Below are 57,671 nucleotides of genomic sequence, written 5' to 3'. Positions count from 1 at the left end.
TTAAACCGGCAGAGCCGTTTGAGATTTTGAACGATAGCCGTCCAGGTGGCCTGCTCTTGCAGGCGATCCAGCCCCCGGTTTCGAGCGCGATCCAGGCCATGGATGCCCTTGGCCTCCGCAAAGGCATGTTCGCAACGGGATCGCATGTTTTGAATCTGGCGGTATCCGCCGTGAAGTTGGAAGCGTTTGGCTTCATTGTTCACTTGGATCTGCTTCACCTTCGCTGTCCGCTTGGCTTGTTTGACCGGATCCTTGGTTTGACGGGGTTAGACCGGTTCTTCTTACAGTGTCAGGTTGCGTAGCGAGACCAAGGGCAGGATGCCGAGCGCACGAAGTTCCATCAGATACTCACCGACACATGACGCATCAAGTCGGCAAAACCACAAATAGCCGGGATACATCGGCAACGTAGCTCAGCTGTTATTGCGGCGTGCTGCGAAGACCATCGCGGAGGATTTTTATAACCTGTTCTGGATATACTCCGGTATCTCCGCTAACCTGCAAGATACCAGTAAACAGAATTCGAATGTCTTCAATACTCGCATCGGATCGAACGGCACCGTTTTGTTGAGCACGGGTAAAAAGCAGTTCGACTCCCTGCCAAAATTCTTCGACAATCTCCAAAGGCTGATTCTGACTCGGGCTACTGATGACTATAGCGTCGATAATAGCTTTGTTGGCGATTCCTTCTTTTATGACGTTGGCAAAATAAGTGAAAAACGCTTCGCCTGGATCGCGATCTTTAATTTTTTGAAATGCTTCTTCGATTAGGCGCTTTTTGTGATACACCATCACCGATTCGATCAATTCTTCTTTTGTAGGAAAATGCCGATAAATGGTACCTACGCCTACGCCAGCATGGCGGGCGATCTTTTCCATTGATGCCGAAATACCCTCGTTCATAAATACATGATGAGCCGCTTTGAGCAGCTTATTCCGATTTTGTTTAGCGTCAGCACGCATACTTTTTTCGAAAAGCCGGTTCGCAATGGGGTCAAGCGTACTGCCAGTATTCAAGGTTGCATTTTTTTTCGACATGTTGAGTCACACCTCGTTCTCTGTTTCATTTCTTCTTGTGCCTAGATGAAATAGTACAGTATAGAATTCATATTGACAAACGGAGAAACCCCTCCGTATAATATAAGCAAACGGAGATGATCCTCCGTTTGTGACGAAAAGGAGGATAATCATGAATAATAGCGCTCTATTAATAATGGACGTACAGAATATAACGGTGGCATCTTGCGTAAAAGACGAAAGTGCGCTGCAACCTTTTCAGAATGCCCTTGCAGTAGCACGCCGTCATCAAATTCCTGTTATTCATGTGCGGGCAGCTTTTCGGCCGGGATATCCCGAGATTCATTCCCGTAACAAAATGTTCAGTAGTTTTGCGAATTGGGTGAACGCAACGAATTCGGAAACCGCTTTGGAAATTCACAAATCCGTAGCACCTACAGATGACGAATTGATCGTGAACAAGCTGCGAACCAGCGCGTTTTCTGGAAACGATCTGGAGATTATTCTTCGTTCAAAAGGGATTAATACTCTTATTCTTGCGGGAATTGCTACAAGTGGCGTTGTTCTCTCGACGCTGCGCGAAGCATCGGACAAAGACTTTATGATTAGTGTATTATCCGATGCCTGTATAGATCCCGATCCTGAAGTTAAGCAACTGCTTATTCAAAAAGTATTTCCTATGCAGGCAGAAGTGATCACTGTTGAAGCTTGGAAGACTTCTCTGAGATAGGAAGACAAAACAGGTAGAAAGAAAGCGATCAGACCGAACTATGGCCAGGCCGCCGCATTTTACATATTGTTCGAGCCCCCTCTTCCCACTCCGTAAAATTCTCCGTATCGTTCCACATCCCGTCGAACACGTCCGTCCAATCGGCACGGAAGCATCGTGAATCGCGACCAGCACTTCATTGTTTTCTTCGCTCGAAGCGTCCATATAGTTTGCCGGCCTACACGTTTGGAATACGAGGCGCGAATGAAATACCTTCGCGATGAAAGATCACGCATGGAAAGAACCAGGGCGGAGGGGATGGCCGCAGGTGAGCGCAAAAAAAGCGGTGGAGGTTGCCCGAATATTGTCGGGCATGGGCTTGGAGCCTGTTGCCGTGCCTGAGAAGCATCCGGTCTGTCAGGTTCTCGACGTTTCGGTAACCTCTTGCCCGGCGCTTGTTTTTGCTCCTGAATCCGCACCTGGTCTACGGCGTCGCCCACAAGCTTCATTACATGGAATTTATCATTTCAGTTGGGTTTCACTATTGAGGTGCCATGTTTGACTTCAAAGGTTTTTCTTTGTACTCGTCAAGCCAGTAATTATAATATTCGTTCTCCAAAATTGTCCCATCGTAATATTTAACATCTATTACACAAGAAAGAACAGTTTTAATTTTATGATCTTCATTTTAAATAACCGCCAGCTTTTCATGCTGGCGGTTGTCTGACTAGTATTATCTATCCTGCATTAAATACACGTTGGGCTATTAGCTGTACAGCAAGAGCGAACCCATTTTCATCTTCTGGATGTCCGATAAGTTCTATCCCCACATTTTTTTTATCTGGATGAAGTTGTCTGGATGCAAACGCCAACGAACATCCATCTTATTTCAATCTGGCCACGCCTACGGCGATCTGCTCCAGCTGTGCCTGATTAAGCTTATGATCCGGAGAGCTAAGCGTAACGTAACGATCATCCAACTCGAAGGTAAGCATGGCTGTATCGCTTGGCGTATACCATTTAGCCTTTACACCATTGGAAAGCGTCACATTCTTGCTGTCGTATTCGTAGGAGTAGTCTCGTGGTGAAATACTTACGTTCATGTGCTGGAAGCGGAAGGTCACGCCGTCTCCCCCGGCGGCTGCCTTTTGGAACGTGTCGCCTTTTGCCATCTGCATAGGTGCGTATGCTGTCTTGAAGCCGTCAAATTTTGCAAACTCCGCCTTAATGGCCTTACGCTGAGCCTCGGTATATTTTACTTCACTCATCTGTTCTGCACCTGCTTGAGAGCTACTCAGCTTCGTTACATTCGCAGCTACCTTCTCCAGCTCCGCTTTACTCAGCTTGCCGTTCGGGGAGCTAAGCGTTACATAACGGTCATCCTGCTTCACGGTCAGCATAGCTGTATCGCTTGGGGTGTACCATTTTCCTGTATGTCCGTTCGACAATGTCACTTCAGTACCTGTGTAGCCTGCGGAATAATCCCGTGGAGATACGTTAACCGTCATTTGTGCGAAGATGAAGTTCACTCCATCATCCGTTGCGACTATTTTTTGCAGCGCATCACCTTTCTTGATCAACTGTGGTGCATAGGCCGTCTCGAATCCGTCAAAGTCTGCGAAAGCCTTTTGAATGGCTTCCAGTTGGGCGGCTGTATAGCTTGGCTTCACCCATGTGTCTGTCTGACCATTGCCATTCCCGGGGACATTGTTCGTCGGTGCGCCAATCGTAATAACTCCTGTCTTGCTGTCGTAGGATACTGGCGCTTGCAATGCCTCCGATAATGCACGAACAGGCAGATATGTGGTGTCATTGTACAGGATGGGTGCTAATGGTTTTCCGTTAGCGTCTTTTGGTTCGAATACAGAGCCTTTCACGTTGAAGCTGATCTTGTTATTCAAGTACGCCTGAATAGTCTGGAGGTTGGTTCCAGCGTAGACACCTGCTGCCCCCGTCAAAGTCATGCCCACAACCATCATAGCTGTGATGGATTTCTTTACATTGTTCCTCTTCATATTAATTAGCTCCTTTGTCTATACCGCCAAATGGCGGAAGTAATGTGATTGTAACGATGTAGCTTGTTGTTCCTTCCTGATGAACTCAGTATAGAACCCCCATATCTCGAAAGCATATCCAGCTTGTATCGAACTTGTAACACTTATACGCTCTTGCATGAACTTGCTCTTGGTTGGACTTGCTCTGGTATGATCTAGTACCCGCCTGTTCACGATATGAATGAATTAATATATAAAAGGTAAGATAAACTTCTATCGTCGTACTTTCACAGAAGACAGACCGCCTTTAGCTGAAGTTTTTCTTGCGATAATCGAATTGCTCAGCTCCGCTGAAAATTCATAAATTCTATTATCTAAAAAAAGAAGCTGCTCGGCATAAAAGAATGCATCTGCACTCCATTACAGCCGTAACAGCTTCTAATGTTCATTTGAAATCAATAATCTGCGTCATTGGTAGCCCATCCTGACCATCAATGGTCACGCCAAGACGCGTACCAGACGGGTTCCAGCTCAGCGGGAACTGTGGAAAATAATTCAGCCCGATTGGCGAGACCTTGCCAGAGTCCGAATCCAGAATATACACCCCGTTCATCCCCCTTGAATCCTCGGTATACAGAGCTGCAGCCAGCTTGGTAGAGTCTGGAGACCACGCGATGTAAGGAATCAGATCCCCCTTGGCGATCAATATACTCTCCGCACTACCATTGCCGTCGAACATGCGCAGCTCACTACCTACTTGCCCCGGTACAGGAGTCGTCTCTACAGCAAGATGCCTGCCATCCGGGGACAATTCAAAATTCACTACATTCTTCAACAGCTCAGTAGGTTGTGCAGTACCGGGTTGTATCTGCTTCAGGACTCTCTTGTTATCGGTATAATAAATCCGGTCCTGCCCTGCCCCAAAGGTCGTAAAGCTATCCAGCTCCGGGTCCTGAAATGGCAATGGCGTAATCGTACCATCCACATGAATGGAGAGAATTGGGCCGGGCCCCTGCATAGAGCCTGCTGCAAGCACATAGGTATCGTCGTTCAACCAACTACCCTGCTCCAAATAGTTCTTTTCATGGAGTTCGGTAACTTGGCCCGTGCCTCGGTTCTCAATAAAATTACGTGCAGTATATTTATCTTGCCATTGCTGGATGAAGCTATATTGACCATCTGGAGAGACCTGCTCCTTGCGAACCATATTCGAATCGACCTGGTCTGTAATCGCAGTCTGTTCATTGCTGTCCAGATTGACCTTCTGGGAGCTATATTCATATTTTGGCTCTTCGGTCGCTGTACCTGGCTTAAGCAGCTTGGTCAGGCTAATCTGCAGCTCATCATCGGATAACCACTGCTCAATATTGGCACCCTCCAGCCGATGAATGGCTTTTACCACAATCCCCTGCTCCGGCTTCGGACCAGAGCCCTCTACAACCGTCAATTGCCCTTGTCCCTCGGGGGCATCCTGATCTGCTTGTCCCCATGGAGACTGGGCAGCTGCACATCCCATCAGCCCTGTCGTTAACGTTAGGGCCGCCCCCAGCTTGAGCATGACAAGTATGGATTTCATATGGATTCCCCCTTTCTCCATCCTCCACATTCCTATTTCATGCTTCCTTAGGTCGTAGTTATCATCGCTTCACTTGCATCCCTCATCATGTCCAAAGGTACTCCTGACCTAATACGCTTATTGTGTCCAATCCAATGCATTCTTCTCGCATGAAGCTACCTTCAATGCTGCCTTCCCATAGACCGGTAACTTCCACAGTATGTTAACATTTCCCCCTAGTAGATCAACTATATGAAGCCGCTGCAATCGGTGAACCTGTCGACCTCTGTTAAGCTTGCTGCTTGCTTCGATAATAATGGAGCGATGTCTCCAAAGCATATCCAGCTTGTATCGAACTTGTAACAGAAGCGGCGATACAGCAACAGGATACATCGACAAGACGCAGCAATGGGATACATTAATAGGCCTCTGGATCAGACGGAGGATCACCGGGTAAAGTAATCATGAAATGTGAGCCGTCAGGCCCGGAGGCAACCAGCCTCACTGATCCGTGCTGCTTCGCCGCCAGACTTCGCACCAAAGGAAGACCCAGTCCTGTCCCCCCTGTATCGCGGGAACGATCATCGCTCACGGTATAAAATGGCTCAAAAATCCGCTCCTGTAGCTCCTGTGGTATCCCGATTCCTGTATCCTCGACCTCGATGATCACGCTTCGCTCGCCGGAGTCAGAGATCACTGAACGGTTGGACAGCTTGACCGTCCCGCTAGGCCGATTATATTTGATTCCGTTGTCCAGCAGATTGACCACCATATGCATAACATTATCACGATCCACCCAGGCCGTATCCTCATTTAACGCCGAAGTCAGCAAGATTTCACGCTGCTCTGCCTTCATATGCAACCGATTCAATGCCTCCTCCAGCAAAGGCCGAATCTCCACTCGGGAAGCATTCGTCTCGAATTCGTATACATCCATTGCAGATAACTGCAATGCCTTCTCGACTAGCGCATAAAGCCGTTCTGCCTCCTTGCCAATCTGTGTACGCGCGTGCTCCAGCAGAGCCGGATCATCGCTATACATGTCCAGCAGATCCGAATAAGCAAGAATCGACGTCAATGGCGTCTTCAATTCATGGCTGATATTCCCGATAAATTGCTTCTGCTGCTGTTCAAGCTCCTGCAGGCGAATAATGGCAGCAAGCAGCTTCTGCTTCTCCTCATTCAACTCGCTGACATAGGAGGAGATCCGGCCACTCATATCATAGATGCCTTGCGCCAGCTCGCCTAGCTCGTCCTTCCGCAGGGCTGGGGGCTCGCTCAGGTAGCGGCCCTGTCCAATATCTCGCGCAGCCTGGTTCAGCTTGCCAAGTACATGCACTTGCCGCCAGACATACCCATACCCGATCAGAAAGCCTGCCACCAGAACTGCCGCACCGATCGCCATGAAGAGTCGCCTAATCTGGCTGTAAAAATCATTCTGCTCCTTAAGCGAATAATGGAACTGTACCGTGCCGAGCAGCTCATCCACATTGTATAACGGTGCCAGATATAGCAGCTGCTCACCCTGTGTTATATACGCTGACTGTCCTTGAGCTGTATGCGTGAGTGCGGCCTTCACATCCGTTAGCGGCTGAATCGGCAAGGACGTGCCTGCGAAGCTACCGTCCGGATCGTATAACGTCACCGCCATACCACTTTGCCCGCCCAGATCTACAGCCAGACGCTGACCACTTTGCTCCATGAAAGCCTTCGGTGTTACGCGCCTGCCAGTCAGATAGGCCTCACGCACGCGCAGGTTGGCCGCATCCGCTTGGTGGGCCAGACTTTGCTCCATGCGGGTCCGTTGATCATCACGGATGCCCGCTAGCACCAGAATGCTGAGTAGTAGAATGACGAAGGCTAGCAGCAGGGCCAGCAGCAGAGCAATCTTGCCTTTCAGGCCAATATGAAGCCATCTCCTACGCTGCAAACGTGATGAGGATGCGGATGGATGGCCGGAGCGGCTCATGTAGGCAGCCTCTTGCTTTTATAGCCGATGCCATAAACTGTCTGAATGAGTTCTTGCTGCTCCCCTAGCTTTTTACGCAGACGCTGCACATGGATGTCTACGGTACGTGTACCTCCGGCGAAGTCCATCTCCCATACCTGCTCCAGTAATGCCTCCCGAGTGTACACCCGCTCGGGGTGCCCCGCGAGCAGAGTCAGCAGATCGAACTCCTTCGGCGTCAGCTCCAGCTCCTGTCCGGCTACCTTTACTGTGCGGCTCGGCACATCAATCCACAGCGCACCCAGCTCAATCCGTCCCTCAACAGTCGCCTCTGATGCAGGAGGCTCTTGACGGTGGCTGCGTCTGGCCAAGGCTTTGACTCTGGCGATCAGCTCACGAATATCGAACGGCTTGGTCATATAATCATCCGCTCCCAGCTCAAGTCCCAGCACCTTGTCAACAATGTCATTCTTGACCGTCAGCAGCATGACGGCTGGTCTAGTGCTGTCATCCAGCCTTTTGCATACCTCATATCCGTTCAGCTTGGGCATCATCACATCCAGTACCATGACCTCCGGCTGGAAGGCCGCAACCTGCCTTAGTGCCTCCTCCCCGTCTGCAGCCGTCTCGACCGTGAAGCCTTCCCGACCTAGCGCATAAGCAATAGCACTGGAGATACTAGCTTCATCATCCACGACAAGCACCTTGATCATGTACACTCCCCCTTTTGCTGGAATTTCGTTGAATGTATTTTTGAATATAAATATGCTGGATTAGTTACTGCTCCGGGTCCTAGCAATTCTGAATTTTTAACATATGCTCTTAGTCGTGTCACTAACAGTACTATAATAATTCCCATAGAACAACGGAGCAAATCAGATGTACTGATGAACGAACAGCAAAGGACAGATGAACTGTCATCTGTCCTTTTAGCGGTGTACCTTCAATTAAACGCCTTAATAACTTGGCAGCTTAATCATTAACGTCGTTCAATTTTCATGACGGTAGGGACTACTTCACCAAGCGAATGATCACTCGTTAAAAAAAGCCTGCCGCTTCACTTAGAGCAGCAGGCTTAATCTTGATTATCAACACTACGATTTGGCTTGCGCCGCCTTCATGGCTGCCGTCTCTTCCTCGTTCGGCCCGTATATACCCGGTGCTACCAGCCCTGCCTGACGCATCAGGATTGTGAGTTGGGCACGGTGGTGAATCTGATGGCGAACAAGCGTGTTCAACACGCCAGCGACAGTCGTGTCAATGACGCCGAACAATTTGATCGGCTGAGGCAGCTTGTCATCCTGATCCGCCCAATGTGCGCTCAATTCTGCAACTACCGCCTCGCTGGCGCGGCGATACGCTTGTGCGATTGCTGATGCGGAGCCTTCCTGAGGAGCTGGAACCTCCTGTTGAAGTCCGATCTGATTTACAAAAAAAGGTACGCTCTGCACGATATGCCACGCAATTTCGCCAATCGTACGAAGTTGCTCATTCGATACCGCCTGGCTCAGCGAGGTGTCTGTCAGCTTGTCCAGCACTTGCAGCGTAAGCGCAGCTTCCTGCTTCCAATCGTTCAAAAATCCATTAATAGTCGTATACATCTGTTACACTCTCCTCTAATTATAAGCTTCAACACATGTGAATTTCCTAATTTAACACAGTTTTTTAGAAAGACATGCCTTATTATTATATCGGAATCAGAAAGATGTTTCCAAAAAGGAGTTTAGTCCGCATAGTTATGATCGATTCTATATTGAATTCCGCTCACTTCCCATCCCAACTTGCAGATTGGATGAATGGGCTCCGATAAGCGTGTCTCCCTAGGCGGCTTTGGTCTGGAAGAGCTTGATGCCCATGACGATAAAAATCAGGCCAGTAATCTTGTTTAGAATCAGCTCTACCTTCGGATTCTCTCGCAGCTTGTTCGTAAGTAGCGCTGAGAAGAATGCCACAAGTAAGCACCACAGCGTGCCCGTCAGGACGAAGGTAAGCCCCAGAATTATGAATGGCAAGGAACCATAAATCTGGTTCGGAGCAATGAACTGCGGAATGAACGAGATGAAGAAGAGCGCGACCTTCGGATTGGTCACATTCGTAATGAGTCCCTGAACATAAATCTTTTTGTAGGAGGCTTCCTTTTTGTGCGCCAGCTCAAAGCTGGACGAGCGCTGCATCAGCATACGAATGCCCAGATATACCAGATACCCAGCCCCGATCAGCTTCACTGCTGTGAATAGCATAACCGACGTGGTCAGTAGCAGCGATAACCCGACAGCAGCCAAAAAGGTATGTACGAGGATGCCCGAAGAAATGCCCAGCACAGAGTAAAAGCCCGCCTTTTTCCCCTGAGACACGCTTCGACTTACGATATACATCGTATCAGCTCCATGGGTGAAATTCACAAGCAAAGCCGTAATCACAAACAGTCCAAAATGTGTAATACCTATCACTGTTCCCCACTCCAATCCCTAGCTCTTGTTATCTGTCTATATTAAATTTAGCTCATTCTATCATGAAAATAGGAGAAGAGCTTGCATGTTATGCATACATATCGAGATTTTCCAGGCAAAACATATGTAAGGAACGAAGGTAGTCTGCATAGCAAATACATAGCGAAAAAAAGCCGAATTCCTGTTATGGGGAACTCGGCTTATGAATGTTACTTGTACATTCCGAAATCGCACTGACGCTGTCGGTGGCCACATGCTTTTATGAACTCGCACCACCTTAATTAGTAACATCATCATCATTCAGATGCACATAATAACTATAACTCCAACGACCGTTAGCATAATCCATAAAAATCAAAGCTGGAAATATCGACTGTTCCTTGTCTTCACCCTCTCTAACCTGACTCCATTCCATAGTCGCTTGGACTACTGCTTCCCTTTCACCGAGAAAAACTACTCGCTCGTCTGAAAGCTGATACGTAGTATCGGTATTATTAAAGCCGTATTTAAAGGTGTGCTCCCATGAGAAAACACCCTCACCCCAAGTCTGAATCTCGGCTGGGGAAGTATATTGACGTGTCAATTCTAAATCCTCTGCGTTATAAGCCTTAAAATAACTAGCTAGATCAGACAAAACCTCCGCCTGCTTCTTGTCGGAATTCTGCTTAATAGCCGCTGCCTTGGCATCAATATCGCTGGGAAGTGTCCATTGAAACAAAGTTACCTCAGATCTAGCCACCTTCCACATTCCATCTTCCCATCGAATCTCCAAATTGTATTTATGTAGTCGATTCAGCACATCTGTGTTCTCAACATAGGTTACGTGCAAGGCTGCTTCCGTAGCAGATGTGAATTCAATGTGATCTACAGTTGCAGTGTACTCCCGAAGAGGCACTTCTCTATACAACTCATACGATTGATAATCGTAATCCGATGAATAGTATCCCCGCTCAAGATTATCGAAAGTCAGTAGATCTACACTAAAAGTCTTGTCATATTTCCAGACAAGCTCTCGAATAGCTTCCATCTGGCCATCACCATAAGGATTCATACTAACAGTCTGCTTGACGGGGTCATATTCCACAGAATGCTCCATGATGTATCCGAGCAGCCGAACATAAATGAATGGTTGGTCATCCATTACAAAAACGGGCGTATCCATATAATAAATCCGACCATTAAATTCAATCGTATCATCGGTAGCCCAGAAGCTGAGCTCATGTCCATTAACTTCCGTTATGAGTTCCTGAAGCTCTGGATCATAGGACACCTTATAGCCGAGCTTAGAGAAGAATTCCTGTGCTTGTACATACAGCAGCCCCTTCTTCATGACTGTGTGCACTCCGACCAGTTTGTCGTGATTAACATACAACTGCACGGGCTTCTCAGCAGCCTTTGCGACTCCCGGCATCGTTACAGCTAGAGAAATAGAGAATAGTAGACTCCAAAGCTTCCTTAACATACAACACTTCCTAACTACTTGATATATTCCTAATGCCTTGGCTCTACACTCGTATTCAATCTAATGAAGGCACTAGGTTCACTAGTTATATATCGGCAGATGTGGAGCTTTAAGGTAGCCCCATATTTTATGACCCAGCTCCGTCCATGTAAGCTTCAAGGTGATGAGGCTGCCATTTGGGCAGCCTCATCACCTTCTCCTCTAATAGCAACAGGAATCTCATCTTTTAATGTAAGGGAAGAACCGTACGAATTATTGCTTTAAATACAGAATGTGTATTCTTGCTAGATCTGCTGGAGCGTATTCGGCACGATCAGACGCTGATGACGCATAGCATCCTTCGCATTACCAGGTTCTCGGATCACATATACCTGCCCACCGGCTGCAAGTAGCTCTGTTGGAGATGGATGACCCAGAAAATCAACAGGGCTATAGCTGAGTCCGTACGCGCCCGCATTAGGCATCACAATGTAGTCGTCCTCCCTGATGAGTGGCAGCTTCGCTTTCCGAACAAGACAATCCTCGGGAGTACAGAGGGGGCCAACGACGGTGATTTCCTCCTCCTCCTGCCTGGCCTCTCCGGCTTTATCCACGTCCGGCTGCTGCTTGTCTGCGCTGAAGACCTTTACCGGAAAATTATCGCGCAGCCTGCGTCCCCGGAAAGCTGCGGAAGCGTAATGGTTCATGCCTCCATCCGTGACGGCAAACTTTTCTCCTTTGGATGTTTTGGTATACAGTACCTTTGTCACATACATTCCGGAACAGGCGACCAGGTACCTGCCACTCTCAATAATCAGACGGACGCCTGGCATACGCTGCACCGCCTCTGCCGCCAATCCGTTGAGATACTGGAGCACTTGATCCATATCAAGCGATTGTTCATGAGGAAAATAAGGAATGCCAAAGCCGCCGCCCAGATTAATGCTATGAATAGGCAAACCGTATTTCCCACCAATCTCCCCGGCAAGTCTGACGGTATTCGCAAACGATCCAATAATCTCCTCCGCTTTCAGCATCTGAGTGCCTGTGTAGATCTGGATGCCCTGAAATTGAATATGACTACATTCCTGCAAAGCTGCAAAGAAAACGTCCAGTTGGGATTCATCCACACCAAACGGGCGGGCTGCCCCACCCATTTTTATCGTCGCCCCGGATACATCCGCGTCAGGATTAATGCGGACGGCTGCCCGCACATGGACACCGCTTCGTGCCGCCACTTTTTCCAGCAGCCGCAGCTCGCGGACCGATTCAACATTGACGCATCCGATTCCTGTCTCAGCAGCTTCATTCAGCTCGGATTCCGTTTTCCCCGGTCCGGCAAAAATGATATCCTTCGGCTCATAGCCTGCTGTAAGAGCTGTATATAGCTCTCCTGACGATGCAATCTCCGCCCCGCAGCCAAGGGAGCAGAGCAGAGCAGCGATGCTGACATTTCCGTTTGCCTTCAGCGCATAATGCAGTTTGACTGAAGGATGCAGACGGGCGAGTATACTCCGTACATGGGAGTACAAGGCATCTCCGTCATATAGAAAAAACGGGGTCCTGTGGCTCCGTGTTACGGACAACAGTTGATCATCGGCTAGATTCACGAAATCCTCTCCTTCACTTCACCCTGCTCTGGCGGGCCGATTGGTAAATGGAATCCAGCAGCCTGATCCGTTCTGCCGATTCCCCGAAAGGAACAGGAACAGCTGTCCCATGGACCATCCGGCAAAAGTAATCGAGCTGATTCACATAATAATTCATGGGCCCGAATTCGGCTTTGGCGGACAGCTCACCGGACCGGCGAATACGCAGCGTCATTTTATAAAACCCAAGATTCGCACGGAAGCAGTCATTCAGCGAAACGACCGCATCGTCGAAGGTCAGGGTGTGGGAGCAGCGGTAAGGTCGCTCGAATGAGCATAGGGCCGTCGCCCTCAAGCCGTCCGGGTACTCCGCCTGCGCCTGAAAGCTCCAGTCACAGCCGCCCGGCCCGTCGAAGGAGGATTGTCCTTGAAAGCTGGCCCCCTCCAATCCAACCAGCGTCTGCAAAAACTGCAGCCAGTACACACCCAGATCTCTGAAACAGCCCCCTCCCTGCTCCGGACGGCTGCGGTAGTTGTCTTTATGCCCGTTTTTGGCCGGGATGCACAGACTGGTCTCTACCGAGCGTAGCCTGCCGAAGCTACGGTCGCTTACCATAGTACGGAGCTTGTCCTGCCAGGGATGATGCCTGACCATGACCCCTTCTAGCAGGTATGGCCCACCTGCCCGCAGGGCCGACTCGATCAGGTCCAGTTCATCTGTGTGCAGGCATAGCGGCTTTTCGACCAGTACGTGCTTGCCTGCGCTCAGCGCCCTTGCAATCCATTCCGCATGCAGATCGTTACTAAGTGCAATATATACGGCATCGACCTCACTGTCGTTTAATAACTCTGCAGGGGTCCGGTGCACCGTGCGGATACCGTACTGTTCAGCCATCAACTCGGCTTTTGCGGCAGTCCGGTTCGCAACGGCCACAATAGCCGAATGCTCCACATAGCGGGCAGGCTCAAGCAACGCACGCGGCACGATGGACGAGCAGCCAATGACGCCGAACCGGACGGGCTCTTCAGCCGGGGAAGGCGGCACCCATGCTTCTGCGGCAGCATTCATCAGCTCCCCTCCTCCAGGACGGGAACGGTCTGCGCAGAGTACAGGCCAAGGCGCTGAGCCAGCAGCCGCGAGCATTCCGGGGTCCGCTCTTTCGTTTCCAGTATGGCTGTATGCATCTTCTCCAGAATATCCGCACCGCCTCCGTATTCTGAGACCCAGCGCTCGTAGCGGATGCCGAATCCAAGCTTCTCCCACAGATCTGCATTGTCTTTCTCATGCGCACCGAAAGGCTCCAGCATGATCAGTGGTGTCGCGGATGCAAAGGAATCCGTCATGGTTCCCCCTCCTGGCTTGCTGACAATGGCCTTCATCTGACGCTGCCGCACATACAACAGGTGATATTCCTGCTCATTGCGGTACAGGACTTCTTCGCCAGAGTGGACCTCGGCAAACGGAGGGAAGCTATGTCTACCGTCCGCTCCTGTCTGCCATGTCCGCCATTGCGGATCCATCCGGTAATATTTGCGGCTACCGGCCTGTGCGTCAGGAGTGTCATCGTTATACAGCATCATATCAAGCCCATAGCCGGCCGCTTCCAGCTCGTCCAGCTTGTCGCGATAGGTGCCCATACCCCAGCCACCGCCATGAATGAACAGCCGATGCTCCCGTTCCCTGTAGGGTACAAGGGGAACAGACACATCGATATAGCAGTTTATGCTGCCTGTGGCATGGTCAAACAGAGTAAGCTGACCGCAGCCTTCAGCAATTTGCGGCCGGTGGCGCATTAAATTTTTCCAGGAAGGGGATGGCGTAGAATCCATGTACAGCAGCTCAATGTGCATAGGAACCTCGCCCCGCCGGGACCGGTATTCCTCCAGAACGTACATCCAGTGGCCTGACAGGCAAATAAAATGGCGTCGATCCTCCTCGCACCATAAGGACAGAAGCTGCTCCAAAGCTTCCGGATCAATGGACTCGCTCATATCTTGCGGGATTTTTTGTGACATCAGTGCGATCTTGAAGTTGTCATGATAGGCTTTACGATTCTGGTCCACCTTGGTACGCGCCGATTCTGGCAGCACATTCTCGAATACATGAACGGCCGTACCCATGCCAAGTCTGCTCAGTCCTGCTTCAATCAGCAATCCGGGCGTGTAGAATCCCAACCCGAAACCGGAGCATAATATCGTAACCTTCATTTCCCTTCCTCCCAGCTTTTTCGAAATATGAATGTCTGTTCACCCATGCCAGCTAATTTAATACAGCAAACTGATTATCAGCCAAAAAATGCTCCAGCCGCTGAGTCAATTGTGCCTTTCTGTCCTGATTCTCGGCAATCATCGCCAGGTAGAGCCGCCCTTTTCCTTTTCGTCCCGTGTCTGTGCTTCCATTCATACCCTTGGCAGGATTGGGCGTATCCCTCCCCCCTGTATTCACATACAGCGTATTGGCCGACAGCGGCATCACGCCCTCTTCACGGCTGTCCGTGAACAACAGCTTCGCCTGCTCCAGCTTGTCCAGCAGAGCCTCGTACGATAGCGCCCCCTGATGGGACAGCGTATAATTGGTCATGCTGCCAAGCAGCGAGCGCTCCGTCAGGCACACATCAAGTTGGTGCTTGATCAGGCTCATGGAGCGCCGCGCATTAATCTCTACAATTTCTTCAAGGCTTCCGTCTCTGAGCGTCATGGAATCGACACACACATCCCCGAAGTAACCGTCCGCCCACAGCTGTCTGCCAATCGCCTTCATGAACGAAAAATAACCCTTATCCTCCAGCATCTCCATAAATCCTGCATCAGGCAGCAGCGACTCTCTGTAGGAAAAGCTTGAATTGGCCAGCAGCTGCACGGATACAATCTCCACCTCACCTGCTTCGGACACAACAAATTGGCAGGAAAAATCCTGCTCCTTCTCCAGAAAAGGCTCCAATATGAAGCATACTCTCTTCCCCTTCCGCTCCTGCTGCCTCAGATACGCCACGATCCGTTCCAGCATTTGTAGTGAAGTGATATGCAGATTGCCCTTGCCGGATACGCCAAAATCATCCTTTACCAGAAAAGTGCCTTCCATTAACAGCGTTCGCCCTTCCTGCTCCAATTCATCGGCACTCGTGACGATCTGGCCGGGATTGCTCAGTCCAAAGCGCTCTTTCAACCTGGAGGAGTAAGTCTTAGCGTTTACTTTGCGGACCGTCTCAAGAGGCGGCTGGTGAAGGCGGATACCCCACGCTTTTGCCGCCTCCTCCGTGTAAGGAAGGTAGGCAAACGGGGCGAGCAGGCCACCCTGTACATCCGGCAACCCCGGCATACCGTCTTCCCGGCGCTGGCACAGCAGCTCGAAGACGGAAGCAGATGAGCCTAGCACAACGGTTTCATCACGGAAACAGGACAGATCATGCGCATTGACAGCAGGCCTGAAGCCAAATCCAGATATATACTGCCAGTGTACAGGGGACATGGCGTAACGGGTAAGCAGCACATCCTCCTGCCCACAGAAGCAGAACAGCAGCTCATCCATGGCGGCGACAATCGCCGCACCAGACCGATCCGGCAGAGTGGGCAGGGACGCTGTATCTGGATCTTTCCAATAAGCTTCCGCCTCAAACGTTCCCATATATATGCGCTTCAGTGCAGGTACATCCGGTGTCATTCACTCTTCCCCCCTAGAAATAAGAATGTAACTCCTTCCCGCTCCAGTCATTGACTTGCGCTTGTATAGCCGCGCAGCGCGAACTGCCAGACCAGCCGCACAATCAGCAGGAGCCAAATCGGGACCAATACAGCCCACAGCAGCAGGCTGCCATTCATCATGCCCAGTACAAACATGGGCGGAAAATTGCAGATGACGAATATGGGCAGTACAAAAATGCCGATTCTCTGAATGAGCTTGCTGTATACTGACATCGGCACGGTATTCGTGTCGAACAGGCTGTTTGATAATTCCGTCACCCCGTTCGTACGGATGGTCCAGAAACCGAGCATTTGCGGTAACAGGAAGACCGAATAAGCGGTGAGCACACCGACTGCCAGCAGCAGGGAAAAGCCGCTAATTGCCTCCCAGGTGAACGGCAGTTGCAGACGATGCCAGCCGACGCCTGCCATAATGCCACCTCCAACAACATTCGGGATGGTATAGCCCAGATTGAACTGTCGCAGGGTGACAATGAACTGCAGGGAGACCGGCTGGGTCATCAGCATATCCAGCGAGCCTGTGCGGATTTTGGTCGGCAGCCCGGTAAAATTGCTATAAAAAAGCCCGCTGTACAGGCCACTCATAATCGTGAACACTCCGATATACAGGAGCACTGCATCCGGGGACCATCCGTTGATGTCCGTGCCTGTCCGGTAAGGGACCGAGGCATAGAGCAGCTTGATCAGCAGGTAAGCCGTCTCCACCAGAAATGCAGTAATAAAATTAATCCGATACTCCATCTGCGATATGACGGAAAATTTGACGAACCGCATGTACAACCTGACATAGCGGACACACGTCCGCAGCAGTTTTTTCATGTTATCCTCCCACCGCTACGAAGCGTCTGACACCCGCACGCCAGACAATCCCCGACAGAATCAGGAGTACGGCAATCCAGAAGGCCTGCAGGCCGATGCCTGCTGCTATGAGGGAGCCGCTCAGTTTACCTGTTACCGCATTGACGGGAAAAAACACCGTATAGGCAAACGGCAGCATGCTCAGTAGCTTTCCCACCGCCTCCCCAAAAATCGTCAACGGGAAGACGGTTCCGCTCACAACGTAGATGACGAGGGACAAGGTATAGAACAATCCCACGGATTCCGTAATCCAGAAAGCCATGCCGCTAAGCGTATAATAGATGAGGAAGTTTAGCAGCAGCGCTCCGGGAAGGGTCAGCATATACAGCAAAAGATGAGTGATTGAAAAGCTGCCGCCGCCCCACAGACTGAGCCCGACCAGCATACAGACAGCACCTGTCCAGATAACAGCGCTCTGCACAGCCTTGGCCCCGACAAACCGAAAAAGACGGTAGGCAAAATAGTGCACGGGCTGTACAAGAAATTTGCCAAGCCCTCCCTCCTTGATATCCTCCGCAATCTCGTATTCAAAACCGGCTGCAATCAGCCTGCCGGTAACTGCTGCCATTACGGCGTACACGAGCATTTCCTCCAGGGTGTAGCCGAGCAGCTGCCGTTCACCCGAAGAGCCAAAGACAGCAAGCCAGAGAAAAATTTGCGTCATCAACGGCAAAATGAACGAAAATAGCTGCAGCCAATAGTTCGTCCTGTACTCCATCTCATTCTGCATGCCAAGTAAAAACACTTTGACATACTTGTTATGTTCAAGCGGATTATTTCGCATCGGCCCATCTGCCTTCGTTGTACAAATTTTCAATGCCTTCCTCCAGCGGGACATCCTCAATCGTAAAATCTGTAACAGGCAACGCATCAAGCACCTTTTTCGACCATCCGAGTGTGTCTTCCGCATCGACCTCAAAAACAACCTCCAGCTGGCTGCTTGATCGGACACTTCCCAGTCCCGCGAGCTGCTTCGGGGCTACGGGCTCGGTCAGTCTGACTTTAAGCAGCTTACGGGCCCCCAGCCGCTCGTTGATGCTCTTCAGATCTCCGTCATATACAAGGCTCCCGCCACTGATGATCATTACCCGTGAGCATAAATCCTCGATGTCCTTCATGTAATGACTGGTCAGCAGCACCGTCGTTCGGTGCTGGCGGTTATATGCCTTGAAGAATTCCCGAATCCTGCGCTGGGATACCATATCCAGACCGATGGTCGGCTCATCCAGCAAAATCACCTTCGGCCGATGCAGCAGCGCGGCAATCAGCTCCATTTTCATGCGCTCTCCAAGCGACAGACGCCGCACCTGCACATGCAACTGCTCCTCCACACCAAGCAGCGTGACTAGTTCGTCCAATGAAGAGCGGAATTCATGGTCGCCGATTTCGTAAATCAACTTATTCAGCGCAAAGGATTCGCTTGCAGGCAAATCCCACCACAGCTGGTTTTTTTGGCCCATGACGATGGAGAACTGTCGCTTGAATTCCTTCTGCCGTTTCCAAGGCGTAAATCCCAGTACGGAAGCTTCACCACTGCTCGGATGCAGAATGCCTGACAGCATTTTCAGAGTTGTCGTTTTGCCCGCCCCGTTCGGCCCGAGAAAACCGACCATTTCACCTTCCCTGACGGAAAAGCTGATCTCCTTAACGGCTTCCTTGGCCAGCTTCTCCCTGTGGAACAGGTTTTGCAGCGATTTCCGCACACCCGGTTCTTTTTTGTAGTACGTAAATGTTTTCGACAATCGATTCAGTGTAATAACCGGCAAAACGATTCCCTCCCTACTGTTGTCTAGCCTCTTCCACAAGTGGCAGGAGCTGTTCAAGCAGCCTGTATTGCTGGTCAACTAGCTCATTCGCACGGCTGATCAGTGTCTGTACACGATGCCTGCCAAGCTGCAGGCCTGTCTTGTAAATTTGCAAATTCAGGCGGTGCCAGCCGGCGTAGAGCTCTGTGGCCCCGTCGGCAATGAAACCCGCCCCAGCCCCCAGCGTATCCTGATGGAGCATGGCAAAATCGTGGAGATAATCCGCCAGAGTGAGCGCGGTGCCGATTCGCAGCTGATAATAAATCTCTGCACATTGGTACCGAAACTCCTGATCGTTCAGATCGGACAGCAGCTGAAAATCTGCTATAAAGGCGCGATAGGCTGCATCCCCTTTTCGGAACTGAGGCACGTCGCTCCAACTTGATAGATAATCCCGAATATGCAGGGCGCACGCTTGGTATATCCTTGCCGGTGAAGGCTCGACTGGCGCCCCCGCCAGCCACGCATAATCCAGCACTCCACCCAGCAGATCGTCCAGACGGGCTTCGCCCGTGTATTGGAATGCTTGGCCTGATGAGTCCAGCAGAAAGCTGTCCGATACATGGGCAGTCCGTGATTCTTCATCCAGGCTATGCAGCTCGATCACATGTCCGCGTGCACGGTTGATAACATAAATCTGGTGATACGTCAGGGCTGCGCTGGATACGTGCAGCATCGCGCTGTACCCATCAGGTAGAGCCTTCAACAGCTTGTGCGGATCGCGGTCCTGCGGGTCCCAGGCTTCAACCCGGAGGTCAGGACCTCCGGAAGCCGTGATTCTGCGCAGCTGGTTCCCGAAGGTTCCCGGACCAAATGGACGCAGCTCCCCCTCATATTCCGCGTTCATGCTACCCGCTAGCAGGAACAAATCAGCCTCGGCAGCTGCAATACCTCGGCGCAGTAGCAACCCGCACAGGGAAGAATACAGGCAATGCTTGCCTACCCGGTCTGTTCCAGACACGGATTGCCTATGTGAACCTATCCCGGCTTTATACATATTTGCCCAGCAGCTCTTCAATCTCGCTTAGCGTGGACAGTTTGTCCAACAGCAGATCATCGTCATCGATTACAATGTTGAGCTCGTTCTCCAGCTCCACAATCAATTCAATGGCGGACAGTGAATTCAATCCCAAGCTCCGTAAATCCCGATCCGCTTCCATTCCCGCCAGCTCGCCCTCAGACAGCTTCAGCACTCTTTCCAGCAAAGGCAGCACGATACTTACACCTGTCTCCATTCAGACTCCTCCATTCATTTGGTATGTTCAGACCTTCATATCTAAGCTAGACCGTCCAAGCTAGACTATCTATTCCATGCCTTTCATGAGTTAATGGCTTGAACTTGCTGCCCAGCGGCGAACAACTGCTCCAGCCGGCGTGCGTAGTCCTCAGCCCCCTCCCAGCTGTCCGTGACGATCAGAGCAAAAATACGGTTGATGAATCCCTGTTTCAGACGGGCTGGAGAAAGGGTGCCGGCGGTATACACCATTACCCCTTCCCGGTGCTCAGGCCCGTACAGCAGCCGATTCTTCAGAAGCAGTGCGCACAAAGATTCATACGTTAGCGGCTCGTCAGAGACAACCCGGTAATAGCGGGACAAAAACTTACGTTCTCCAAGCACAGCGGATACAAACGAAATATAGGTCGATAGTGTAAACCTGCCGTTAATTTCGATGACCGGAAAGAGCAGGCCGTCCTCATCCACAAAACCGTCAATGGATGCTATCCCGAAATAACCGGCAGCACACAAGGAGGAACCGAGCTGTTCAGCATAGCTGAGGACCTGCTCCTCCAGCCCCTTCCCCAGCTCCGCAGGCATACGGGAGCCGGTATATACGGTTCCGGCAAGCTGCTGCACTTTTAGCGAGAACATGGTCACTTCGCCTCCAGGGCTAATATAAATCTGATAATTAAAATCCAGCTGTTTCCCATACCACCGTTCCACCAGCCAGCCACCTGCAAGGGAATTGCGACCGGCAAAGCGCTTCATTACATTAAGAATGGTATTCAGCCGGGACAGATCCTCAACAAGAAACATGCCTTTGCCGGAGGCTCCGTGCGGCTGCTTGATAATAAAACGGACGGGACCTGTCGCTGCTGCCGCAATGCGGTCGCACGCTTCCTGGACCTCCGTTTCATTCCTGCACACGGCCCCTTCAGTCACCGGAAAGCCGAGATGCTCGGCCAGACGGCGGCTGAAAATCTTATCATTCACACGAGCACACAGCTCCGCATCCGCTCCGAGCAAGGTCAGGGAGCTGCGTTCTGCAACCTCCTCCTCCTTCCACGTAACAGCATATGGCACGAGATAAGCGCCACCCGCTTCTTCTGATATGATTCGCAGCCGCTGCAGCAGCTCCTCATCAGCAAGCACCAGCTCGGTAATGGGCGTCAGCGGGTCAGAAGGCCTCGGCACCTCGATCCGGGGAATGTTGAATCCTATGTGCTGCAGCATTTCCAGAAAATGAGGCTGTGGCTGCTCTCTCAGCACGATAATATCCTGGCTGCGACAAAGCAGCAGATTCATTTCCTCCATCCGGTTCACGACAATCTGCTCTGCCGGGTCAGCAACGGCCCGTGAGCCGGGATGCCATACTTCCTCAGCGCCAATATTGAACAGCCACACGAACACATGCTGATCGCGGTCTGTGGAGAGCGCCGTCAGCCAATTCACATCCAAAGCAAGATCCATCTTGTGCATCTCCTTTTAAAAGCTGCTCTACTTGTTCGGCTGCTGCTCAAATATATTTCAGTGAACCGGCCCCATGAAGATAAAGCACGCTGCATTTGGAGCATACAGGAGTCAGCCCCTTTTCGTTGATGATAGAGCGGGTCATTTCATATTTGTCGGATTCCCAGATTTCCTTCAGCGTGTTCTCCTGTAGGCTTCCGATTGTGAACTCGCTGAAAAACTTGCAGGGCATGACTTTTCCATCAGGCAAAATGTCTGTGCGTGAATTCAGGGCAAGACAGCGCGAGGAGCAGCGACTGACCAATTCCTCGCCATGAATGAATTTGTCGATCTCCTCGAAGTCGAGACCTGGCTGATAACGAACCCGGATATTCCATACGCGCTCATTGATACGACGGAGCTCCTGCATGAGGGGATCGATATGGTCCGGATTGATTTTGTACTTAAAGGCATGCCAACTGCTGATATTGTTTTCTTCAAGCTCGCGTAGCCAGGAGAAGTTGCGGGAAAAATAGTCGTCCATTTTGAGTGAGGTTTCTTTGGAGATATACCATGGGAATGTAAGCAGAACGAGATCCAGCTTCATGGTCTCGAACATTTCGAGGAATTCGAACATACGTCCGATCATGTTGTCATTAATGACTGCATGCACGGTTACTCTACCTTTATACAAGCCTTGATCACGAAGCTCGATCAGCCGCTGCATCTGTGCCATCGTTTTTTTGAAGGTGCCTTTGCCGCGGATCAGATCATGCTCGCGCTCGAAGCCTTCAACGGCGATCAGCAGCTCCAGATTGTCGGACAATTCCAGGATTCGGTCGAGATGCTTGTCGATTAGCAGACCATTTGTGCAGAACGTCATCTCCCGTCGGTCCTCGGCCAGCACGTCCAAAATTTCATCAAAACGGCGGTGGAACATCGGTTCCCCACCCCACATATACAAACGGGATTTGACCTCCTGTGTCTCCTGTAAAATTTGTCTGAGCAACGCAGGGTCCAAATCCATATTCTGTTCTTCCTTGTCCATCTGATGGTGGTAGCCTTCCTCGTTCCATTCAAAGCAGTGAGTACAGCGGAGATTACAGCGGTTGGTCAGCTTGATGCCAATAGTATGGGGCATGTCCGTTCTGAAGGCTGGGTCCTTGACGGAGTTACGGTAGGAAACCGAAGCATTTTTTAAATTTCTTTTAATCAGCTTGAACGCCTTTTCGTCAATCAATACATGGCTTTTCGGCTGCATCGTTATGCACCTCGCTATCGATTTGATAGAGCTTTAGCGCGTCATGACGTCATATTGTCCCGATTTCCGTTGTCTCCGTCAATCCAGAGTGTTCCTTCATTTGCCGGATATAATCGCAGAAAGCATCAATGGAGCTTAAGTATTCCAGTTCAAAATTGTCAAAATCGACTTCCACGTCAAATTCATCTTCAATCTTCAGCATAAAATGCACCAGCTGCAGGGAGTCCAGACCTGCGTCATGAATAATATCCGAGGTGCCATCCAGCTTCCCGGGGAGTTCGTGGTCTTCCTTCACTTCACTAATCATGCGGATTACTTGGCTCTGCATTTCAATTCCTCCTCCTTTTCTTGGGCGGCCAGACGGCCGGAAAGCGAGGGGCGGGCGCAGGCGAGCTTCTCTGGATGATCCACCCGGCAAGTTGTATAACCCTTCTAATCCCATACATGGAATTATATACAATTATAAACCCTTCCAAAGGGCATTCGTCAATAGTGTAAATTGTAATAATTTACTTTCATAATCTTTACATTATAAAAATCAAAAAAACCGTTTCCGTTGGAATTCCGGGAAACGGTTATCGCATACAATACTTGGATTTCAAAAGCTACCGACCTATACCCTGGCCCCTTCCCCCATCCGCTTCCTGTAGCCCACGATCGGAATTACAGCGAGTAGAGACAGCAACGTACAGACCATGAACATTGTCGAATATGAGCTGAACTGCACAATCATCCCCATCGCGAACCCGCCAAGCGCAAAGCCCAGATCGTACGAGGACATGAAGATTCCCATCATGACATATCTCGACTCTGCCGGCAGCACAAAGGACAGATACGTTGTTAATGTCGGATACAGCAGCGCAAGAGCGAATCCACTGAATATAGCGGACACGTATACGAACGGTCCAAGCCACTCCAGCAGCACCAGCAGTTGGGTTCCCATCGCAGCAGAGAGCAACAGCCCGCCCATTAGCCAAGGGCTCCAGCTACCGTCTGACGGGATTTTTTTGCGCAGCATGAACCTGCACAGGATGACCACCAGTCCTTGAATGGCCAAGAACAGACCGACACTTCCCGTGCCCGAAGATACCATATATAGGGGTAAAAATGTAGCTGTCGCTCCAAAGACACATGAAGCACAGAGCATAATGAGTGTGCTCACCAATAAGGGGATGCTGCGCCAGAGCCCACTCAGGGAACGAAGCATATCCTTTAGCGTATACGCTGCATTCTGTACTGTGCTTCGCGGCAAATCCAGATTATACCCGAACAGCAGTGGTAGCACAGCCAGTCCACATAACAAGAGTACATACCACATGTGGTGGGCCTGCTCCCAAATCTGAATAGCGAGTACAGGAACGATAAGCGAAGGAACCATCGTGAACAGGGTGTACATCGACAGACCCTGAGCACGATCCTTGTCCTGCAGCTTCTCCATCATGCCTGCCTGCATGGTCATGGAGAAAAACGCTGTAGCTACACCCTGTAGCGCCCGAAGCCAGAGATAGCTCTCGGCCACAGCGATCATGAACAGCAGCAACGTAATGGCGTGCAACAGCAATAGTCCCTTCATGACACGAAGCGGACCGTATCTCCCTAGCAGCTGTCCCGCAAAGGGCCGCAGCAGCATACAGGTGAACATATACGAGCCCATCATCAAGCCAATCTCGGCCTCACTGAGGCCGGCAGCTTCACTGCGTAGCGGAAGAATGATGGTTAATGCGGAATTCGCGGCAAAGAATAGAAAGGCTAGTATATAGAAACGAATGAACGAGAAGGATAATGGATTTAATTTTACAGTGTTACCTTCGGATTGTGCCAAAGCCTACTTCCCTACTTTCCAATACATTTATCCCGTTCGCCTCACTGATCAGTCTTAATCCCTGACGCGCGATAAGCCCGTAAACATCAGACAGACTACAAAGGCTACGGTAGTAACTACTATACCAAATATGAAGCCCAAAGCGCTCATAAATGTATCTTCACCGGGATAAGCAGGCGTCAGCGTAACGAGCCCATACATACACAGCAAGGCCAGCAACAAATAAAAACTTCCCCCAACCATCCCCATCTTAAGACGGTCACTCCGATCACCCTGCCACGCTTTGCCTAGAATAGACCACAAGTAGACACTAAGGAGTACCGCCAATAGCATGATTACTATATGTACGTAGGGGATTAGGAAAAATGTAGTTATATAGAGTGCAAGCAACGTGCCGCCAAATAACACCGTATTGAGCATGAATAAGAATAGACCTCCTAGCCAATGGTTCCGATACCACTTAGCCGTGCTTAATTGCTGCACTATGACATGATTTTCAATTCGTAGAGCTCCTGTGATGGATCTTCTGAACAAGATAAGCAGAATCATGCATAGCAGACCAATAGACAGCAATATAGACATCTCCCTAATCCCTCCGTCTTTTATATTGTTGATCTTTCCCCACATTCTACTAGTTACTTGCCGTTATCGATAGGATAACGAAGGATGGGCGCCGTCTTCAATGATCCATGTAGAACTTAGGAATGCGGAAATAGCTTCTCATAAATGCTGATCTCGTGGTCTGGTCTCATGCCCACCTTCTCATAGAGGCGATATGCACCTGAAGGATTGGCGGCATCGACGCCAAGCGAAATATGTGGCTGCCCTGTCCGATAGGAACTCTCGAATACAGAATGCAGCAACAGTTGCGCTAGACCGCGTCCACGATACTGTCGCCGCACACCAATCTGCTCAATGAAGAGCATATCCTCGCGCATTCGGCATAGCGCAAAGCCAGCCACGTTATTTGTCGAATCCCAAGCTACCATCCACCATTGCTCGTCGAATGTAGGAAGCTGCGTCTTCTCTTTCCATTTCTCGAAGGCAGGCACGGTGAAGTCCCAATGATCGGCAAACGATTGGATATAGGCCTCATAGACAGACTGCTCATCCTGTCCTTTCACAAAAGGCTTGATCGTGAAGCCTTCCAGTGGAATGGCTGGAGTGGGTGCCTCGTTCCAACGTATTGCCATTCGCTTGAAATAGCGGACCGGAACGAAGCCCTTAGACTTCAGTAAATGGTTGGCATCCTCACATAAGGTGGGAATCATGCTTTGTAGCCGTTTCGATACTCCAGAAGCTTCACGAAGCTCATGAGCACGTGCTTCCAGCGCAGAGATTAATGCAGAGCCAACGCCGTAGCCCCGTGCCGAGGGAAGCACGCACCCGTAGCTGAACAGCTTCTCTTCACTGTCCTCCTCCAAAAATGCGTAACCGATTAATGAGGAGTCTGCATCCGCCACGACCCACACATTATTGTTGAGATCGAAGCCAGACCACATGTCCAGAACATCATCTAGCACGATATCAGGTGCCCCCAGATCCTCCGTATCACAGGCGGCTACAAGATCACAGACAGCCTGGGCGTCAGATATGACAGGACGACGGAGGTAGTAAGCTTTTTTCATCATAGCAGTTATCTCCTTTCCTTCATGAAACATCCATTCTTGTTGTTGTAATTATACTCCACCTCGCTCCCTGTTTGGAGTGGTTGTGGATACAGTAACAAGCCCTACCCGCTAGCTAGTTATAAAAATATTGAATTATGAATTGGGTTATATTACACTGAATGTCATATGTCTCCTTGAGGTGTGAATTTATTGGTAATGAAAGGACAGTACGATGGATATATATTTGAAATATTTTCTGATTGGCCTGGCAATCGCCATGCCTGTAGGAGCCATAACGGTTGAAATGACCAAGCAAGGCTTGAAGAACGGCTTTATTCACGGCTGGGCTGTAGGACTGGGTGGAATGACGATTGATGTAGCACTAATTCTGGCCATGGTCTTCGGTTTTGCTTCTATACTCGCTCTTCCCTTTGTCCAGATCCCGTTATGGATTGCTGGCGCAGGCTTTCTTGCCTACTTGGGCTACGACTCTATCAAGAATGCTGATAAAGACATCACCCCGGCAGATGAACGAACGAATAAATCATTTTGGAGTACATACCGGAATGGACTGCTGGTGGCCGTTTCCCCAGGTAATCTGATTTTTTGGGTGTCCGTGTTCGGTGCTGTCCTGACCGATTCCTATAGCGCAGGCAATAAAGGAAGCTTTGCCATCGCTGCCAGCGGTGTGCTGAGCGGCATTCTCATTCATGACATCGGCTTGCTGACCATCGTGTCGATCACAAGAAAAGTCATGAGCCGCAAAATGATTCAGATCGTTTCTATTATTGCAGGCATTCTTCTGCTGGGATTTGCGCTCTATTTTGTATACGAGTTCGTAATCGCACTTCTACCCTATATTCAATAATGAGGACGGAACATAAGTCACACGTAGTTCTTATGGAGTCTTATGGAATACATATGGAGCGAAAATGTTATACATGAATGACAAATGGATTCTGTACAAAGATCATATGCCAAAAAGGAGCTCCCCGATCAGGAGCTCCTTTCGATTATATTTATAGCTGAGCCTGTACTCCAGACATCCCTCCGTGCACCTGTATGCTTGTATGGCAGGATGCCTGTTCCTACTTGCAATCTACTATTAATCCATGTGCGAACCACCATTGATGTCAATCTCTTCGCCAGTAATATACGAGGATTCCTCAGAGGCCAGAAATGCGATAGCTGCGGCAATCTCCTCCGTCTCACCAGGACGTCCCATCGGGATGCCTGCAATAACACCATCAGCCACCTCTTTATCGAGCGACTTCCAGATATCCGTATTCACCAGACCAGGCGCAACGGAGTTAACGGTGATCCCGTCCGCTGCCACTTCACGCGCCAGATTCTTGGAGAAGCCCAATACAGCCGCCTTGGATGCAGAATAATGTGCACCTCCGAATACGCCCCCACCACGCTTCGCAGAGACTGAAGAGAGATTGACGATTCGACCATATCCCTGCTTCTTCATAGGCTCAAGTACAGCCTGCGTGCACAGGAACAGTCCGAACATGTTGACGTTAAATACCCGTGTCACATCCTCAAGCGTCATCTCTGCAACGGTTGCCTTTTGAGATATGCCAGCATTGTTGACCAGGATGTCTATGCTTCCATACGCCTCAAGGACCTGTGCCACCATAGCCTTTGTAGACTCTTCGCTCGTCACATTCAGTTCGACCCCGATTGCTTCTCCACCTGCTGCCTTAATAGCATCCACCGTCTCCTGAATACCTTCCTGATTGATATCAGCGATGCATACCTTCGCTCCTTGCTTGGCTAAAGTCAGTGCAATCGTGCGTCCGATTCCTCTTTTGGAGCCACTTCCCGTTACAATGGCTACGCGATTGGTTAGTTCAAACATGGTTTAAACACTCCTTTGATTGATTTATATATAGTTAGTTGCGTTTGAGCATGGTACGTGCTGTATTAACGATGTTTTCAATTGTAATTCCATTAAGCTTCAGCAGTTGTTCGTAAGGTGCCGACTCACCAAATTTATCCTGGATTCCGATTCTGCGAAGAACTGCTCCACCTTCCTCGGCTACTACCTCGCTGACAGCACTCCCGAGGCCATTGAGAATGTTATGATCCTCAACGGTAATGATGTGTCCGGTGCTCAGACACTCCACGACAGCTTCCCGATCCAGCGGCTTCAACGTATGCATATCGAGCAAGGTAACGAAGATGCCCTCCTGCTCCAATTGCTCGGCTGCTTGTATGGCCAGATAGACGGTGTCCCCATTGGCGATGATGGCCAGATCCTTGCCTTGCTTCAGCTTCTTGGCCTTACCGATCTGGAATTCCTCATTCTCGTCGTAGATTACAGGAATTGCATCGCGAGTGAAACGAAGATAGACTGGGCCGTAATGCTCTGCTGCTTGAGCCACCAGCTTACGGGTAGAGTAATAATCGGAGCCCATAATAACCGTCATATTAGGAATAGTACGCAGCACGCCCATATCCTCAATAGCCTGATGACTGCCTCCATCATTCGCAGGTGTCAGCCCTCCATGCGAGCATGCAATTTTCACATTCAGGTTAGGATAGCAGACTTCTTGGCGAATCTGTTCTGCCATACGAAGCGAGCCAAACACCGCATAGGTACTAATGAAGGGAATTTTGCCGGTAGTGGCGAGACCTGCGGACAGGCCAGCCGCATTCTGCTCGGCGATGCCCACATTAACATGTTGGTCCGGGAGCTGCTTGGCGAACTCCGTAGTCTTACAGGACTTGCCGATATCAATATCCACGACGTATATATTTTTATTGCTCTTACCCAGCTCCACAATTTCATGACCGAAGGCTTCACGAGTTGCAATTTTCTTCACTACTGCTGTATTCTCTTGTACACTCATTTTTTCAGACCTCCCGCAATTTCTTCTAGTGCCTGCAAATACTCTGCTTCCTTGGGCGCAACTCCGTGCCAGCCACACACATCTTCCATGAACGATACACCCTTGCCCTTAATCGTATTGCACACGATGCAGATAGGCTTGTTCTTCAGCTCACGCACCTCATCCAACGTATCCACAATCTGCTGCATGTCATGACCGTCGATGCGTCTCGTTTCAAAGCCGAAGGCCTTGAACTTAAGCTCCAGATCCAGATTTGGCATAATTTCATCACATGTACCGTCAATCTGCAGATTGTTGTCGTCGACAAAGACGATCAGATTATCCAGCTGATACTTATTCGCGGTTTGAGCGGCCTCCCATATTTGTCCTTCCTGACATTCTCCATCGCCCAGGATGGCAAATACCCGATAGTCCTTGTTGTCCCGTTTGCCTGCTAAAGCCATGCCTACAGCACAGGACAGACCTTGACCGAGCGAGCCTGTTGAAATGTCAATGCCAGGGCACTTTTTCATATCAGGATGGCCTTGAAATGGAGATCCGTATTGCCGGAGTGTATGAATGGTCTCCATGGGAACGTATCCTCGATGTGCCAGTGCAGCGTATTGAATTGGACAAACATGTCCTTTGGAGAGTACAAAACGGTCACGATCTTCCCATTTCGGATTCTCCGGATCGATATTCATTTCTCTGAAATAAAGGGCTGTTACAAAATCAGCAGCAGACAGCGACCCGCCAGGATGTCCTGATTGTGCTTCATAAATCATTGTTAGAGCTGTCTGTCTAAGCTCAGCGGCTTTCTGTTCAAGCTCATGGACGCTGATGTTTGTCATTTGGCTCACCTCAATATGAATTTTTAATCTCCATAGCCTTTTGTTATCTTATGATCTTGTTAACTTGTATCCTAAGTTATTGTAAATAAAAAACGAGTATTTGTGAATGGCGTATATACCCGTTTTGTTAATAGTCTTCGTTGCGCAGCAACTCTGTCATTTGCCAATCGGCTCCAACGGAGGGTTGCTATCCACGGTCATCGTCTTGCTTTTTCCAGATTGCTTTACAAGCAACACGATAATGGTGACACTAATCAGCATACTAATCCCCAAGGTTACCATACCCAGATTATGCGAGCCCGTCATGTCATTCATGAAGCCTACGAAATATGGGCCGAAAAATCCACCAAGATTACCAATACTATTAATCAATGCGATGGCTCCCCCAGCGGCGACACCTGTCAGAAATGATGGCGGGATGGCCCAGAATGGCGAGTAAGCACCAAAAGCTCCACAAAGACTGATGGTCAATAATACGAAGGCTCCGACCAGACTGAATTCTGCTACAAAGACACTGACAATCATGGCTACAGCACTTACAGTCAAGCAACACGCCACATGGTATTTTCTCTCATTCGTTCTGTCCGAGTTCTTACCCACCAGATACATAACCACCATGGCACACAAGTACATTAATCCCAGCAGCCAGCCGATGCTCTGCAACGTCAGCCCGGTCGTCTGCGTCAGACCTCTTGAAATGGTAGGCAGAAACATATTAATTCCATAGTAACCGAACATCCAGAAGAAATACCCAACAGCCAGAATCAGTACATCCCGATCACGCAATACTTCCATGAACGTGGGCTTCTTTACTTTTTGCTTTTCCAGAGCTTCCTTTTTAGTAACCTCAAGCAGCCAGTTCTTCTCACTGCTCGTCAGCCATGTTGCCTCCTCAATCCGGTCTGTAAGATAAAAGTAGCACACAACCCCAAGAATCAATGCTGGAATCGCTTCCAAAATGAATAACCACTGCCACCCCGCAAGTCCCATCCAATCAATCTGCAGCAGGAAGGTCGAGATCGGAGAACCGATAGCGTTCGCTGCCGGAATTGCAATCATGAACCCTGCAATCGCCTTGGCATGGTGCTTAGTCTGATAGAAACCGCTCAAATAATGCACCATACAAGGATAGAAGCTTGCTTCGGCTACACCCAGTAAGAAGCGAACAATGTAGAACTGGATTGGAGTCTGAATGAATGCCATAATAATCGCTATAATTCCCCATGAAATCATAATACGACTGATCCACCGTCTTGCGCCAATCTTCGCCATCATAGCACTGCCAGGTACCTCCAGCAGGAAATAGCCGAGGAAGAACACTCCTGCACCAAATCCGTATACCGCTTCGGAAAAGCCCAGATGCTCATTCATACTAAGAGCGGCAAACCCAATATTAACACGATCCAGAATGGATATTGTAAAACAAAGGAACAAGAAAGGAATAAGCCGTAAGGTAACTTTACGGACTGTAGATTTCTCCAGTTGCTGCAGATCCATATGAAATCCTCCCAAAAGATGATGCACTGCTTCACGCCAAGATCTTAAAACGCTTTCAACACGATAAACAAAAATAGCTACTCATGAAAGTATTTCCTGAATGGACATATTCAATCATGTAATTAAGCGCTTCCAACACCTCCTGAAAAATTGGTTCACTTGATAACTTGTATACCAAGTGAACTTGTGACTTGAGTATAATAGCATACTTTTTAAATGTCAACTGTTGTTTGCTATAATAATTGTCACATAAAATAAGAACCCCCTGCACCTATCAACGGGCAGAGGATTCCTGGTATAAATTAATCTTTCCAATAGCGATTATATAGATGTTGCATATGCTCAGACATAAGCTTGGACGCCTTGTCTGCCTGCTTGTTCTCTATCGCATGAATAATGCCCTTGTGCTCACTGAAGTTCGTGTCTCTATAATCAGGCCGGGTCACGGTTCGATCGCGAATGAATTTCCACATTTCCTGCTGCTTCATCGCTTGCGTGATGACAGTCATGAACTGAATGAACACATCATTATGGGAAGCCTTGGCAATCCCCATGTGCAGCTTCTCATCCGTCTCAGGCACATAGCTGCCTGTTCGGGTCTCGGCTTCCATCTGGTCGATCGTATTGCGCAGAAGCTCGACGTCTTCCTCCGTTGCTCTTTGAGCTGCAAATTTGGCGATAAGTGGCTCTATGCTCATTCTAGCTTCCACAATATCCTCCGGGGTTATGGAATCAATGAAGGAGGCATCCTCCGTCAACGATTCCGCAGACGTGCTCGTATTCTTGACATATACGCCCTCTCCTTGACGAGAGTAGATATATCCTTTCATTTCAAGAGCACTAAGGGCCTGCCGGATCGGTGCTCTGCTAACTCCGAACTGCGCACACAGCTCCCGTTCGGTTGGTAGTCTGTCACCAATCTGAAACGCTCCACTTTGGATCTGTGACAGAATCTGATCATATATCTGTATATAGAGCTTGTTACTGGATACACGATTGAACTGAATGGAACTCACCTCCTTATTTTCTCGTTTCCTCAATATCACAAAGCCATCAACGTTAATAATACCATTATATAAATAACTAATTTGTTAGACAACATGATATATTATAACTCACTTTACCCCTAAGACAAAATTATCCAACTTATTAAAACCTTAATACCAGATGATCTGCTACCTTTCAATCTAAAGATAAAGAGCCATCTCCATTGAGACGGCTCCTTATCTTTAGATTGATATTTGTTCCCCTGGTTTCAAAGCAACTCCGACGCCTTCCGGCAAAAGCGAAACAAACTTGTTGGGGTCCTGTTCAATAAAAGGGAACGTATTGTAGTGGATCGGCACTACCTGCTTGGCTTGGAGCCATTCAGCCGCCAGTGCAGCATCCTCTGGTCCCATCGTATGGTTGTCCCCAATCGGAAGAAAGGCCACATCAATGCTCTGACGTGCTCCAATCACATTCATGTCGTAGAACAACCCTGTATCTCCTGCGTGGTAAATGCTCTTATTCTCCGCTGTGAACAGAATCCCCGTAGGCATGCCGGTGTAGACGATCGTTTTCGTCTTCTGGTTAACATAGCTGGAGCTATGAAAGGCTTGAGTCAGCTTCACTTTTCCAAAAGCAAACGTATAAGCGCCCCCGATGCTCATGGCATGGGTTCTCACCCCTTCCCAACTGAGCACATCCGCAAGCTCTGCCGAGGCAATGACCAGTGAATTATTTCTCTTTGCTATTTCTACTGTGTCTCCTACATGATCTCCGTGCCCATGAGTCAAAATAATAACATCCGCCTCCACAGTGGCTGCATCCAGATCTGTAGCAGAATTGCCCCTCAAGAAAGGGTCAATAAGTATGGTTTTTCCGTTCGTCTGGATGCGAACAACGGAATGCCCATGATATGAAATATTCATTTTAAATCCTCCTGTACTCATTGTCTTTCAAAGAATGATGAATTTTTTTTCTTAAGCGCTTTGCTTCGAATTCTCGTACAAATACGATATAGCATACGAACGCGGCCAGATTAGCTGCAGCAATGACAATCCCCATCGGATGGCAGAGTGCCCTCCCCCAATGCCAGTTAACGGAGCAGCAAGACCGCCCAGAATAAAGGAAATCAAGCCTAACAGCGCTGAGGCGCTCCCTGCCGCGGCACCATAATTTTGCACGGCTAGCGAGAATCCCGTTGTTGAAACGATTCCTACGCTCGCTACTACAAAGAATAAGGGGATTAGAACGGCATAAAGTCCTCCACCACTAATCAGGATGACGAACAGCAGAACACCGCTAGGGCAGGCCAGCATAATTCCGCTTATGAACAATCGTCGCTCGCTAACTCTGCTGGATAATCTGCCTGTAATTTGCCCAGCCACAATTAGACCAATCCCGTTGACGGCAAAAATGAAGCTAAATGCCTGAGGGGATGCCCCAAAAATATCCTGAATAACAAACGTTGATCCCGATATATAGGCAAACATTGCAGCAAGGACAAACCCCTGAGCTAGAGCATATCCTATAAACATTTTGTCCTTTAACAAATTACCAAAGGTAAGGAGCGTAGCTTTCAGATTGCCTTCCGTTCTTCTCTCCACGGGCAAGGTCTCCTGCAGCTTATAGACAACCGCACAAAACAAGACTAAACCAGCTATACACAATGCAAAGAAGACTCCTTGCCATGAGGACATACGCAATAGCTGTCCTCCAGCAATAGGAGCAAAAATAGGACCAGCCCCGTTTATCAGCATTAGCAGGGAGAAGAACCTCGTTAATTCAGAGCCAGAAAAAAGATCCCTGGTCATCGCTCGGGACACGACAACTCCTACACTTCCAGCTAAGCCCTGAATGAATCGCAGTAGAATAAACGTCCAAATGGAACTGCTAAAAGCACAGCATATAGAAGCAATCACATACAAGAGCAAACCAAACATCAAAGGCTTGCGCCGGCCATAAATGTCGCTCAGAGGACCCGCAAACAATTGTCCCAACGAAAGTCCCAGCATACAAGCTGTCAAGCTAAGCTGAGCCATGGACGCTGAGGTATGCATATCTCTCGTTAGCTCCGGCAAGGCTGGTAGATACATATCCAAAGAAAATGGAGCAATTGCAGCCAAGGCTCCCAGTACTACTGCAATGCCCAGACGCTGCTTAGCGGTCAGCGTAGCTCCCAAAAGGCTTTCTTTCATTTCCGCTATCCTCTCTTATAGATCTCTCCTATTTAGCGCTCCATTCATCGCCCCCGTGTATACCTATAAAAACTCTCAGGATATACTGAGAGTTTTATAGGTACTACGGTTATGCAGAAGCTTACTTGTAACGGTTAGGAGAATGATTTTATGGCAATTCAGTACACGTGTTTATTAAAAAGCTTTGGCTGCCTCACGCGCTTTTTCAATCGCTTCAGCTTTGATTTGTGGAGCGCGATCTCCTGCGGTGGATATTCCTTCTATGAACAAGCTTTCGAACTCGGTGACACCGACAAAGTTCAGAACTGTCTTCAGATGGCTGCTTCCATGCTCGCGATCCTGCACTGGACCTTCGGAGTACACACCTCCAGTTGCTTGAATATGGAACGCCTTTTTGTTGCTCAGCAGACCCACTGGTCCATTCTCCGTATATTTGAAGGTCTTGGCACGAACACAGAAGGAGTCGATATAGGCCTTCATCACTGGAGGGTAGGAGAAATTCCACATTGGGTTAACAAAGACATACTTATCGGCCGTCATGAACTGCTCAAGCAATTGGTTCAGTTGAGTTATCTTTTCTTGCTGGGCAGCAGTCAGTTGATCGAATGGAGCTCCAGCTTGAAGCTGTCCCCATGCTCCCCATACGTCTGCATCAATCTGCGGAATCGTCAATTGGTACAGGTCTACGTGTTCCACCGTGTCCCCTGGATGATTTTCTTTGTAGGCTTGTACAAATTGCTCCCCTACAGCAAGGCTATAGGATTGAGTGGGATTTCCCGGATGGGCAGTAATATACAGAACTTTTGACATGGTCGTAACTTCCTCTCTTATTTTGAATTTTTTACAGAATGAATGGCGCAGCTCCATTACCGTAAGACCAGTTATCCTTGGTAACTTCAACTAAATTGATGAACACATCTTCGGTACGAATTTGGCATTGCTGATGGAGCTGCTCCGCCAAGGCTTCATAAAATTCTTTTTTCACATCGGACGTTCTTCCTGCATTCAGGACAATCTGGACAATGAGGAATCCATCGCTTCTCTCGATATCCAGGCAGTTGGGATCATAACTGAAATTCTCCCGGTCAAATTCCTCTATAAGTACAAAACGGTCACTCGCCGGTACATGCAGCTTATCGACGACTGTCTGAGATACCACTTCCTTAATCTGTGCTTTTGCCTCACTCGAACGACCTGCAAGCATGGAAATACGTGTCAAAGGCATGTCGTGCACCTCCTTGTTGGATTTGTGTGTTGATATGGTATAGCTTATCTGATAGAATCCTGAACACGAATGTATATGAGTTCGTATTTGTTCGTGCAAGGCACAGCATAGGGTATGCAACCTAGCTGCCGGACATTGAAAAGCTGTGACCATAACTAATAGATTTCAGGTGATACAATGGATGACCGGAAATTCACCAAAGAGTGGCCTCATGAACTGATCAAAAAATTCCGATCCAGACCCGTCCGAGAGGACGCACGAAAAAAAATGCGCCAAGTGGACTTGGCAGCTCAGGTCGGCGTTGACCCCCGAACCGTTCAGCAATGGGAAAATGGTGATCGCATACCCAGCATCGGTAGTCTGAAGCGATTGATTCAAGTGTTTCTGGAGGAAGGACATTTGCTGGAAGGAGCCCAGCAGAAGGAAGCTAGCGAGCTATGGCTTGCAGTCAAACGATTGTCGGAGGCCCGTTCCGCCACACACCGAGAATTTCCCGACTTTGATGAGGATTGGTTCGACACGATCATGAGTCCCGCCAACGTGGCTGTTTCCAGCACGGACGCGACAGCGTCAGATTCTGGTCAGGCAGGTCATCATCCAGAGCGTGGACAGCAGGATCAAGTAGCCTACTCCTTCAAATCACAAGGCAATATGCCTGGCTCTCTTCCTCTCTTCATTGGACGACGTGAAGCAACGACCGAGATTAAGGAATTGCTGCGAGAGCACTCCCTCGTCTCCCTCCTGGGTCCTGGAGGTATTGGCAAGACATCGCTTGCCATACAGGTGGCTGCACAGCTTACCGAGCTGTATCCAGACGGTATTTGGCTGTTCGAGCTGGGCTCCGTAGGTGACCCTGATCTTGTAAGTCAGTTCCTGTTGTCGACCTTGGGCTTGCAAAATCAGCCAGCGCAAAGTGACATAGGATCACTCGTGAGCTTTGTATCTAGCCAAAAGCAATTGTTCATATTTGATAATTGTGAGCACCTCATTAATGCAAGCAGCGCCTTGGCGGAAGCTCTTCTATCCGCTGCACCATCCTTAAGCATTCTCGTCACGAGCCGAGAAGCTCTGAACATCCAAGGTGAATATATGTACCGGGTTCAACCCCTAACAACGCCACATCTGGCGGATGCTGTGGAGGAGTTGCCTGCGGAGGACATTCAACAATATGAAGCGGTGCAGCTGTTTTTGGCAAAGGCTCGAACCGTTACTCCCCATTTTCAACCAACTATGCAATCCTTGCGGCTCATTTGCGAAATTTGCAAACGATTGGAAGGCATTCCTCTAGCCATTGAGCTTGCTGTAGCGCGAATGAATGTATTGACCCTGGAACAAATCGTTGAGCGTCTTTCCAGTCTGCTCACGTTATTGACTGCTGGAAGGAGAACGGCAATCCACCGCCAACAAACGCTAAAATCGACGATCGACTGGAGCTATACTTTGCTCACAGCCAAGGAGCAGCTTCTCTTACAGCGGCTAAGCATCTTCTCGGGAGGCTTTACTTTGGATGCCGCTGAGTCGGTGTGCAGCTGTGAACCAGGAGCCGTTAATCGCCCGGACAATATTACAGAGCTAGAACTGCTAGATCTATTATCCAGTCTCGTGAATAAATCACTGGTAGGTATCGATCCAAGCCATGACCATAATTCCATGCGCTATTCCCTGCTGGAATCCATTAAGGAATATGCCGCAGAGCGACTGCTTGAGGCATCGGCTGACCAGGGCAGACATCTCCTGTCGGAGCGATATGCCCGGTATTACAGCTGCTATTTGATGAGTGCCGAGGCTAAATTCCGTACTCATGAACGAGATGCCTGTCTACAGAATGTCCGACGCGAATATGCAAATGTAAGTAATGTGCTACAGTGGGCTTATCATCATCAGGTAGCCCGGCCCATCGGCATTCAGATGGCATCCGCATTATACTGGTTCTGGCTCCACGAGGGCACCTGGAATCAAGGGTTGCTGTGGCTGGGACGATTTCTGGACGATATCCATATGGAGGAGCCTATCGACGAAAAACAGATCCATGCTGATACCACCAAAGCACTACACGGACAAGGGGTTATTCTCTTCGTCTCTGGTCGACTGGAACAGGCGAGAGCTTCGGCAGGCACCAGTGTGGCATTCGCGCGCAGCCTGAATCATTCGGGACTACTTGCCTCCTCGCTGCGACTGATGGGATTCATCCATATGAGTCTCGAACAGTTGAAGGAAGCCCGGGATTTCGTCCAAGAAAGCGTAAATATCTCCAGACAAGCCCACGATCTCTGGAATCTGGGAGGCTCATTGCATGCGTGGGGTAAGCTTGAGCTTCTACAAAATCAATACAGTAAAGCTGTCCTGTTATTTCAAGAAAGCATCCAATGCTTCGAACAGATACAGGATAAATGGGAATTGTCGGGTCCTTACGAAGGCTTTGGCTACTCCGCATTGAAGCTTGGACAAGTGGAGCAGGCCGTAGAATATTTCAAGAAAAGTGTGGCGATCAGCCATATCTATAAAGGAACCTGGGTACTATCGCGAAGTATAGAAGGGCTGGCGATTGCCTTGTGTACCCAGCAAGCCTACCCTGACACCGTTGTTCTTCTGAGTGCTGCCGAGAAATACCGCGAAGCCTCTGGTGGGTCTACGTCTCCAAATTATCCAGTGGAATACCGACACGCATTTCATATGGCACAGAATGCTCTTGAAGAGCAGGAGTGGCAGGACATATGGAACAAGGGCAAGTCCCTGACCAAGGATCAGATCATTGCTTTTGCACTGGAGACATAGTTCCAACTAGTGATTCATCCTAAAGGCTTTCTTCCCTTAATGGGAATGAAGGCCTTTTTGATTTAATAAATTTACTTGACAGAAAATATTGTTGTAACTATTATGATTACATTAAGACGAACGATACAACATTCATTTTACCGATGCAAGGACTACAATATGGTTTTCATCTGAGAGGAGCTTTATCATGAATGTTGAAATTTGGTCTGATTTTGCCTGTCCGTTTTGCTATATTGGCAAGCAGAGATTTGAGCAAGCACTGGAGCAATTTTCACATAAGGAGGACGTGAAGATCGTATTCAAAAGCTTTGAGCTTGATCCAAATGCACCTGTGCGTGAAGAGCATGACGTGCATGACATGCTGGTTGGCAAGTATGGTATGAAGCGTGAGGAAGCCATTACGATGAATCATAACATTGGAGTGCAAGCAGCCCAGTCGGGGCTCGACTTCCAATTCGACGCTATCCAGCTGACCAATACCTTCGATGCCCACCGCCTAGCGAAGTATGCAGACCAACAAGGAAAAACAGCTATATTTCAGGACTTATTCAAAGCCTACTTTACAGACGGTCGTCATCTGGGAGATCACGAGACGTTGATTCAATTAGCCCTTGAAGCTGGGTTAGATGAGAGCTCTCTACGTCGCCTCCTCGCAAGCTCGGAATTTGCAGACAAGGTTCGACAGGATGAAGAGGAAGCACAGCAATTAGGTGTTACCAGTGTTCCTTTTTTTGTCATTGACCGTAAATATGCTATTTCTGGTGCGCAAGCGAGCGACACCTTCCTGCAAGCGCTGAATACGTCCTGGGGCGAATCGCAGCCTCTACAGATTCTGGGCGATGTGCGCGGTTCGGATTCCGATGCTACTTGCAGTGACGATGGATGCTCTATCCAATAATGAACGAACATACCCTTATTTATGAGGTGAATTATGCTGAGCAATCTGGAAATGGTCAAAAGCACTCATTTTCCATAACGTTTTTTCGCGGCTAGGCAGTGAATGGGATAATTATATGGCGAAGCCAAAGGAATTCTACGAGGACGAAAATACCATCATCGTCGTCGGTGTCTACTCCGGCACCTATAAGCTGACAGGCAAATTTTTCGAGGCAGACTTTGTGCATATTTGGCGGGTCGAGAACGGAAAAATTGTACGCTTCAAGCAGTACGTCGATAGTCATTTGGTCCAAGCTTCCATGCTGTCCAAGTGAGCAGACTCCCACACAGCAGGATCTATTCCCATCGCGGATGTAGAGCCTGCTTTTGTATGTTTTTTTCACGAAAAAAGGAATATATGTAGTGCCATATCCGAATGCAAGCTGATACGATTTCGTGTCAAAACATGAAAACATAGCTCTGGTTTACCCGTAAATGGCCTCAATTCACAAATGAATATATTGTAATTCATGATACAAAATGGTATTATTACGCCAATAAAACCCATTTACACCCAAACAATTACATATTATTTCATTTTTTCCGCTATTCATTTAACTCTGATTGCGCTTCATTCTCTTAGAACACACTCATTTTTCTTTTACAATCAGCTGTTCAACTCCTCTCCACTGCTGTACATTTCTGCTCGTGGCATGACTCACTACATAGTTTCAACGCTCACGCACAGACTTCATAGAACGCCATGAGACTTCACAGAAAGCCATGAGACTTCATAGAACGCCTTGGGCTATACGATGCTTGCAGATTCATGAAAGCGATTCCATTTCTATTTTGTTAAATACATGCATGAGGATTTACATGTCATTTTTTATCCTGGGTTCAGGTCCAGTGCTACCTAACAGCAATGAAATCATGTTGGGCTGCCTGGCATATAACCATATAAAAAACATGGAGGTTATTAAGATGATCAAAAGATGTCTGGCTTCATTTCTAACATTGGCTTTATTGTTCGCTGTCTTCCCCACACTGTATGCCGATGCTGCTAATCAGCCATTAGCCAAGCTCCCTGGCAACTCCAATCCGCTTATGGACCATAAGCTGGGGGCTGACCCCTACGCCCTCGTGCACGACGGAAGAGTCTATATTTACATGTCCAGTGATACGTATGTGTATAACAATAACGGCTCCATTAAAGATAACGACTTCAGTGCATTGGACCGTATTCAGGTCATCTCCTCCGCAGACATGGTGAACTGGACAGATCATGGTGCCATCCCTGTCGCTGGTGCCAACAACAAAAATAATGGCAAAGGTATCGCCAAATGGGCAGCCAACTCTTGGGCGCCAGCCATAGCTCATAAAAAGGTTAACGGGAAGGACAAGTTCTTCCTGTACTTCGCTAATGGTGGAGCTGGTATTGGTGTTCTGACAGCAGACACCCCGATCGGACCTTGGACAGATCCCCTTGGTCGAGCTCTTCTGACACATAGTACGCCTGGAATGGCTGGTGTTACCTGGCTGTTTGACCCCGCCGTGCTGGTGGACGATGATGGCACAGGATATTTATACAGTGGCGGCGGAATTCCGAACACATCCGACCCGGCTTCCATTGCGAATCCAAAGACCGCCAGAGTTATCAAATTGGGGGCAGACATGATAAGCGTTATTGGAAGCGCTGCCACTATTGATGCCCCTTATCTATTCGAGGATTCTGGTATGCATAAATATAATGGGAAGTACTATTATTCGTACTGCATTAATTTTGCTGGCACGCACCCGCCCCAATATCCTGCAGGCGAGATTGGCTATATGGTCAGCGACAGTCCCATGGGGCCCTTCACCTATAAGGGACATTTTCTGAAAAATCCATATACCTTCTTCGGTGTGGGTGGCAACAATCACCATGCTGTATTCAATTTTAAAAATGAGTGGTATGTCGTGTACCATGCCCAGACCGTTAGCAAGGCGCAAATCGGGGCTGGAATGGGCTACCGCTCTCCGCACATCAACAAGCTGGTCCACAATTCAGATGGGAGTATTGCCGAAGTTCAGGGCAATTTGACAGGAATTGCTCAGCTCTCCAATCTGAATCCTTACACCCGCGTCGAAGCCGAGACCATTGCGTGGCAGGCAGGTGTGACGACGGAGCCAACACATGCCAGTGGTGGTCCAATCAGTAATCTGAATGTGACCAACATACACAATGGGGACTGGATTGCCGTCGGCAAGGCTGATTTTGGCTCGACGGGGGCAAAGTCCTTCAAGGCCAATGTCGCCGCGAATGTCGGCGGTAACATTGAAATACGACTCGACAGTGAGTCTGGACCTTTGGTCGGTACACTGAATGTTCCTTCCACCGGAGGCATGCAAGCCTGGAAAGAGTTAGAGACTACCGTTAACAATGCAACTGGGGTTCGTAATGTCTATCTCGTGTTCACCGGCGCCGGCAGCAATCCACTCTTCAATCTGGACGCCTGGCAATTCACGTCTAATTCGGGCGGCAGCAATACCGCAACGCGGGTTGAGGCGGAAAATATGAATATCGGCGGGACTTATGCAGGCAAGATTAGTAGTCCTTTTGAAGGTGTTGCCTTATATGCCAACCAAGATTATGCGTCATATACCCAATTCTTTGCTAACTCTACCCATCAGATATCGGTACGTGGAGCTTCAAGTAATGCAGCTACGGCCAAAGTGGACCTGATCATTGGTGGAGCTACTGTAGGTTCGTTCTATTTTACAGGCACAACGCCGACCATTCAGACCCTATCCAATATTACTCACCTCACAGGAGACCAGGAGGTCAAGCTTACCCTGACATCCGATGACGGGACCTGGGACGCCTACGTTGACTATATTGAGTTTTCGCTATAGGTCATTCTCATAGAAGCTCTAGAATTGGTCAGGAGGCACTAATATGTTAAAGAAAGCAGGGCTGCTGTTCATGATCCTTCCACTCCTCATGGTCATGTTTCCAATGGGTAATCTATCGTCAGCTGCATCCTTCAACAATCCAGTAATTTATGCAGATGTTCCAGATAATGATGTCATTCGGGTAGGGGACACCTATTATATGACCAGCACAACCATGCACATGAACCCTGGTGTTCCGATCATGAAATCATATGATCTCGTCAACTGGGAGATTGTCAATTACGTGTATGATACTTACGCCGATCAAGCTTCTCACAATCTGCAAAATGGTCAGAATGAATATGGGAGAGGTTCATGGGCAAGTAGCCTTCGGTACCATGATGGAATATACTACGTTGCTTTTGGTTCTCTTTCTACTGGCAAGACCTATGTTTACCAGACACGTAACATTGAAGAGGGTCCCTGGACCTCGAACGTGCTGAGCAGCTATTACCATGATGCTTCATTGCTATTTGATAATGGACACGTATATCTTGTCTATGGTAGTGACCAGATCAGTATCGTAGAGCTGACCCCGGATGCTACAGCTATTAAATCTGGCGGCCTGAAGCAGGTCATCATACCCAATGCCAGCCAGGTCGCGGGCTCTAACCTGATCTTGAAGGCAGAAGGAGCTCATATACAAAAAATCAACGGCAAATACTATATTTTCCTGATTGCTTGGCCCACTGGCGAGGGAAGAGTTCAAATATGCTATCGTGCTGATAGCCTGACTGGCCCTTATACGGGAAAAGTTGTCCTTAAGGATTCAGGAATCGCACAGGGCGGGATTGTCGACACCGTATCAGGCTCCTGGTACGGCATGCTCTTCAGGGACAGTGGTGCCATAGGACGTATTCCTTACCTCGTCCCAGTCACCTGGACCGATCAATGGCCAGTATTTGGTGTGAATGGTAAGGTACCGCTGACGATGGAGCTTCCTGCACAAGGTCATCCACTGAAGAAAATCTATGGATCTGACGATTTCTCCGCTGCAACCACAGCAGAGCAGCTGATTGTCAATGGAGGATTTGAGAATAATGACACAAGCCCCTGGGAACGTAATAACACAGCGATCATCGACAAGACTCAAGCCGAGAAATTCAGTGGGAATCAGAGCCTGTTCATCAGTGGTAGGCGGCAGACTGCTGCCGGTCCAAAGCAGGAATTGACTGGCAAGCTGCAACCAGGTGAGGTCTATCAGTTCTCAGCGAAGGTCAAATATCTGACAGGACCGGTTACCAAGCCCTTTCAACTGAGTATCCAGCACGGCCCCAGCTATACTGGCATTTCCATTATGGGCAGTGCTACGTTAACCAAGGGACAATGGGGAACCATTCAAGGAACCTATACCCTTCCTGCTCAGGCTGACCTTTCGCAAAGCTTTATTTTCGTGGAGACTCCCTATCAAGCATCACCTGATTCCGCGAATGATTTAATGGACTTCTATCTCGACGATGTCTCACTCACAAGTACTGCTACTGCAGAAGCCTCCTCCGGCCTGGCGAAATTCTGGCAGTGGAATCATAATCCGGATCCGGCCAACTGGTCGCTTACGCAGCGCCCTGGCTTCCTGCGACTTACGACAGGATCGCTTAGTACAAGTATTCTCAATGCCAGAAATACGCTCACACAAAGAACATTTGGACCTCGAAGCACCGGAATCATCGCGATGGAGACAGAGGGAATGAAAGATGGAGATTATGCCGGGCTGGCAGCCTTTCAAGACAAATATGGGTTTGTGGGTGTGAAGAAGACAGGTTCCTCCACATCCATTGTCATGGTCAATGCAAGCTCAGGAGCCATGACGGAAGTGGCCAATATTCCCGTTACCCAGAATCGTGTATACTTCAAGGTGTTATGTGACTTTACCAATCAGACAGACAAGGCCTATTTTTATTACAGTCTTGACGGAACCCAATGGACCCCAATTGGAAACACATTGCAAATGTCGTACACGTTGCCTCATTTTATGGGCTACCGGTTCGCCTTATTCCATTACGCCACACGCCAGACTGGTGGATTCGTTGACTTTGATTATTTTCATATCCAATAGCCCCATTGTTGGGTTCATGCAATAAGGCTTAAATAGTGGATTTAAAAGCATTGAAAAAGATCGGTTTGGGATCAAGTACGAATGAGCCTAAACCGATCTTTATTGGGCTATCAAGCCTTGTACGAATTATTCGCTTCAATTGAATTAAATTGCATCAATACAAAGTTAAATGAAATTAGGTGCAATAATTCCTAGTCTCCTGAAAAAGAAACGGAATTTACCAAGGTCAAGAATATTTTTGTCACCCATCTCGACGTTGAAATCAAAGAATCCATCCATAATGCGATTGAACAAGGGATCACGAAATTCGGGAATATTGATGTGATTGTAAATAATGCAGGTTACGGTTCATTTGGAATCTTTGAAGCTGCAACAGAAGAACAAATCCAAAGACAGTTTAAAGTCAATGTTTTTGGCTCGATGCAGGTAATAAAATCGATCCTGCCTCACTTCAGAAAGAATCATCAGGGACTTATTATCAACATTAGCTCCGGGGGAGGAAGACTCGCACTTCTGTTGTTTTCTCTTTATAATGCTTCCAAATTTGCCCTAAATGGACTTACGGAAGCTCTAATGTACGAGTTAGCACCACTCAATATTCGGGTAAAGATCGTAGAGCCGGGATGCACTAATACCGATTTTGCAGGTAGGTCTATGGATCTGCTGCAGGGTACCGAATTGACGAATTATAGTGAAATCGAGCAAAAAATCGGATCAGTGTACCAAAGCTTGTTTGACCCTCAACAAGTCGATTCCCCGAATCTTGTTGCCGAATTGATTTACAAGGCGGCAACCGATCCATCTAGCCAATTGAGATACCACACTGGCGAAGACTTAATGAAGGCACGTGAGGAACTCAACGAAGATGAATTTATTAGCAATATGGCAATAAGCTTCGGTATTGATATTCCATAATATTGCAGCAAAAATTTATCAGTCTTATACTCCATTTTATCAGTCTACAACTTTATTTTCCGAGTCTAGCCCTATCTTCTTCAAACACTCAATTGATATTGTTTGATTTATGAGTAATTCCTTTGGTCGTTTTGAAACTCAAAAAAGCCCCGAAAAACAAATTCGGGGCGTATTATTGTGCAATTTGTAACTGGACAACACAACCAATGTCAGCTTGAAACGTCCCTTATTCCACTGTTACACTCTTCGCAAGGTTACGTGGTTTATCCACGTCATGACCCAGAGCAAGAGCTGCATAGTATGCCAGCAACTGCAAGGACACGACAGAGACGGCAGCAGACAGAATTGGCAATGTCTGCGGAATCGCGAACACTTGGTCTACCGATTTCATTAGCTCAGCTGCATGCTCTTCGTAAGTAATCGCAAGTACGTCACCACCACGAGCTTTAACTTCCTTAATATTGCTGACCGTCTTCTCCATTACGGATTCTTGGGTTACCAGTGCAATGACTGGGATTCCATCCTCGATCAGTGCCAGCGTTCCGTGCTTCAGCTCACCTGCCGCATAGGCTTCGGAGTGAATGTAGGAGATCTCCTTGAGCTTCAGGGAACCTTCCTGTACTACAGCATAGTCTTGACCACGTCCGATGAAGAACAGGTGCTCATGCTTGGAGATTTGCTCCGCGTAGGCTTTGATTGCATCTGCTTGCTTCAGCATGCTCTCGACTTGCTCAGGCAGAGCTTCCATTGCTGCCAGCACTTCACTAGCCTCTTCCTTGGTTACTGTACCACGAACTTGACCTAGGTACAGGCCCAGCAGATAGAACGCAATCAGCTGTGAGGAGTACGCTTTGGTGGAGGCTACAGCGATCTCTGGTCCTGCGAGTGTCACCAATACATCATCTGCATCACGAGCAATGGAGCTACCTACGACGTTGGTAACAGCCAATACATGAGCACCATTAGCCTGTGCTTCTCTCAAGGCAGCCAGCGTATCAGCAGTTTCGCCAGATTGGCTGACTACAATCACGAGCGTCTCTGGTGTAATGATTGGCGAGCGATAGCGATACTCGGAAGCCACATCATTTTCCGCTGGAATACGTGCAAATTTCTCAATCACTGTACGTCCGATCAGGCCAGCATTGTATGCTGTACCACAAGCTACGATGTGAATGTTGCGAATGTTCTTGATCTGCTCATCCGTAAGCTTCAATTCTGGAAGCACTACTTGATGATTCTTGTGATCAATCCGTCCCAGCATCGTATCACGATAAGCCTTCGGCTGCTCGTGGATTTCCTTCAGCATGAAATGCTCAAAGCCGCCTTTTTCTGCAGTGACTGCATCCCAATCGACACGAATCATTTCCCGAGAAATAAAGTTCCCTTCAATCGTCAGCAGTTCGACAGCATCCTTAGTCAGAACAGCCATCTCTCCATCTTCCAAAATAAATACATTGCGAGTATATTTCAGAATCGCTGGAATGTCAGACCCGATGAAGTTCTCCCCTTCACCAACACCGATAACCAGTGGGCTCGCTTGACGAACTGCTACCAATTTATCCGGCTCATGCTCAGTCAATACACCCAATGCAAATGCACCACGCATATAAGTGATCGCCTTTTGCACAGCTTTAACAATATCGCCCTCATACTCACGTGCAATCAGATGCGATACGATCTCTGTATCCGTCTCCGATACGAACACATGACCTTCAGCCATCAGTTCTTCCTTCAGCTCCAGATAGTTCTCGATAATCCCGTTGTGGACGACTGAGAATTTCTGGCTCTCATCCGTATGCGGATGGGAGTTCACATCAGAAGGCTTACCGTGAGTAGCCCAGCGTGTATGGCCGATACCTGCATAACCAACCAATGGAGCATCCTCCAGCTTCGCTTCCAGGTTGGCCAGACGACCCTTAGCCTTTGATACTTGCAAACCTTTATCTGTAAAAACAGCAATACCAGCAGAATCGTATCCACGGTACTCCAGCTTCTTAAGACCATCAATCAGGACATCCTGCGTATTCTGATTACCAATATATCCAACAATACCACACATGTTCGTTTCCTCCGTTCGTCATTTCATCTGACAGGACAACAGAAGGAAACGCATGCGGTACATGCCGAAATGTGTACAATTATGAAGTTATCCTATATGAGACATACAATTACGCATCACTAAAACAACAGGCTTCACGAATGCTACGCATTTCTACTGTACCGCATACCTTCTTCTGATGCTGTACATCCATGAAATGAACTGTTCAAGTATATTATGGTTCACCAACCGGCTTGTTGTGTGGACAGTCACCCATCCATTTTCCAAGCATCGGTTCACGGTCTGGTGATACAACCGGGAGGTCCCCGCCGAATATTTCGAACACCCCCACCTCGTCAGCTTGCAGCAGCCGTCCATGCAAATAAGCTCCCTAGAAGCTGTATCAACATGTTCCCCGCGCATGAGCAAGCTCTGGCGCTTAAGTGGTTATACCTTACGATCCTCACTTTCTTCCTCAAAGTAAAATGCACTCAATCATTATATGCACTCAGCTACAATTTTGCAATGAGCTTCTGTAACGAATACCCGTAACATGAACTGTCGAAACGGCTTGAACCGTTCAACAGCCCACATTACAGCATATGTTAGCTAGTCACCAAAGGTCACCGATTTTTTCTAAACCAGTTCATTTTTCACGACCTCAGCAATCTCATCGACATATTTCTCCAGCTCTGCCTTGTCGGGTCCTTCAGCCATAACGCGAATCAGCGATTCTGTTCCCGATGGTCTTACAAGCACACGACCATTGCTACCAAGCTCCTGCTCAACTTTCTCAATCGCAGCTGCAATGGCAACATTACCTGGATAATTGCTCTTGTCCTGTACACGCACATTTACGAGCACCTGTGGATACTGCGTCATCAGCGACTTCAGCTCACTCAGCTTTTTGCCAGTAGCCTTCATCGTATCAATCAGTTGAATTCCTGTCAGGATCCCGTCACCAGTCGTGTTATAGTCGAGGAAAATGACATGACCTGATTGCTCACCGCCCAGATTATACCCGCCACGGCGCATTTCCTCCATCACATATCTGTCCCCCACCGCAGTCTTAGCCGTCTGAATGCCGAGCTGCTCGGTAGCTTTATAGAAACCAATGTTACTCATGACCGTCGTTACGATGGTAGAATCCTTCAGCTTGCCAGCACGGTTCATGGCATCTCCGCAAATACAAAGGATGAAGTCACCATCTACCTCTGCCCCATTCTCATCGATTGCAATCAGACGGTCCGCATCTCCGTCAAAGGCAAGACCAATATCTGCCTTGTGCTGGAGCACAGCTTCCTTCAATTGTTCTGGATGGGTAGAACCGCAATGATCATTGATATTCAGACCGTTAGGCTCCGCGCCAATCGCAATTACCTCCGCTCCAAGCTCCTCGAATAGCTTAGGTGCAAGCTCATAAGCCGCTCCATTAGCACAATCAAGAACAACCTTAAGTCCTTCAAAAGACTGGCTAATTGTTGTCTTCAGATAGTCCAGATATTTGTAACGTGCTTCATTATCAACACGCAGGGCACCAAGTGCACCACCAATCGGGCGAGGAAGCGTATCCTCTTCCGCATCCATCAGCTCCTCGATCTTCAGTTCGGTCTCATCTGTCAGCTTGAAGCCGTCTCCCCCGAAAAACTTAATGCCATTATCCTCAACGGGATTATGAGAAGCCGAGATCATGACCCCCGCATCAGCCTGGAGCAATCGCGTAAGATAAGCTACTCCTGGTGTCGATACGATGCCTAGTCGAACAACATTAGCTCCGATGGACAAAAGCCCAGCAACGAGCGCAGACTCCAACATCAGGCCGGAGATCCGTGTATCCATACCGATAACTACGGTAGGCTTCTCTACATTACCTGCAAGGACACATCCTCCACACCGACCGATGCTATATGCCATCTCTGCGGTTAATTCTTTATTGGCAACTCCACGGACACCGTCTGTACCAAAATATTTCCCCATTACTTCATGACTCCCCTATCATATAGTCTTTGTTGTATGTTCTCTGTAGTCGCCCTAAGGCTGGCTATTGTTATTATCTTGGGAACTATCATCATTGGATGTCTCTGGACTAGACTCCCCTGTATTTCCAGCTTGGTCTGTAGTAGAAGGTGTAGCTTCACTATTTCCTTGTACAGGCTGATTATTCTCTGCATCAGGCGAAGCTTCTGGTGCTGTCTGTTCTGGCGTATTTGCCGGCACAGAAGCCTCCTGAACATTAACTGTGACCATCAGCGGCTGACTGCCTTCAGGTCTTGTAATGTACCTTGGAAGTGTAATCTGTACAGGAATTGAATGATCACCAGCCTGAAGCCCGGTAACATCCGCCACTAGCATGATATCATCATTCGTAAGATTATTCACCAAATTCTCAGGACCACTTACCTCGATATTCAGGCTTCGGCTCTGGGGTTCAGTAATCGAAGCGGCTTCTGCACTAGCTGCTCCCTGAAGGGTCACGGGTATGTCTGTCATAGTCCGCCTGATATCCTGGACTTCTCCAAAAGGTGCTACGGTAACTTGTAGCTCCACCGATTCTGGAGTAATACGCTCTGCACCCTCAGGCTTCGTCAATGCAACCTGCACCCCTGTCGTCCCCTGTGCCTCAAGCTTGCTCAAGTCAAGTGTAGCATGAATGCTCCCTTGAACCTTGCTGAGATAATCCGGCGTACCATAGACAGCAGCCTCAGTCACACTGGGATTTACATCGGAGAGCACAAGACCCTCTGGCAATTCGCCAGTGTAGCTCACTTTGATAGGTAAGGACTTGTAGCCCTGACTGATCGGTACAACAACAGAAGCAGTGTCTGGCTCAAGGACTGCACCCTCGATCTCTTTACCATTCTTGTCATATGCCTTGAGCTTCACCTTTCGGTTCTCTATATTGCTTGACGCTTTGCTCACATCCACAAATCCCTGCACACTTGCCACGGTCTCCATCCTGCTAGTAGGCAAGGTCACATTGACGGTAGTCGGATCTGCCACCCCTGCTCCAACATGCATCCCTTCTGCTGCCTCTCCGGTAGGAGTTATCTTGACGTTGAATGCCTTTGTCTGCTTCTGCTCGACCGTTACAGTAATCATAGAAGGCTCCATAGATACAACTTCCACGCCGAATGGAACGTCTGGCTTCATTAGAGGCAGAGTCTCTGTGCCTTCCTGCATGTGGCTGAGATCTACACTTACGTTATAATCATCACCGAAAAATGAGGTCAGGGCAGAACGCTGTCCTCTCACCTGGATACGAACACGATCCGTATTCATCCCGGTCAACTCATAACGTGAATCATCAAGACCAATCGTCTGAATCTTCACATTATCAATAGTTCGCGTCCCGTAAGATGTCGTCAGAGAAGGTGCTGTCGTACCGCTATCCAGATGAACCATCGCCCATAGCAGTATACTTACTGCAAGTGCCAGAATTTTGGCTACTGTATTATTGTTGAACCATTTCTCCATCATGCCTGATTGCCGCCTCCTCCCCGCTTCCAGAAAGAGCCACGCTTTTCTTTTAGAACTGCAGCCGGACGCAGCTCTTCATATAATTTAGAGATTAAGGATTCTTCTTTTATATCACGGACAACCTGTCCATTCATGGCAAGTGAAATATGTCCAGTCTCTTCAGATACCACGATGGCTACCGCATCAGCAACCTCACTGACACCAATAGCTGCCCGATGCCGAGTACCTAGCTCCTTGCTGATAAAAGGATTCTCAGATAACGGCAAATAGCAGGCGGCGGCTGCAATCTGATTATTCTGTACGATGACCGCCCCATCATGAAGAGGTGTATTCGGAATAAAAATATTAATGAGCAGCTCGGAGCTAATCAAGGATTGCATCTTAATCCCTGATTCGGTGTATTCATTTAGCCCTGTCTGCCGCTCGAACACGAGCAGAGCACCAATTTTTCGACGTGATAAATAATTTACGGCTTTAATAATTTCGCCTATAAACTTGTTAAGCTCCTCATCCTCCATCGGACTCCGGCCAAACAGCTTGCCACGACCAAGCTGCTCAAGACCCCTACGAAGCTCAGGCTGGAAGATGATAAAGATGGCCAGTACACCAAAGGTGAACATCTGATTCATCAGCCATTTTAGCGTGAACAGATCGAACCAGGTACTTAGCGCCCAGATCACGACCAGCACCAATATCCCCTTGAGCAATTGCACCGCCCGTGTACCACGGACTAGCAAGATAATCTGATAAATAATATAGGTTACAATCAAAATATCGATTAAATCCTTAATGGATTCCTGCCACGTCATATTCGCAAAGTAATCCAGCATGCGCATGCCCCCGCATTTCTATAAATAGTGGGTTATCCCCAATTCACATATGTATATATTGTGGATTGTGTATCTAGGTTATAACGTTACAAGCCATGTTGCAAGTCATGTCTCTGCTTCATAGCCGAATACGTCTTTTCTGAGAATATTTGGTACCTTTTTTTGCGAAAAGAAGCGCCCGTCCACCAGAACAGGCGCTTCCCTCAATTATACTATAACTTCTTAACGATATGCTACTTCTGTGAAGATATCAGATACCTTGTACCATACCCAATCCAGCGCTTGATCTATACTTTTGATCTCACCTGAGATGTGGGCCGTAGAAGCCTTGAAATACGAACCGTCAATAACTGTCAAATTCCCTTGAACTTCTCCGTATACTTCTGCCTCGCCATTCTCCACCGTAAGGTTCCCAGCTATGGAGGTGCCCTCGGGCACAATGACCTTATGGCCCTGAATGATCACGTTCTCGGGGTTATCTCCCTTGACCCGGACAATTAATTGATCTCCTTGTCCCCATGAATTCAAGCCGCTGGATACAATGACAACCAGAAACAAAGCAGCCGCAGTTAGTGCCGGATGCCTCTTGATCCATCGGACCCAAGTCCGTTGCTGCTTCTGCTGTGGCATGACCTTCAAAATCTGCTCTGTCAATGCATCCGATACGGGAGGCAGGGAATCACGAGTTCCAAACAGCAGCATTTCAGTCCGCTCCAGCTCTCCAAAACGTATACGACAATCCTCACACGAGCGCAAATGCTCTTGCAATTCTAGTCCTTCTTGCTTCGGCAGCTCATGATCCAAGTAATCATGCATCCAAGAAATGGCCTGTTTGCATTCCATATGAGCCAGTCCTTTCCTTTCAATTAACTCCTGCGGTACTGTGATGTCAGCATGCTGCCTCTATTCAACCTAAGCTTAATCTGCAACATCTCAGCACGAAAACACAGCTACTCAACATACCATACGCTTGGCAGACGGATATGTTTCAAAAAAATCCGAGCTATTGTATGGCTATAAATTTACAGCTTATGTTCCAGTTTTTTACGCAAATACTCACGTCCGCGATGTACCCTTGTCTTGATGGTTGTCACCGGAAGGTCCACGACCTCACTGATTTCTTGCAATGACATGTCCTGAAGATAGCGAAGCACCATCACTGTCTTGTATTTAGGTGGTAGCGTAGCTATCGCGTCACGAATAATGGTCTGTGTCTCCAGCAATAGTGTCTCACCCTCAGGTGTACGATCATCGCTGGGCAGCATAGCATAGCCATCTGACCCCTCTTGATCATTCAGCTCAGCATCCAGTGAATATGTAGGCTTTCTTCTTCGCAGCCGATCTATACATAGATTGGTAGCGATCCGGTAAATCCAGGTAGAGAACTTCTGATTATGATCATATTTCTCCAGATTCCTGTATACTCGCAGAAAAGTCTCCTGAACCATATCCTCTGCCTCATGCCGATTATTCAGCATCCGGTACGTCAAATGAAATATTTTATCCTTATACAGTTCTACAAGCTCAGCAAAGGCCCTCTGATCTCCTTTAAGGACCAGGTTGACTAAGCGGCTCTCCAAATAATCCACCATATATTCCCCCAGACTTGCTGATGGGTTCTCGAATTTCTACAACTATTAAAGATATGTTATCTGAAGTGAAAAAGCAAGGATTTTCCTCTTCAAAAGCTCAAAAAAATGCAGTATGCACAAAACAAAACCGGGAGCCTTGCGGCGCCCGATTTGAATAGTTCTTGGCATCAGCCTGTATTTCTTAATCCAGCAGCAATTCCGTTGATGGTAAGCAGCACCTCGCGCAGCAATTCTGCATCGTCTTCATTCTGATCACGAAGGCTACGCAGCTCGCTGAGAAGCTGTACCTGCAGATAGCTTAGTGGATCAACATACGGATTACGTAAACGAATGGACTCCTGTATCACAGGTACATTGTCCAGAATTTCCCGTTGGCCTGTGATCTTAAGAATCAGAGATGAGGTGAGCTTGAACTCCTCCTCAATCAAGCCGTATATGCGCTGGCTGGCTTCCTCATTCTGCGCCATTCCAGCATATTCCTTTGCAATGATCAGATCTGCTTTGGCAATTGCCATTTGCAGCGTATCAATCAATGTACGGAAGAATGGGAAGTCCTGATACATCTGCTGCAGGACAGCCATATTTTCTTCCTTATCCTGATAGAAGCTCTGCAATCCTGTTCCAGCAGCATACCAGGCTGGCAGCAAGTAGCGGCTTTGGGTCCAAGCGAATACCCACGGGATTGCTCGCAAGTCCTCAAAGCGGTCACTGTTCTTACGCTTGGAAGGGCGAGAACCAATGTTCAGCTCACCGACCTCAGGCAACGGTGTAGACTCTTTGAAGAAGGTGAAGAAGTCAGGGTCACGGAAGATCAAGTCTTGATATTTGTGTAAGGACACTTCCGAAATATGCTTAACGATTTCCTCCCATCGCTCCTCCAAATGCTCCTCTTTGCCAGTACGGCGATACATCGAAGCTGTCAGCAATGCTGATGTCGCCTGCTCCAGGCTCCGATATGCAATACCTTTCAAGGAGTAACGGGAGGATAACACCTCACCCTGTTCTGTAATCTTGATACCTCCACCGATTGTGTGTGGTGGCTGGGCCAGAATACTGCGGTTCAGAGGCATGCCTCCACGACCTAGCGCCCCTCCACGTCCATGGAAGAATTTGAGCCTCACACCGAATTCATTCCCTACGTTGGTAATCTCATTCATCGCTACACGTAGCTCATAGTTGGCAGTTACTGCTCCGCCATCCTTATTACTGTCAGAGTAGCCGAGCATGATTTCCTGGAGATCATGCATCGCAGCTACGGACTCACGATATACCGGTAGCCCAAGTACTTTACGCATAATCGCTGGCGCTGCATGTAGATCTTCAATCGTCTCGAACAAAGGTACCGATTGCAGTGTACACACGACGGAACCATCCTTTTCCTTACGGAAAAGTCCCGCTTCCTTCGCCAGTACCATAACCTCCAGGATATCACTTGCCCCTTGGCTCATACTGATCAGATAACTGGTAATGCATTGCTGACCATATTCCTTCTGAGCCTTATTAATCGTTCTATATACATTGAGACACTCTTCTGTTGCATCACTATAATTCAAGTACGGAGAAGTGATTGGGCGAGGATCGTTCATGAGTCGTTCCAGCAGATCAATCTTCTCGTCCTCTGTCAGCTTGCCGTAATTTGGAGCGATGTTCATCTTGGCCAAAATCTCCGTCATGGCATTCTCATGCTCTTGGCTATGCTGCCGGATATCCAGGGTTGCCGTGTGGAAGCCGAACAGCTCCACTTGTCTGATCATCTTCTGTACATAAGTATCGGCTACATAGTCGGCAAAATGGTGACGCAGACTGGAGTCAATAATCTTCAGATCAGCAATAAGCTCCTCAGCACTGTTGTATGCCTCGGATGTTCCCCGCTTGCTTTCGTCCATTACGTTGTTAACTTTGGCAATCATATACGCCAGCTTAATGCGATAAGGCTCTTTCTCATTGTGCCAAATTTCCAAACGTTTGAGCGTAACATTATTGCGATCCTCCTCGATGGAGGTGATAAGCTCATCGGAGACAGTTACAATGCTGGTACTGAAGCTAAGATAGCCCATTAGGTCAACCAAGATCCGCTGGTATTCCCGAACTGCCAGCTTACGGTGCATACGCAGGGTATTCCAGGTAACGTCAGCCGTTACGGATGGATTGCCATCCCGGTCTCCACCAATCCATGAACCAAAACGAAGATAAGTTGGAATGTGCCATTGCGATTCTGGATAGTATTTCTTAAGACACCGCTCCAGCTCCTGATATACATCAGGTAGAACATGGAACAGAGTCTCATGGAAAAAGTACATTCCATTACGCACTTCATCCAGTACAGTTGGCTTGCGATCTCGAAGCTCATCCGTCTGCCAAAGTGTACTAACCTCATTTAATAGGTTTTCCCGTGTCTGCTCGCGTTCTCTGAATGTCAATGTAGGATTATCGAGCAGCATGACATCCTCGGATATTCGCTTATGAATATCCAGAATTGCTCTCCGCATGGCTTCTGTCGGATGAGCGGTCATTACCAGCTCTAGGGAAAGCTCCTCCAGCATGTCACGCACATCCTGGGCAGTGAAGCCATTCTCTTGAAGCTCTCGCACAGAGCTCTCGATAGAGCCTGGCTGCGGCTCTTCACCAACAGAGCGCTCATAGTCCCTTTTTCTACGGATGCGATGGTTTTGTTCTGCAATATTCACCAATTGAAAATAAATAGCAAACGCACGAATGATCTGATGCCGAGTATCAGGCTCCAGATTACTGATCATGGCTTTAAAATCCTGGAATAACTCAGGTAGAAATTCCGCACGCAAGGATTTGCTCGTTTCTCTGATCTTCTCTACGGTCTCCAGCAGCTCATTGCCGCCTTGGTGTACTAGTACCTCTCCGAGAATGTTTCCTAAAAAACGAACGTCTCGCCGCAATGAATTGTTCGATTGATTTTTGTTTGCGGTTAACGTAAGCTCAGTCATGCTTTTCCTCCCATCTCATCCGCTTCCATAAGTACGAAATTGACACTTTCTTAACATCATACAATAAAAGCACCTGAAAAGCTTCAATTTTAAGCTAGAAAAATTCATAAATCAGCCTTACTTTTTTTGTAAAAATGTGATTTTTCTACATCTCCTCGAATTTGTCCAAAGTATGACACTGAGTGTAGCACTCTTTAGCACAATAAATCAATACCTTATTACAGTAATAGTGTGAAATATGGGTTGGGGCATCTATTTGTTAAGATCAGTGTGACTGAAATACAAGCAAATATTCCCTAGTAGAGGAAGGATTCAATGAATAGTTGCAAGGGCAAGGGGCGAAGTGATGGTCACATCAGTTAGTAACAACAACAGGAACAGACATGGGTAGGATGAGTCATATGTACAGATTAAATTCACGAGAAGCTTCAATTCCACCCAACATATCATAATAAAGTTGGCTTGCACATGTTACTCGTGATTCCACGTCATTATGAATATTAGAAATAGATAATAAAAAAAGAGCCTTTAGGCTCAACTGTTACATCATAAAAGCGGGTGATGGGAATCGAACCCACGCTACCAGCTTGGAAGGCTGGAGTTCTACCATTGAACTACACCCGCACATATAAGATCGGGACGACACGATTTGAACATGCGACCCCCTGGTCCCAAACCAGGTGCTCTACCAAGCTGAGCTACGTCCCGATATTGAATAAATATGGCGTCCCCTGAGAGATACCGACAACATGCGTCGGACTGCGAAGTTAAGCTAACGAGGCTTAGCTCCGACGAACTCATTCGTTCGAATTCAGCTCAGTGAACTTTGCAGCTACTGTAAGTAGCTTATGGCGTCCCCTGAGAGATTCGAACTCCCGACCTTTTGATTCGTAGTCAAACGCTCTATCCAGCTGAGCTAAGGGGACTTATTTGGAGCGGACGACGGGAATCGAACCCGCGACCCTCGCCTTGGCAAGGCGATGCTCTACCGCTGAGCCACGTCCGCAAAACCTATGCGCGTGGAGGGACTTGAACCCCCACGTCAAAGACGCTAGATCCTAAGTCTAGTGCGTCTGCCAATTCCGCCACACGCGCATATGATACATTATGGTGAGCCATGAAGGACTCGAACCTTCGACACCCTGATTAAAAGTCAGGTGCTCTACCAACTGAGCTAATGGCTCTCATTAAGAGAGT

At 48.4% G+C, this 57,671-nt stretch carries 48 protein-coding genes, 6 tRNA genes and 3 pseudogenes (1 of these 57 running past the window's edge); 8 read left to right on the top strand and 49 right to left on the bottom strand.

Going from position 1 to position 57,671, the window contains the following annotated elements; translation table 11 throughout:
• Both K331_RS33110 and K331_RS0110000 read right to left on the bottom strand, forming a co-directional pair.
• A protein-coding gene (locus K331_RS33110) for a transposase (protein ID WP_404821479.1) crosses the window boundary here: on the bottom strand, positions 1-203 show its 5' portion. It extends 160 nt beyond the left edge of the window; the window shows 203 of its 363 coding nt (coding positions 1-203); the start codon lies at positions 201-203; its stop codon lies beyond the left edge, outside the window.
• A gap of 217 nt (positions 204-420) precedes the next feature.
• Complete coding sequence (locus tag K331_RS0110000) at positions 421-1,038, bottom strand: TetR/AcrR family transcriptional regulator (protein WP_051289760.1); 618 nt, start codon at positions 1,036-1,038, stop codon at positions 421-423.
• A 151-nt stretch (positions 1,039-1,189) separates the two neighbouring features.
• On the opposite strand from K331_RS0110000, the gene K331_RS0109995 reads away from it, so the two are divergent.
• Positions 1,190-1,747: a cysteine hydrolase family protein gene (locus tag K331_RS0109995; protein ID WP_028590198.1), complete on the top strand. Its 558-nt coding sequence runs from the start codon at positions 1,190-1,192 to the stop codon at positions 1,745-1,747.
• Positions 1,748-1,806: 59 nt separating this feature from the next.
• Here K331_RS0109995 and K331_RS33105 read toward each other — a convergent pair.
• The 24 genes and pseudogenes from K331_RS33105 to K331_RS0109880 all read right to left on the bottom strand — a co-directional run.
• Positions 1,807-2,238, bottom strand: a pseudogene (locus K331_RS33105) (hypothetical protein); the annotation flags it as partial.
• Positions 2,239-2,267: 29 nt separating this feature from the next.
• Positions 2,268-2,399: a DUF5780 domain-containing protein gene (locus K331_RS32650; protein ID WP_226383582.1), complete on the bottom strand. Its 132-nt coding sequence runs from the start codon at positions 2,397-2,399 to the stop codon at positions 2,268-2,270.
• 211 nt (positions 2,400-2,610) lie between these two features.
• Positions 2,611-3,741: a stalk domain-containing protein gene (locus tag K331_RS0109990; RefSeq protein ID WP_028590197.1), complete on the bottom strand. Its 1,131-nt coding sequence runs from the start codon at positions 3,739-3,741 to the stop codon at positions 2,611-2,613.
• A 424-nt stretch (positions 3,742-4,165) separates the two neighbouring features.
• Positions 4,166-5,296: a TolB family protein gene (locus K331_RS0109985; RefSeq protein WP_028590196.1), complete on the bottom strand. Its 1,131-nt coding sequence runs from the start codon at positions 5,294-5,296 to the stop codon at positions 4,166-4,168.
• A gap of 397 nt (positions 5,297-5,693) precedes the next feature.
• The gene (locus K331_RS0109975; protein ID WP_028590194.1) at positions 5,694-7,244 is read right to left on the bottom strand and encodes a sensor histidine kinase; all 1,551 of its coding nucleotides are present in this window, start codon (positions 7,242-7,244) and stop codon (positions 5,694-5,696) included.
• A complete protein-coding gene (locus tag K331_RS0109970) occupies positions 7,241-7,936 on the bottom strand; it encodes a response regulator transcription factor (RefSeq protein ID WP_028590193.1) in 696 nt (231 codons plus the stop codon). Before K331_RS0109970 ends, K331_RS0109975 begins: the two co-directional genes overlap by 4 nt.
• Positions 7,937-8,317: 381 nt before the next feature.
• Positions 8,318-8,824, bottom strand: a complete 507-nt coding sequence (locus K331_RS0109965) for a DinB family protein (protein ID WP_028590192.1) — start codon at positions 8,822-8,824, stop codon at positions 8,318-8,320.
• A 219-nt stretch (positions 8,825-9,043) separates the two neighbouring features.
• Positions 9,044-9,673, bottom strand: coding sequence for a LysE family translocator (locus K331_RS0109960; RefSeq protein ID WP_028590191.1), 630 nt, complete (start codon positions 9,671-9,673; stop codon positions 9,044-9,046).
• Between the two features lie 277 nt (positions 9,674-9,950).
• Positions 9,951-11,135, bottom strand: coding sequence for a copper amine oxidase N-terminal domain-containing protein (locus tag K331_RS0109955; protein WP_028590190.1), 1,185 nt, complete (start codon positions 11,133-11,135; stop codon positions 9,951-9,953).
• A gap of 284 nt (positions 11,136-11,419) precedes the next feature.
• Positions 11,420-12,724 (bottom strand): type III PLP-dependent enzyme domain-containing protein, encoded by a 1,305-nt coding sequence (locus K331_RS0109950; protein ID WP_028590189.1) that lies wholly within the window; start codon positions 12,722-12,724, stop codon positions 11,420-11,422.
• Positions 12,725-12,737: 13 nt separating this feature from the next.
• Positions 12,738-13,772, bottom strand: a complete 1,035-nt coding sequence (locus K331_RS0109945; protein WP_028590188.1) for a Gfo/Idh/MocA family protein — start codon at positions 13,770-13,772, stop codon at positions 12,738-12,740.
• Entirely contained in the window at positions 13,772-14,911 is a 1,140-nt protein-coding gene (locus tag K331_RS0109940; protein WP_028590187.1) for a hypothetical protein, read from the bottom strand. Before K331_RS0109940 ends, K331_RS0109945 begins: the two co-directional genes overlap by 1 nt.
• Before the next feature lie 52 nt (positions 14,912-14,963).
• Entirely contained in the window at positions 14,964-16,364 is a 1,401-nt protein-coding gene (locus tag K331_RS0109935) for a hypothetical protein (RefSeq protein ID WP_028590186.1), read from the bottom strand.
• Between the two features lie 47 nt (positions 16,365-16,411).
• Positions 16,412-17,224 (bottom strand): ABC transporter permease, encoded by an 813-nt coding sequence (locus K331_RS0109930; RefSeq protein WP_028590185.1) that lies wholly within the window; start codon positions 17,222-17,224, stop codon positions 16,412-16,414.
• A 1-nt stretch (position 17,225) separates the two neighbouring features.
• Positions 17,226-18,080, bottom strand: a complete 855-nt coding sequence (locus K331_RS0109925; protein WP_226383572.1) for an ABC transporter permease — start codon at positions 18,078-18,080, stop codon at positions 17,226-17,228.
• A complete protein-coding gene (locus K331_RS0109920; RefSeq protein ID WP_028590183.1) occupies positions 18,037-19,029 on the bottom strand; it encodes an ABC transporter ATP-binding protein in 993 nt (330 codons plus the stop codon). The genes K331_RS0109925 and K331_RS0109920 overlap by 44 nt, the downstream gene beginning before the upstream one ends.
• Before the next feature lie 13 nt (positions 19,030-19,042).
• Positions 19,043-20,065, bottom strand: coding sequence for a BtrH N-terminal domain-containing protein (locus K331_RS0109915; protein ID WP_028590182.1), 1,023 nt, complete (start codon positions 20,063-20,065; stop codon positions 19,043-19,045).
• Positions 20,058-20,303 carry an acyl carrier protein gene (locus K331_RS0109910; protein ID WP_028590181.1) on the bottom strand — a complete coding sequence of 82 codons (246 nt, stop codon included), beginning with the start codon at positions 20,301-20,303 and terminating at the stop codon, positions 20,058-20,060. Before K331_RS0109910 ends, K331_RS0109915 begins: the two co-directional genes overlap by 8 nt.
• A gap of 83 nt (positions 20,304-20,386) precedes the next feature.
• Positions 20,387-21,757: a preATP grasp domain-containing protein gene (locus K331_RS0109905; protein ID WP_028590180.1), complete on the bottom strand. Its 1,371-nt coding sequence runs from the start codon at positions 21,755-21,757 to the stop codon at positions 20,387-20,389.
• A gap of 46 nt (positions 21,758-21,803) precedes the next feature.
• Positions 21,804-22,997, bottom strand: coding sequence for a radical SAM/SPASM domain-containing protein (locus K331_RS0109900; protein WP_028590179.1), 1,194 nt, complete (start codon positions 22,995-22,997; stop codon positions 21,804-21,806).
• A gap of 49 nt (positions 22,998-23,046) precedes the next feature.
• On the bottom strand, positions 23,047-23,325 hold the full coding sequence (locus K331_RS29245; RefSeq protein WP_018887917.1) for a phosphopantetheine-binding protein: 279 nt from the start codon (positions 23,323-23,325) through the stop codon (positions 23,047-23,049).
• A gap of 285 nt (positions 23,326-23,610) precedes the next feature.
• On the bottom strand, positions 23,611-24,819 hold the full coding sequence (gene cntE / locus K331_RS0109890) for a staphylopine family metallophore export MFS transporter CntE (protein ID WP_084165432.1): 1,209 nt from the start codon (positions 24,817-24,819) through the stop codon (positions 23,611-23,613).
• Positions 24,820-24,873: 54 nt separating this feature from the next.
• Complete coding sequence (locus tag K331_RS0109885; RefSeq protein ID WP_028590177.1) at positions 24,874-25,401, bottom strand: hypothetical protein; 528 nt, start codon at positions 25,399-25,401, stop codon at positions 24,874-24,876.
• A gap of 116 nt (positions 25,402-25,517) precedes the next feature.
• On the bottom strand, positions 25,518-26,450 hold the full coding sequence (locus tag K331_RS0109880; protein WP_028590176.1) for a GNAT family N-acetyltransferase: 933 nt from the start codon (positions 26,448-26,450) through the stop codon (positions 25,518-25,520).
• A gap of 211 nt (positions 26,451-26,661) precedes the next feature.
• Here K331_RS0109880 and K331_RS0109875 point away from each other — a divergent pair, with 211 nt between their 5' ends.
• Positions 26,662-27,297, top strand: a complete 636-nt coding sequence (locus K331_RS0109875) for a LysE family transporter (protein WP_028590175.1) — start codon at positions 26,662-26,664, stop codon at positions 27,295-27,297.
• A 237-nt stretch (positions 27,298-27,534) separates the two neighbouring features.
• Here the strand turns inward: K331_RS0109875 and K331_RS0109870 are convergent, their stop codons facing one another.
• The 9 genes and pseudogenes from K331_RS0109870 to K331_RS0109830 form a co-directional block, all read right to left on the bottom strand.
• Positions 27,535-28,293: an SDR family NAD(P)-dependent oxidoreductase gene (locus K331_RS0109870; protein WP_028590174.1), complete on the bottom strand. Its 759-nt coding sequence runs from the start codon at positions 28,291-28,293 to the stop codon at positions 27,535-27,537.
• Positions 28,294-28,327: 34 nt separating this feature from the next.
• Positions 28,328-29,287 (bottom strand): transketolase family protein, encoded by a 960-nt coding sequence (locus K331_RS0109865; RefSeq protein WP_028590173.1) that lies wholly within the window; start codon positions 29,285-29,287, stop codon positions 28,328-28,330.
• Positions 29,284-30,117 carry a transketolase gene (locus tag K331_RS0109860; protein WP_028590172.1) on the bottom strand — a complete coding sequence of 278 codons (834 nt, stop codon included), beginning with the start codon at positions 30,115-30,117 and terminating at the stop codon, positions 29,284-29,286. The genes K331_RS0109865 and K331_RS0109860 overlap by 4 nt, the downstream gene beginning before the upstream one ends.
• A 156-nt stretch (positions 30,118-30,273) precedes the next feature.
• Positions 30,274-31,614, bottom strand: a complete 1,341-nt coding sequence (locus K331_RS0109855) for an MFS transporter (protein ID WP_018887925.1) — start codon at positions 31,612-31,614, stop codon at positions 30,274-30,276.
• A 302-nt stretch (positions 31,615-31,916) separates the two neighbouring features.
• Entirely contained in the window at positions 31,917-32,630 is a 714-nt protein-coding gene (locus K331_RS0109850) for a FadR/GntR family transcriptional regulator (protein WP_028590171.1), read from the bottom strand.
• Positions 32,631-32,843: 213 nt separating this feature from the next.
• Positions 32,844-33,527 (bottom strand): metal-dependent hydrolase, encoded by a 684-nt coding sequence (locus K331_RS0109845; RefSeq protein ID WP_028590170.1) that lies wholly within the window; start codon positions 33,525-33,527, stop codon positions 32,844-32,846.
• Position 33,528: 1 nt separating this feature from the next.
• Positions 33,529-34,796 (bottom strand): annotated as a pseudogene (locus tag K331_RS29240) (multidrug effflux MFS transporter).
• Positions 34,797-34,970: 174 nt separating this feature from the next.
• Entirely contained in the window at positions 34,971-35,606 is a 636-nt protein-coding gene (locus K331_RS0109835; protein WP_028590169.1) for an FMN-dependent NADH-azoreductase, read from the bottom strand.
• A gap of 31 nt (positions 35,607-35,637) precedes the next feature.
• On the bottom strand, positions 35,638-36,021 hold the full coding sequence (locus tag K331_RS0109830; RefSeq protein WP_028590168.1) for a tautomerase family protein: 384 nt from the start codon (positions 36,019-36,021) through the stop codon (positions 35,638-35,640).
• A 177-nt stretch (positions 36,022-36,198) separates the two neighbouring features.
• Between K331_RS0109830 and K331_RS0109825 the strand changes: the two genes are divergently transcribed.
• The 6 genes and pseudogenes from K331_RS0109825 to K331_RS29230 all read left to right on the top strand — a co-directional run bounded on the left by K331_RS0109825 (position 36,199) and on the right by K331_RS29230 (position 45,577).
• A complete protein-coding gene (locus K331_RS0109825) occupies positions 36,199-38,796 on the top strand; it encodes a helix-turn-helix domain-containing protein (protein ID WP_028590167.1) in 2,598 nt (865 codons plus the stop codon).
• Positions 38,797-38,983: 187 nt separating this feature from the next.
• The gene (locus K331_RS0109820; RefSeq protein ID WP_028590166.1) at positions 38,984-39,694 is read left to right on the top strand and encodes a DsbA family oxidoreductase; all 711 of its coding nucleotides are present in this window, start codon (positions 38,984-38,986) and stop codon (positions 39,692-39,694) included.
• Positions 39,695-39,761: 67 nt separating this feature from the next.
• Positions 39,762-40,007: pseudogene (locus K331_RS29235) on the top strand (nuclear transport factor 2 family protein); the annotation flags it as partial.
• 649 nt (positions 40,008-40,656) lie between these two features.
• Positions 40,657-42,567, top strand: coding sequence for a carbohydrate-binding protein (locus K331_RS0109810; RefSeq protein WP_028590165.1), 1,911 nt, complete (start codon positions 40,657-40,659; stop codon positions 42,565-42,567).
• A 43-nt stretch (positions 42,568-42,610) separates the two neighbouring features.
• Positions 42,611-44,662, top strand: a complete 2,052-nt coding sequence (locus K331_RS0109805; protein ID WP_028590164.1) for a beta-xylosidase family glycoside hydrolase — start codon at positions 42,611-42,613, stop codon at positions 44,660-44,662.
• A gap of 234 nt (positions 44,663-44,896) precedes the next feature.
• Positions 44,897-45,577, top strand: coding sequence for an SDR family NAD(P)-dependent oxidoreductase (locus K331_RS29230; RefSeq protein WP_084165428.1), 681 nt, complete (start codon positions 44,897-44,899; stop codon positions 45,575-45,577).
• A 226-nt stretch (positions 45,578-45,803) separates the two neighbouring features.
• Here K331_RS29230 and glmS read toward each other — a convergent pair whose 3' ends face one another.
• The 14 genes from glmS to K331_RS0109730 all read right to left on the bottom strand — a co-directional run bounded on the left by glmS (position 45,804) and on the right by K331_RS0109730 (position 57,658).
• On the bottom strand, positions 45,804-47,636 hold the full coding sequence (gene glmS / locus K331_RS0109795) for a glutamine--fructose-6-phosphate transaminase (isomerizing) (RefSeq protein ID WP_028590163.1): 1,833 nt from the start codon (positions 47,634-47,636) through the stop codon (positions 45,804-45,806).
• A gap of 214 nt (positions 47,637-47,850) precedes the next feature.
• The gene (locus K331_RS31850) at positions 47,851-47,997 is read right to left on the bottom strand and encodes a hypothetical protein (protein ID WP_156897635.1); all 147 of its coding nucleotides are present in this window, start codon (positions 47,995-47,997) and stop codon (positions 47,851-47,853) included.
• Between the two features lie 254 nt (positions 47,998-48,251).
• Entirely contained in the window at positions 48,252-49,592 is a 1,341-nt protein-coding gene (gene glmM / locus K331_RS0109790; RefSeq protein ID WP_028590162.1) for a phosphoglucosamine mutase, read from the bottom strand.
• A gap of 54 nt (positions 49,593-49,646) precedes the next feature.
• On the bottom strand, positions 49,647-51,092 hold the full coding sequence (locus K331_RS0109785; RefSeq protein WP_028590161.1) for a CdaR family protein: 1,446 nt from the start codon (positions 51,090-51,092) through the stop codon (positions 49,647-49,649).
• Positions 51,089-51,922 carry a diadenylate cyclase CdaA gene (cdaA, locus tag K331_RS0109780; protein ID WP_018887940.1) on the bottom strand — a complete coding sequence of 278 codons (834 nt, stop codon included), beginning with the start codon at positions 51,920-51,922 and terminating at the stop codon, positions 51,089-51,091. Before cdaA ends, K331_RS0109785 begins: the two co-directional genes overlap by 4 nt.
• Positions 51,923-52,144: 222 nt before the next feature.
• Positions 52,145-52,765 (bottom strand): zf-HC2 domain-containing protein, encoded by a 621-nt coding sequence (locus K331_RS0109775; RefSeq protein ID WP_018887941.1) that lies wholly within the window; start codon positions 52,763-52,765, stop codon positions 52,145-52,147.
• 179 nt (positions 52,766-52,944) lie between these two features.
• Positions 52,945-53,511: an RNA polymerase sigma factor SigW gene (sigW, locus tag K331_RS0109770; RefSeq protein ID WP_025681218.1), complete on the bottom strand. Its 567-nt coding sequence runs from the start codon at positions 53,509-53,511 to the stop codon at positions 52,945-52,947.
• A 170-nt stretch (positions 53,512-53,681) separates the two neighbouring features.
• The gene (gene ppc / locus K331_RS0109765; protein ID WP_028590160.1) at positions 53,682-56,474 is read right to left on the bottom strand and encodes a phosphoenolpyruvate carboxylase; all 2,793 of its coding nucleotides are present in this window, start codon (positions 56,472-56,474) and stop codon (positions 53,682-53,684) included.
• A 553-nt stretch (positions 56,475-57,027) separates the two neighbouring features.
• A tRNA-Gly gene (locus tag K331_RS0109760) sits at positions 57,028-57,098 on the bottom strand.
• A 10-nt stretch (positions 57,099-57,108) separates the two neighbouring features.
• A tRNA-Pro gene (locus K331_RS0109750) sits at positions 57,109-57,182 on the bottom strand.
• 141 nt (positions 57,183-57,323) lie between these two features.
• A tRNA-Arg gene (locus K331_RS0109745) sits at positions 57,324-57,400 on the bottom strand.
• Positions 57,401-57,405: 5 nt separating this feature from the next.
• Positions 57,406-57,480, bottom strand: a tRNA-Gly gene (locus K331_RS0109740).
• Positions 57,481-57,488: 8 nt separating this feature from the next.
• Positions 57,489-57,569, bottom strand: a tRNA-Leu gene (locus tag K331_RS0109735).
• A gap of 13 nt (positions 57,570-57,582) precedes the next feature.
• Positions 57,583-57,658 (bottom strand) — tRNA-Lys (locus K331_RS0109730).
• Positions 57,659-57,671 lie beyond the last annotated feature (13 nt).

The organism is Paenibacillus massiliensis subsp. panacisoli DSM 21345 (assembly GCF_000426545.1).
Taxonomy (GTDB): Bacteria; Bacillota; Bacilli; order Paenibacillales; family Paenibacillaceae; genus Paenibacillus; species Paenibacillus panacisoli.
This window is presented reverse-complemented; position numbering and strand designations above follow the sequence as displayed.

Excerpts from the sequence above, each read along its gene's own strand:
- K331_RS0109775 (WP_018887941.1), bottom strand. The coding sequence starts at position 52,765 with ATGGAATGCAAACAGGCCATTTCTTGGATGCATGATTACTTGGATCAT.
- K331_RS0109945 (WP_028590188.1), bottom strand. The coding sequence starts at position 13,772 with ATGAATGCTGCCGCAGAAGCATGGGTGCCGCCTTCCCCGGCTGAAGAG.
- K331_RS0109825 (WP_028590167.1), top strand. The coding sequence starts at position 36,199 with ATGGATGACCGGAAATTCACCAAAGAGTGGCCTCATGAACTGATCAAA.
- K331_RS0109885 (WP_028590177.1), bottom strand. The coding sequence starts at position 25,401 with ATGTCTATATTGCTGTCTATTGGTCTGCTATGCATGATTCTGCTTATC.
- ppc (WP_028590160.1), bottom strand. The coding sequence starts at position 56,474 with ATGACTGAGCTTACGTTAACCGCAAACAAAAATCAATCGAACAATTCA.
- K331_RS0109805 (WP_028590164.1), top strand. The coding sequence starts at position 42,611 with ATGTTAAAGAAAGCAGGGCTGCTGTTCATGATCCTTCCACTCCTCATG.
- K331_RS0109915 (WP_028590182.1), bottom strand. The coding sequence starts at position 20,065 with ATGTATAAAGCCGGGATAGGTTCACATAGGCAATCCGTGTCTGGAACA.
- K331_RS0109845 (WP_028590170.1), bottom strand. The coding sequence starts at position 33,527 with ATGAATATTTCATATCATGGGCATTCCGTTGTTCGCATCCAGACGAAC.
- K331_RS0109995 (WP_028590198.1), top strand. The coding sequence starts at position 1,190 with ATGAATAATAGCGCTCTATTAATAATGGACGTACAGAATATAACGGTG.
- K331_RS0109870 (WP_028590174.1), bottom strand. The coding sequence starts at position 28,293 with ATGTTTGAACTAACCAATCGCGTAGCCATTGTAACGGGAAGTGGCTCC.
- K331_RS0109955 (WP_028590190.1), bottom strand. The coding sequence starts at position 11,135 with ATGTTAAGGAAGCTTTGGAGTCTACTATTCTCTATTTCTCTAGCTGTA.
- K331_RS0109905 (WP_028590180.1), bottom strand. The coding sequence starts at position 21,757 with ATGGATCTTGCTTTGGATGTGAATTGGCTGACGGCGCTCTCCACAGAC.
- K331_RS0109860 (WP_028590172.1), bottom strand. The coding sequence starts at position 30,117 with ATGACAAACATCAGCGTCCATGAGCTTGAACAGAAAGCCGCTGAGCTT.
- K331_RS0109900 (WP_028590179.1), bottom strand. The coding sequence starts at position 22,997 with ATGCAGCCGAAAAGCCATGTATTGATTGACGAAAAGGCGTTCAAGCTG.
- K331_RS0109830 (WP_028590168.1), bottom strand. The coding sequence starts at position 36,021 with ATGCCTTTGACACGTATTTCCATGCTTGCAGGTCGTTCGAGTGAGGCA.
- K331_RS29245 (WP_018887917.1), bottom strand. The coding sequence starts at position 23,325 with ATGCAGAGCCAAGTAATCCGCATGATTAGTGAAGTGAAGGAAGACCAC.
- K331_RS0109855 (WP_018887925.1), bottom strand. The coding sequence starts at position 31,614 with ATGGATCTGCAGCAACTGGAGAAATCTACAGTCCGTAAAGTTACCTTA.
- K331_RS0109970 (WP_028590193.1), bottom strand. The coding sequence starts at position 7,936 with ATGATCAAGGTGCTTGTCGTGGATGATGAAGCTAGTATCTCCAGTGCT.
- cdaA (WP_018887940.1), bottom strand. The coding sequence starts at position 51,922 with ATGCTGGATTACTTTGCGAATATGACGTGGCAGGAATCCATTAAGGAT.
- glmS (WP_028590163.1), bottom strand. The coding sequence starts at position 47,636 with ATGTGTGGTATTGTTGGATATATTGGTAATCAGAATACGCAGGATGTC.
- K331_RS0109985 (WP_028590196.1), bottom strand. The coding sequence starts at position 5,296 with ATGAAATCCATACTTGTCATGCTCAAGCTGGGGGCGGCCCTAACGTTA.
- K331_RS0110000 (WP_051289760.1), bottom strand. The coding sequence starts at position 1,038 with ATGTCGAAAAAAAATGCAACCTTGAATACTGGCAGTACGCTTGACCCC.
- K331_RS0109990 (WP_028590197.1), bottom strand. The coding sequence starts at position 3,741 with ATGAAGAGGAACAATGTAAAGAAATCCATCACAGCTATGATGGTTGTG.
- K331_RS0109910 (WP_028590181.1), bottom strand. The coding sequence starts at position 20,303 with ATGGAGACAGGTGTAAGTATCGTGCTGCCTTTGCTGGAAAGAGTGCTG.
- K331_RS0109835 (WP_028590169.1), bottom strand. The coding sequence starts at position 35,606 with ATGTCAAAAGTTCTGTATATTACTGCCCATCCGGGAAATCCCACTCAA.
- K331_RS0109965 (WP_028590192.1), bottom strand. The coding sequence starts at position 8,824 with ATGTATACGACTATTAATGGATTTTTGAACGATTGGAAGCAGGAAGCT.
- glmM (WP_028590162.1), bottom strand. The coding sequence starts at position 49,592 with ATGGGGAAATATTTTGGTACAGACGGTGTCCGTGGAGTTGCCAATAAA.
- K331_RS0109810 (WP_028590165.1), top strand. The coding sequence starts at position 40,657 with ATGATCAAAAGATGTCTGGCTTCATTTCTAACATTGGCTTTATTGTTC.
- K331_RS0109875 (WP_028590175.1), top strand. The coding sequence starts at position 26,662 with ATGGATATATATTTGAAATATTTTCTGATTGGCCTGGCAATCGCCATG.
- K331_RS0109930 (WP_028590185.1), bottom strand. The coding sequence starts at position 17,224 with ATGAAAAAACTGCTGCGGACGTGTGTCCGCTATGTCAGGTTGTACATG.
- K331_RS0109820 (WP_028590166.1), top strand. The coding sequence starts at position 38,984 with ATGAATGTTGAAATTTGGTCTGATTTTGCCTGTCCGTTTTGCTATATT.
- K331_RS0109935 (WP_028590186.1), bottom strand. The coding sequence starts at position 16,364 with ATGACACCGGATGTACCTGCACTGAAGCGCATATATATGGGAACGTTT.
- K331_RS0109940 (WP_028590187.1), bottom strand. The coding sequence starts at position 14,911 with ATGAAGGTTACGATATTATGCTCCGGTTTCGGGTTGGGATTCTACACG.
- K331_RS0109785 (WP_028590161.1), bottom strand. The coding sequence starts at position 51,092 with ATGATGGAGAAATGGTTCAACAATAATACAGTAGCCAAAATTCTGGCA.
- K331_RS0109880 (WP_028590176.1), bottom strand. The coding sequence starts at position 26,450 with ATGATGAAAAAAGCTTACTACCTCCGTCGTCCTGTCATATCTGACGCC.
- K331_RS0109865 (WP_028590173.1), bottom strand. The coding sequence starts at position 29,287 with ATGAGTGTACAAGAGAATACAGCAGTAGTGAAGAAAATTGCAACTCGT.
- K331_RS0109975 (WP_028590194.1), bottom strand. The coding sequence starts at position 7,244 with ATGAGCCGCTCCGGCCATCCATCCGCATCCTCATCACGTTTGCAGCGT.